The 50,695-nt window shown below is 44.6% G+C and carries 32 protein-coding genes and 2 pseudogenes; 18 read left to right on the top strand and 16 right to left on the bottom strand.

What is annotated here, in order from left to right; translation table 11 throughout:
- Positions 1-219: 219 nt before the first annotated feature.
- The 5 genes from BACFIN_RS13390 to BACFIN_RS13370 form a co-directional block, all read right to left on the bottom strand.
- A complete protein-coding gene (locus BACFIN_RS13390; RefSeq protein ID WP_007751158.1) occupies positions 220-3,627 on the bottom strand; it encodes an AAA domain-containing protein in 3,408 nt (1,135 codons plus the stop codon).
- On the bottom strand, positions 3,602-4,426 hold the full coding sequence (gene tatC / locus BACFIN_RS13385; protein WP_007751161.1) for a twin-arginine translocase subunit TatC: 825 nt from the start codon (positions 4,424-4,426) through the stop codon (positions 3,602-3,604). Before tatC ends, BACFIN_RS13390 begins: the two co-directional genes overlap by 26 nt.
- Before the next feature lie 11 nt (positions 4,427-4,437).
- Complete coding sequence (locus tag BACFIN_RS13380; protein ID WP_007751163.1) at positions 4,438-4,656, bottom strand: Sec-independent protein translocase subunit TatA/TatB; 219 nt, start codon at positions 4,654-4,656, stop codon at positions 4,438-4,440.
- 196 nt (positions 4,657-4,852) lie between these two features.
- Positions 4,853-7,411: a bifunctional UDP-N-acetylmuramoyl-tripeptide:D-alanyl-D-alanine ligase/alanine racemase gene (locus BACFIN_RS13375; RefSeq protein WP_007751166.1), complete on the bottom strand. Its 2,559-nt coding sequence runs from the start codon at positions 7,409-7,411 to the stop codon at positions 4,853-4,855.
- Positions 7,387-8,376, bottom strand: coding sequence for a GSCFA domain-containing protein (locus BACFIN_RS13370; RefSeq protein WP_032839441.1), 990 nt, complete (start codon positions 8,374-8,376; stop codon positions 7,387-7,389). Before BACFIN_RS13370 ends, BACFIN_RS13375 begins: the two co-directional genes overlap by 25 nt.
- 82 nt (positions 8,377-8,458) lie before the next feature.
- Between BACFIN_RS13370 and dxs the strand changes: the two genes are divergently transcribed.
- From dxs to BACFIN_RS13300, 14 genes are all read left to right on the top strand, one after another.
- Positions 8,459-10,363: a 1-deoxy-D-xylulose-5-phosphate synthase gene (gene dxs / locus BACFIN_RS13365; RefSeq protein ID WP_007751173.1), complete on the top strand. Its 1,905-nt coding sequence runs from the start codon at positions 8,459-8,461 to the stop codon at positions 10,361-10,363.
- A gap of 1 nt (position 10,364) precedes the next feature.
- Positions 10,365-11,705 (top strand): Trk system potassium transporter TrkA, encoded by a 1,341-nt coding sequence (gene trkA, locus BACFIN_RS13360; RefSeq protein WP_007751180.1) that lies wholly within the window; start codon positions 10,365-10,367, stop codon positions 11,703-11,705.
- 36 nt (positions 11,706-11,741) lie between these two features.
- Positions 11,742-13,193, top strand: coding sequence for a TrkH family potassium uptake protein (locus tag BACFIN_RS13355; protein WP_007751181.1), 1,452 nt, complete (start codon positions 11,742-11,744; stop codon positions 13,191-13,193).
- Between the two features lie 110 nt (positions 13,194-13,303).
- Positions 13,304-13,681, top strand: a complete 378-nt coding sequence (locus tag BACFIN_RS13350) for a hypothetical protein (protein ID WP_032839406.1) — start codon at positions 13,304-13,306, stop codon at positions 13,679-13,681.
- A 118-nt stretch (positions 13,682-13,799) separates the two neighbouring features.
- Positions 13,800-14,150 carry an NADH-quinone oxidoreductase subunit A gene (locus BACFIN_RS13345; RefSeq protein ID WP_007751185.1) on the top strand — a complete coding sequence of 117 codons (351 nt, stop codon included), beginning with the start codon at positions 13,800-13,802 and terminating at the stop codon, positions 14,148-14,150.
- On the top strand, positions 14,141-14,743 hold the full coding sequence (locus BACFIN_RS13340; protein WP_007751187.1) for an NADH-quinone oxidoreductase subunit B: 603 nt from the start codon (positions 14,141-14,143) through the stop codon (positions 14,741-14,743). Before BACFIN_RS13345 ends, BACFIN_RS13340 begins: the two co-directional genes overlap by 10 nt.
- A gap of 17 nt (positions 14,744-14,760) precedes the next feature.
- Entirely contained in the window at positions 14,761-16,353 is a 1,593-nt protein-coding gene (locus BACFIN_RS13335) for an NADH-quinone oxidoreductase subunit D (protein ID WP_007751188.1), read from the top strand.
- 25 nt (positions 16,354-16,378) lie between these two features.
- Positions 16,379-17,455, top strand: a complete 1,077-nt coding sequence (nuoH, locus tag BACFIN_RS13330; protein ID WP_007751189.1) for an NADH-quinone oxidoreductase subunit NuoH — start codon at positions 16,379-16,381, stop codon at positions 17,453-17,455.
- 7 nt (positions 17,456-17,462) lie between these two features.
- Positions 17,463-17,951 carry a 4Fe-4S binding protein gene (locus BACFIN_RS13325; protein WP_007751191.1) on the top strand — a complete coding sequence of 163 codons (489 nt, stop codon included), beginning with the start codon at positions 17,463-17,465 and terminating at the stop codon, positions 17,949-17,951.
- Positions 17,952-17,953: 2 nt separating this feature from the next.
- Positions 17,954-18,466 carry an NADH-quinone oxidoreductase subunit J family protein gene (locus BACFIN_RS13320; protein WP_007751193.1) on the top strand — a complete coding sequence of 171 codons (513 nt, stop codon included), beginning with the start codon at positions 17,954-17,956 and terminating at the stop codon, positions 18,464-18,466.
- A 30-nt stretch (positions 18,467-18,496) separates the two neighbouring features.
- On the top strand, positions 18,497-18,805 hold the full coding sequence (nuoK, locus tag BACFIN_RS13315) for an NADH-quinone oxidoreductase subunit NuoK (protein ID WP_007751196.1): 309 nt from the start codon (positions 18,497-18,499) through the stop codon (positions 18,803-18,805).
- A 39-nt stretch (positions 18,806-18,844) separates the two neighbouring features.
- Positions 18,845-20,734, top strand: a complete 1,890-nt coding sequence (gene nuoL / locus BACFIN_RS13310) for an NADH-quinone oxidoreductase subunit L (protein ID WP_007751198.1) — start codon at positions 18,845-18,847, stop codon at positions 20,732-20,734.
- A gap of 38 nt (positions 20,735-20,772) precedes the next feature.
- The gene (locus BACFIN_RS13305; RefSeq protein ID WP_007751199.1) at positions 20,773-22,257 is read left to right on the top strand and encodes a complex I subunit 4 family protein; all 1,485 of its coding nucleotides are present in this window, start codon (positions 20,773-20,775) and stop codon (positions 22,255-22,257) included.
- A 36-nt stretch (positions 22,258-22,293) separates the two neighbouring features.
- Positions 22,294-23,733, top strand: coding sequence for an NADH-quinone oxidoreductase subunit N (locus tag BACFIN_RS13300; protein ID WP_007751208.1), 1,440 nt, complete (start codon positions 22,294-22,296; stop codon positions 23,731-23,733).
- Positions 23,734-23,794: 61 nt separating this feature from the next.
- Here the strand turns inward: BACFIN_RS13300 and BACFIN_RS13295 are convergent, their stop codons facing one another.
- The 6 genes and pseudogenes from BACFIN_RS13295 to BACFIN_RS13275 form a co-directional block, all read right to left on the bottom strand.
- The gene (locus BACFIN_RS13295) at positions 23,795-26,599 is read right to left on the bottom strand and encodes a sensor histidine kinase (protein WP_007751209.1); all 2,805 of its coding nucleotides are present in this window, start codon (positions 26,597-26,599) and stop codon (positions 23,795-23,797) included.
- Positions 26,600-26,767: 168 nt separating this feature from the next.
- Complete coding sequence (locus BACFIN_RS13290; protein WP_007751211.1) at positions 26,768-28,021, bottom strand: hypothetical protein; 1,254 nt, start codon at positions 28,019-28,021, stop codon at positions 26,768-26,770.
- Positions 28,022-28,063: 42 nt separating this feature from the next.
- Positions 28,064-30,778 (bottom strand): annotated as a pseudogene (locus BACFIN_RS20660) (TonB-dependent receptor).
- Positions 30,779-30,904: 126 nt separating this feature from the next.
- Positions 30,905-32,245, bottom strand: coding sequence for a mechanosensitive ion channel family protein (locus tag BACFIN_RS13285; protein WP_007751214.1), 1,341 nt, complete (start codon positions 32,243-32,245; stop codon positions 30,905-30,907).
- A 33-nt stretch (positions 32,246-32,278) separates the two neighbouring features.
- The gene (locus BACFIN_RS13280) at positions 32,279-33,280 is read right to left on the bottom strand and encodes a DUF4435 domain-containing protein (RefSeq protein WP_007751215.1); all 1,002 of its coding nucleotides are present in this window, start codon (positions 33,278-33,280) and stop codon (positions 32,279-32,281) included.
- A complete protein-coding gene (locus BACFIN_RS13275; RefSeq protein WP_007751218.1) occupies positions 33,258-34,106 on the bottom strand; it encodes an AAA family ATPase in 849 nt (282 codons plus the stop codon). The genes BACFIN_RS13280 and BACFIN_RS13275 overlap by 23 nt, the downstream gene beginning before the upstream one ends.
- Positions 34,107-34,213: 107 nt before the next feature.
- Between BACFIN_RS13275 and BACFIN_RS13270 the strand changes: the two genes are divergently transcribed.
- Positions 34,214-35,131, top strand: a complete 918-nt coding sequence (locus BACFIN_RS13270) for a DMT family transporter (RefSeq protein WP_007751221.1) — start codon at positions 34,214-34,216, stop codon at positions 35,129-35,131.
- Between the two features lie 11 nt (positions 35,132-35,142).
- On the opposite strand, the gene meaB is transcribed toward BACFIN_RS13270, so the two are convergent.
- The 5 genes from meaB to BACFIN_RS13245 all read right to left on the bottom strand — a co-directional run bounded on the left by meaB (position 35,143) and on the right by BACFIN_RS13245 (position 46,351).
- Positions 35,143-36,237: a methylmalonyl Co-A mutase-associated GTPase MeaB gene (gene meaB, locus BACFIN_RS13265; protein ID WP_007751223.1), complete on the bottom strand. Its 1,095-nt coding sequence runs from the start codon at positions 36,235-36,237 to the stop codon at positions 35,143-35,145.
- 11 nt (positions 36,238-36,248) lie between these two features.
- Complete coding sequence (locus BACFIN_RS13260) at positions 36,249-37,316, bottom strand: DUF1573 domain-containing protein (protein WP_007751225.1); 1,068 nt, start codon at positions 37,314-37,316, stop codon at positions 36,249-36,251.
- A gap of 150 nt (positions 37,317-37,466) precedes the next feature.
- Positions 37,467-43,190 carry an alpha-2-macroglobulin family protein gene (locus BACFIN_RS13255; RefSeq protein ID WP_007751227.1) on the bottom strand — a complete coding sequence of 1,908 codons (5,724 nt, stop codon included), beginning with the start codon at positions 43,188-43,190 and terminating at the stop codon, positions 37,467-37,469.
- Positions 43,191-43,883: 693 nt separating this feature from the next.
- Positions 43,884-45,341, bottom strand: a complete 1,458-nt coding sequence (locus BACFIN_RS13250; protein ID WP_022275893.1) for an aminoacyl-histidine dipeptidase — start codon at positions 45,339-45,341, stop codon at positions 43,884-43,886.
- 23 nt (positions 45,342-45,364) lie between these two features.
- Entirely contained in the window at positions 45,365-46,351 is a 987-nt protein-coding gene (locus BACFIN_RS13245; protein ID WP_007751234.1) for a lysylphosphatidylglycerol synthase transmembrane domain-containing protein, read from the bottom strand.
- 112 nt (positions 46,352-46,463) lie between these two features.
- On the opposite strand from BACFIN_RS13245, the gene rsmA reads away from it, so the two are divergent.
- The 3 genes and pseudogenes from rsmA to BACFIN_RS13230 all read left to right on the top strand — a co-directional run bounded on the left by rsmA (position 46,464) and on the right by BACFIN_RS13230 (position 50,529).
- Positions 46,464-47,252: a 16S rRNA (adenine(1518)-N(6)/adenine(1519)-N(6))-dimethyltransferase RsmA gene (gene rsmA, locus BACFIN_RS13240; protein ID WP_007751236.1), complete on the top strand. Its 789-nt coding sequence runs from the start codon at positions 46,464-46,466 to the stop codon at positions 47,250-47,252.
- The gene (gene mgtE, locus BACFIN_RS13235) at positions 47,249-48,589 is read left to right on the top strand and encodes a magnesium transporter (protein ID WP_007751237.1); all 1,341 of its coding nucleotides are present in this window, start codon (positions 47,249-47,251) and stop codon (positions 48,587-48,589) included. Before rsmA ends, mgtE begins: the two co-directional genes overlap by 4 nt.
- A gap of 85 nt (positions 48,590-48,674) precedes the next feature.
- Positions 48,675-50,529 (top strand): annotated as a pseudogene (locus tag BACFIN_RS13230) (DUF349 domain-containing protein).
- The last annotated feature ends 166 nt before the right edge of the window (positions 50,530-50,695 follow it).

Here is a 50,695-nt window from a genome sequence, read left to right on the forward strand (position 1 = left end):
CAACACTTGAGATGAAGTGTCATTGCATTCTCATAATGAAGAATAGTAAACGTTAAGATGAAAAAAAGGGAAGTCTCACGACTTCCACAATTCTTCTAACCTTAAATCTAAATCTCTATGAAAAAAACGTGTTGCAAATATAGGCGTTTGTTCAACATAGAGGTGTTAATGAATCGCATAAAGAGAGAATAAAAACTAACATCTGCAAAAATTAGCAAATCACTCTTTATACTCCATTAAATTTAATAAACTTTCGTAGAGTGGATTGGACTTCAGATACTTAGGGACTCCTGTCACAAACATCTGTTTTCGCGCACGGGTAAGAGCTACATTCAGTTTACGATCAATCAGCGTACCGTCTTCTTCTGTTAAATTCGATACAAACTTTAATTGAAAATAACTGTTGATGCAACAGGAATAGATGATTACATCCCGTTCGCTCCCTTGAAAACGCTCGACAGTATCAACCATAATCCGATTCAGAGCCGGAATGCCCAATGCGGCTATTTCTTTTTTAATCAGTGCTATCTGACTTCTGTAAGGGGTAATGATTCCCAACGTACGCGCCTCATCGAAATCTATCCGGCAATCCTCATAGATACGGGCAACCAAATCCGCTACAATACGGGCTTCCGAATGGTTTATTTTCGTAGATGTTCCTGTCTTCTCCGGTATGGAAGGATAAAAAGCCAGACGACAAACAGTATCGGAGTCTTCCAGTTGGTGAGGCAAACCGACGGGAATCAGACGCCCTCCATAAAAAGCACGGTTGGCAAACAGAGCCACTTCGGGATGCATACGACCTTGACGGCAAAGCATATCGTAGGAAGGATGAGAGGTCAGGGGTGACTGACGAGCGGTGCAGTTGCGGTAGAGACGTTCGAACAGGGAATCTTTCAAGTTGGTCAGTCCGATAGACATCAAGGACTCCTCGTAGATAGCGGACTGTTCAGAACTTTGCAGCACAACGGCAGGAAGTTGCTTATGGTCGCCAATCAGGATAAATTTATCAATGGCATTCCCACCCTCTTCGCCACGTGCACAAAGAATGCCTAATAGCTGAGGTTCCAATATCTGTGTAGCTTCATCTATAATGGCAACATTAAAATGTTTCAGACGGAACAATTCCGGTTTGCCGGAAATGGCCGCTACGGTTCCTACAATGATGCGGCAACTCCGAATACGCTCGTAAACTTCCGAACGGCGGTTGCAGGAGGCTAATTCGTTTTCTATCAGATGAGTGCGGTAAGTCTCGTCGCACGACAATTCACTTCCCACACGGATAAAATCAACGGCAGGACGAATGGAAGCAAGCGATTTGCATATCTCGTCGACAGCCCGGTTTGTATACGAAAGCAGAAGGATTTGAACGCCTTTATCCGCATGGAATGTTTCAACCATCTTCTTTAAGGCACAAGAGGTCTTTCCGGTTCCCGGAGGACCGATAAGAAGAAAATAATCTTGTGCGGCTTGCGCTTTCAATGCGACACGGGTGAAGTCGTCTTTCGCCTGTGAAACAAGAGAATCCAATGATTCGTCGAACTTCGGCGGACGCTGGGCCAGCAATAAGTCGCGACGTTCCTGTGTTGCAGAGAGATAAGCGTACAATCCTTGATACATGGAGCGGAATGTCGTATCCATCGTGTCATGTTCTATCGCATAAAGGCTATCGGCAGGGAGCACCGAAGGATTCTGCTGTGTAGCCCGAAGGCGAATACTTATTTCATGATCGGTCAGATGTTCGATATTGCCCTTGAATACCATTTTATTGGTTACATTATCCGTCCCGCAGTTTCGTTCATAGAGGATAATGGCATCACCTTGACGGAAATTAGGAAGTACGTTTTGTATATCATTGTCCGCTACTGTCTCCGGCAGTTCCTTTTCTTCGAAATCGGAACGTACCAATAATAAATAAGCTTTATGCTCGTCGGCGGCATGATTTTCACGAATCCGCAAATTATAGATAATCTCACCGGCTTCGCATTTCTCGGCCAATGTGGAAAGCCACAAGGAAGCCGCACCCGTACGCCCTTCATAATCCACATCACCGGACTTAGAAGTATAAAGTTCTTTCGTCAGAAAATTATAGACCGCATAAAAATAGCTCTTTTCTATGGCGGAAAGCCTCTGCAACTTCTCCTGAAAGCGATCAATGGGCGGCCGCAAATAGGTTTCCCAGAAACGTCCTCGCAAGCCACGTTCATTCAATGTGGAAGCATTGATCTCCTCTAACTTCCGTGCAGTATATTCCGGATTGTTATGCAACTGGATACCATATTCATCGGCTACGATCCGGTTGCGCAAATCAATCACACGGCGCACCATTGCCCAAGAAGGCCGTGAAGGGTAAAGAAGCGGATAACGGGTATAAAGCAAATAGGCTTTTACTTTCCGGTGATCCATCCCCATAGAGTATTGCAATACTGCCTGATAAAGCAACATCTGCACCTTGTTGTTCTCTTTCGGTTCCACCTTACCACGGATAGCGTACTCGTCAGCTTTACCCGATTTCATTTCGATGAAGGAGGACATATCCCGTTGCATATAATCAAGGCGACCTTGCAGTCCGAGCGCTTCGCAGATATAAGAAGGTTCAAGCACCGCATCCGTCTTGTCCAATTCGTATCCGGCAGTATGAAAAGTATCATTCACCGTTTCGCGGATATGCTCGAAATGCAATTTGCAATCATCAAAGAATTGACGTTCCTTCTCTCTGTCCCGCAAATCGGGGCAAGCCGCCAATTCGATGGGATAGCGGCGGAAAGCCTTTTGCATACAAGTCCGATAATCAATATCCTCGTTCGGCGCATGAATCCATTCATCCAGAAAAAGATTGGCAATATTTCCCAGTAACAGGGGACGGGCATTCTCAATCGGTTGCATTCGGGAAAGGAAGTAGTTTCCCGGATGGTGTCCGTAATCGCGGAAACACTCTGCAAGCGAACTGATATCAATCAGATAATCCGGTTCGAGAACGATAAAAGAAGGGGTAAGGATTCCCGCCTCATCTATCGCAACGTCAAGCAGATTCATCTGGGCATGTTGCCAAAGCAGCTTACAGGTTTCTGCAAACTCTTCGTTTATTTGAGGTATATTATAGCGGACAAGATAGGGTCTCTCCGAGACTTCGTCCAAAGGAGTCACATACAGATATTGTTCGTCCGCATATTGAAAACAGACACGCATTCGCCGAACTCGTTCACAGGCAGGAGGGGCAACCAGATAGGTAGCGTCCGCACGGGGAAGCAAACGGTATAACTCATCCGGAATATTCTCTCCCGAAAGTTTGCGGACCAGAAAGGCCAGTGTTTTAACATCCCGCAAGAGTTTTTCCCTGTTCGGTTCGAGACAGCGGTTCAGGATTTGATTGGAAGTCAGGCGGAAAGTATGAAGCCGGTTCTGCTCTCCTACCGAAAGTCCGGTCTTGGCAGCAATAAAACTGATTCGCGCCGAGAGGTCGGTCATTTGCAAACTGCTGCTCTGCATTTGCGCCCGGCAAATACGTTCGAGCAAGTCGCGCATCTGCTTGTAACCAACGGTCAGTTCATCCTCTCCCGCCTTGCAGACTGCTAGAAGTAATTCATAAGATTCTATCGCTTCACTCTTCTGACAGGGCAATTTCATCTTCTATTTCCTCTTCGGTTTTCTTCTTATCCTTTATCATCAGGATACTCATTTCGTATAGCAGATAAAGCGGAATAGCGACAACACTCAATGTAAACGGATCGCCTGTCGGAGTAATAATGGCAGCAGCTATCACAATGATGACAATCGCATGGCGACGGTACTTCCGCAAGAAAGACTTATTGACTATTCCCAGCAGGGATAGCAGCCAGGTCACTAACGGCAATTCAAAAGCTAGCCCCATACAGAGTACCAACATCATAAAATTGTCGATATAGGAATTGAGCGACAGAATGTTCTCCACTTCCGCACTCAACTGATAGGTGGAAAGAAAACGGAGCGTCAACGGATAAACCATAAAGTAACCCAGCAAAACACCAACAAAGAACATCACCGTTCCAACTGTCAGAGCTTTACGCACTCCTTTCTTTTCATTGGGATAAAGGGCAGGACCGATAAAGCGCCATACTTCAAAGAAAAGATAAGGCATGGCAGTGACTACCGACATCCAAAAGGCTGTCGACATATGTATAAAGAAAGGAGCCGCCAAGTTGATATTGACCAGCTTCACTTGAAATTCTTGTGTGAAGAAATCATCGGTCAAATCAAGCGCCTGACCGATATGCCGTAATAAATCGTAGAATATGAAATCATTGTGGCAAGGCGCCAATATCACATGATCAAAAAGGTAAGGCATAGCAATAAAATAACCTATTGCCAATACAAACCAAACTCCGATCACCCGGAAAAGTACCTTGCGCAGTTCATCCAAATGATCCCAAAAGGTCATTTCTGCCATCCGTACTTGCTTTACTTACTTGAGTCCGCCGGTTTGTCCAGGTCTTCTTTTGCCTTATTTATTTCCTCTTTCGCATCATTCACTCCGTCTTTGAAGCTCTTCACTCCTTTTCCCAAGCCACGCATCAATTCAGGAATTTTCTTTCCGCCAAAAAGAAGAAGGATAACCAAAGCGATAATAATCCATTCGGACCCACTAGGCAAAAAGCCTAACAATAATAAGTTTGTCATAAGTTTATTTGATAAAGAGGTTTTTATTAGTCGGTACAAAGATAATTATTTTCATCACAGATCACACGGATTAACACAGATTTTTATTCACCACAGAGGACACAGAGGGCACAGAGTCCTTTTTTCATAATACGCTGTCAGTATCCTCAGTATCTGATTTGTATCTTTGAAAAAACTCCGTGTCCTCTGTGGTGAACTAATCCTGATAATATATCCGTTTCACCCGCGTCGATATGCTAGTCAGCACTTCGTACGGAATCGTATCCAGCTTGTCGGACAATACTGTGATCGGCAGGTCGTCACCGAAGATTATAGCTTGGTCACCTTCACGGCAGTCGATGTCCGTAACGTCTATCATACAGACATCCATGCAGATATTGCCCACATAAGGGGCTTTCTTGCCGTTCACCAGACAGTAAGCATTTCCACGCCCCAAGTGTCGGTTCAGGCCATCGGCATAACCGATAGGGATAGCGGCTATACGGGACGGACGTATCAAGTGTCCCATCCGGCTATATCCCACCGTATCTTCTTCGGGGACATCCCGAATCTGAAGTATGGTTGTCTTGAGCGTGCTGACATTATGTATAATCGAGTTGTCTATCGGACTCACTCCGTAAAGTCCGATACCTAGCCGTACCATGTCAAACTGTGCTCCGGGAAAACGCTCGATTCCTGCCGTATTGCAGATATGGCGTAAAATTTTATGCGAGAAAGCCGCCTGCAATTCTTGCGAGCCTTTTTCAAACAATTCGATTTGCTGCCGGGTGAAAGCGTCAAATTGAGGAGAATCACTGCCTACGAAATGAGAGAATACCGAACGGGGAATTACCGCATTCTGATTCTTCAAGCGACGGATAAGCAAGGGAATATCTTCCGCTTCAAAACCCAGCCGATGCATTCCCGTATCCAGTTTCACATGAATAGGGAAATTGGTGATCCCTTCCTTTTCTGCGGCTTTAATCAGCGCATCAAGCAAATGGAAATTATAAACTTCCGGCTCCAGTTTATAGTCAAACATCGTTTTGAACGCTGTAAGCTCCGGATCCATGATGATGATAGAGGACGTGATACCCGCTTTGCGCAGTTCGGAACCTTCATCGGCTACCGCCACAGCCAAGTAGTCAACATGATGTTCCTGCAAAGTCTTGGCTATCTCGTATGAACCGGCTCCGTATGCCGACGCCTTCACCATGCAGATCATTTTCGTCTCAGGATGGCGCAACATGGAGCGGTAATGATTCAAGTTCTCCACCATCGCGCCTAGATTTACTTCCAGTATCGTTTCATGCACTTTCAGTTCGAGCGCTTCGGACACCAGATCAAAGTTGAACACACGAGAACCCTTTATCAGAATCACTTCCGAATGAAGGGATTTGAGCAGTTCCGATTTAAGAAGCGCTTCGGTATTAGGGAAGAAATAACGTTCTATCCCGTCGTCAAAACGAGCGGCACACGAAGAGATTTCCGGCCCTACTCCTATCAATTTATCAATACCCCGACTCTGCACCAGTTGGGCTACACGCCGATAAAGCGTGGCAGTACTCTGTCCTGTTTCCAGAATATCCGACAGAATCAGCGTACGTTTCAGTCCTTTCTTTTCAGAACGGCGTACCAGGAAGTCAAGAGCTATATCCAGAGAGGCCAGATCCGAATTATAGCTATCATTAATCAATAGGCAGTTATTCTTTCCCTCTTTCACTTCAAGGCGCATGGCAATCGGTTCGAGGCGTGCCATGCGTTCCGTTATCTGATCGGCGGGAGTCATCAAGTAAAGGCAGGCAGCCAAGCAGTTTAGTACGTTTTCGATGGAGGCGTCGTCGATGAAAGGAATACAGAAAGTGTTATCCATATTCAGATAACGGTAAGCAATAACGGTATGGTCTTCTTTCTTTGTCACACAGCTGATGTACAAGGGACGTTCAATATCCGTACGACTCCAGGCAATCTCACGTGCAGTCAGCATTGATTTCGCCACACAATTGCTAATCAGCTCATTATCACCATCATAAATCACGACATCACAATCTTTGAAAAGGGTTAGCTTTTCCATGCACTTCTCCTGCAATGAAAAAAAGTTCTCTTGATGAGCACCACCGATATTCGTCAGAATACCGATAGAAGGCTTTATCATCCGTTTCAATGCCCCCATTTCCCCCATCTCAGAAATACCCGCCTCGAAAATTCCCAATTCTGCTTCTTCGGAAAGTTGCCACACAGACAATGGAACACCAATCTGCGAATTATAACTACGCGGAGAACGGACGATACAACGGTCCGGACTCAGCAATTGGTGCAACCACTCTTTCACAATGGTTTTTCCATTGCTTCCGGTGATACCGATTACAGGAATATTAAACCTCTCCCGATGTACCTCAGCCAGTTTCTGCAATGCTTTCAGAGGGTTGGGAACGATGAGGAAATTGAGAGTTGAGGGGAAATTGAGAGTTGAGAGTTGAGAATTGAGAATTGGCTGCGCATCATCATCCTGCATAGCACTCTCAATTCTCAACTCTCCATTCTCAACTTGTTTAAACTCTTCCTCGGAGATCACAAAGTTTCGGACACCCCGGTCGTACAGTTCGGGGATGTAGCGGACTCCACTATTGCGTTTGGTGGTTAATGCAAAGAAAAGGGTTTCTTCCGGAAAACTCAGGGAACGGCTATCTGTTAAGAGCCAATCGATAGTCACTTCATATTCACCCACACGGCGGGCGCCGATACTTTGGGCTATGGATTCAATCGCGTATGACATAGTTCTGTTTCTTTTTGAAAATCTAAGTACGGGTATTTTCTGATAAGTCGTTCTATTTTTAACACTATTTGTCCTAAAAAGCGTTGATACGCTTCGGACCCGGGATGAAAGGGCTTGTGCGCCAAGTCCCGGCGGATGTCTTCTACTTCGCGGATAACCTGCTTTGTTTCAGCGGAAAAGAAGGTTTCGGAAAAGCGTTCCCAAAGGTAATGGACTGCCAACGGAGACGGATGCAACATATCATCCGCATAGAAGCGATAATCGCGTAATTCATCCAATACGATTTCATAAGAGGGGAAGTAGAAAACTTGTTCCGGGAACGATTGCTGCAACCGGTCGACGGCCAGCAACAAAGTCGATTTACTCAATTGGTTGGCGTGCATTCCATCCCGGATATGACGGATGGGACTGACTGTAAACAAGAATTTCAAGGTTGCATTGCAAGCAGCCATATCGGTAATCAATGAAGTGTATTCATCTACTATTTCATCCACAGACAAAAGTCGGCGATTAAAATCATTCTCCGGTAATTTGTGACAATTGGAGGCTACCTTTCCTGTCTCTTTTGCTTCATAAACATAAGCCGTTCCGAAAGTCAACATCAGCCAATCAAGCTTCGGCACAGTCTGATGGGCTTGCAGCAAACGGGCATTGATATTCTGCAACGTAGCCTCTGGAGTAATAGCCGAAAAAGAGCCATGATGCATAGTACTATGCCACAGCCCTCTATAAGCAAACAAATCTTTCTCCGTATATTCTTTTTTTGTAATAATCTCTTTCAAAGCTGAGGATATGGACAAAGGATTATACAGAATTCCGAAAGGATTCAAATCCAGTTGAAACTTGGCCTCTGTCAAGAAAGTTCCCATATTCTCAGCAAAACAAGATCCCATCAAAAGAATAGGGGATATATGGCTGATAGGCGGTAGTCCGACCGGCAATCCCACAGATGTTTGAAAGTTCATCATGATTTTCCTACATTTTATTACGTTTCGTGGGCAAAAGTATACTTTCTTTTCGTATTTTTGCGCTAAATTTCCTCGAATCATGAAGAATGAACCGATATATAACTTGCTAAATGCTATTAATTACCCCGAAGACCTACGAAAACTAGACGTAGACCAACTGCCGGAAGTATGCGATGAACTAAGGCAAGACATTATTAAAGAGCTCTGCTGCAACCCGGGACATTTTGCTGCCAGTCTGGGGACGGTGGAATTGACTGTAGCCTTACACTATGTTTACAATACGCCATACGACCGTATTGTATGGGATGTGGGACATCAGGCGTACGGCCACAAAATTCTGACAGGGCGTCGCGAGGCTTTTTCCACGAACCGCAAATTTGGGGGAATCCGCCCTTTCCCGTCACCGGAAGAAAGTGAATATGATACTTTCACTTGCGGACATGCTTCCAATTCCATCTCTGCTGCTCTCGGCATGGCTGTAGCTGCTGCCCGGAAAGGAGAAATCCAACGTCATGTCGTAGCCATCATTGGCGATGGTTCGATGAGTGGCGGACTGGCTTTTGAAGGACTTAACAACGCATCCACTACGCCTAATAACCTGCTGATTATCCTGAATGACAACGATATGGCAATTGACCGTAGCGTGGGAGGAATGAAACAATATCTTTTCAATCTGACAACCTCCAACCGTTACAACCAATTGCGTTTCAAACTTTCACGGATGTTGTTCAAGCTCGGTATTCTGAATGAAGAACGCCGCAAAGCGCTGATACGTTTCGGCAATAGCTTGAAATCGATGGCTGCCCAACAACAGAATATTTTCGAAGGGATGAATATCCGTTACTTCGGTCCGATAGACGGGCACGACGTGAAGAACCTAGCCCGGGTGTTGCATGATATTAAAGATTTGCAAGGTCCCAAAATCCTTCATCTGCACACAATCAAAGGAAAAGGATTTGCACCGGCAGAAGAACACGCTACCGAATGGCATGCTCCGGGCAAGTTCGATCCTGTCACCGGCGAACGTTTCATAGCCAACACGGAGGGAATGCCTCCTCTCTTTCAGGAGGTATTCGGTCATACCCTAGTGGAGCTTGCAGAAGCTAATCCAAAGATTGTCGGTGTGACCCCCGCCATGCCCAGCGGTTGTTCGATGAATATTCTTATGGAGAAAATGCCCGAACGCGCGTTCGATGTCGGTATCGCTGAAGGACACGCCGTTACCTTCTCCGGAGGAATGGCTAAAGACGGGATGTTGCCATTCTGTAATATCTATTCCTCGTTTATGCAACGGGCGTATGATAATATGATCCACGATGTAGCCATACAAAATCTTTCCGTTATATTGTGTCTCGACCGTGCCGGACTTGTCGGCGAAGACGGTCCGACTCATCACGGAGCTTTCGATATGGCTTATTTGCGTCCGATACCCAACCTGACCATCTCCTCCCCAATGGATGAACATGAATTGCGCCGATTGATGTACACAGCACAACTGCCGGATAAAGGTCCGTTTGTGATCCGTTATCCGCGAGGACGCGGGGTAGTGGTTGACTGGAAATGTCCGTTGGAAGAAATCCCGGTAGGAAAAGGTAGGAAACTGAAAGATGGTGACAACCTTGCGGTTATAACAATCGGCCCGATAGGCAACACTGCCGCCCGTGCCATTTCCCGTGCTGAATCGGAACTGGGCAAGTCTATCGCTCATTACGACTTACGTTTCCTGAAGCCTTTGGATGAAAGGCTATTACATGAAATCGGACGGAAGCATCAACGTATCCTCACCATCGAGGACGGTATCATCAAAGGTGGTATGGGTAGTGCGATTCTTGAATTTATGGCCGACAATGAATATAAGCCGACCTTAAAACGTATCGGCATTCCTAATATATTTGTGGAACATGGTTCAGTTGCAGAGCTGTATCATTTATGCGGTATGGACGAAGAAGGTATTCTGACTAAAATAAAAGAATTTATCAACTGACATGAAGATCATTATTGCCGGTGCCGGAAACGTAGGCACCCATTTGGCCAAATTGTTATCGCGTGAAAAGCAAGATATTATCTTGATGGATGATGACGAAGAGAAGCTAAGCGCTCTCAGCTCTAACTTCGACTTGCTGACAGTTGCCGCCTCTCCTTCTTCCATTTCCGGACTAAAGGAGGTGGGTGTCAAAGAGGCCGATCTGTTTATCGCAGTCACTCCGGATGAGAGCCGCAATATGACTGCCTGTATGCTGGCTACCAACTTGGGAGCAAAGAAGACAGTAGCGCGTATCGACAACTACGAATATCTTCTGCCTAAAAACAAAGAGTTCTTCCAAAAACTGGGAGTAGATTCATTGATCTATCCGGAAATGTTGGCTGCTAAAGAGATTGTATCTTCCATGCGTATGAGCTGGGTACGTCAATGGTGGGAGTTTTGCGGAGGAGCACTCGTGCTGATCGGTACAAAGATGCGTAAGAAAGCGGAAATTCTAAATATTCCCCTACATCAGTTAGGCGGTCCCACCATTCCATATCACGTAGTAGCCATCAAACGTGGAACGGAAACCATTATCCCGCGCGGAGACGATGTAATCAAACTAAATGATATTGTTTACTTCACCACTACCCGCAAATATATTCCTTATATACGTAAGATAGCCGGGAAAGAGGATTATGCCGACGTGCGTAATGTAATGATTATGGGTGGAAGCCGCATCGCTGTCCGTACCGCCCAATATGTGCCGGACTATATGCAAGTGAAAATCGTCGATAATGATATCAATCGTTGCAACCGACTGACCGAATTATTGGATGACAAGACGATGATTATCAACGGGGACGGCCGTGACATGGATCTTCTTATTGAAGAAGGGCTGAAAAACACAGAAGCCTTCGTTGCCCTGACCGGGAATTCCGAAACCAACATCCTTGCCTGTCTCGCCGCCAAACGCATGGGAGTGGAAAAGACTGTTGCGGAGGTGGAGAATATCGACTATATCGGTATGGCGGAAAGTCTCGACATCGGCACGGTTATCAATAAAAAAATGATCGCCGCCAGCCACATCTACCAGATGATGCTGGATGCTGATGTGTCTAATGTAAAATGCCTGACATTCGCCAATGCGGATGTTGCAGAGTTTACCGTTCCCCCCGGAGCTAAGATAACCAAGCATTTGATCAAAGACTTAGGGCTTCCGAAAGGAACTACCATCGGAGGTATGATCCGTAATGGAGAGGGAATACTGGTAACCGGTGATACGTTGGTTCAACCGGGTGACCACGTAGTGGTGTTCTGCCTGAGTATGATGATTAAGAAAATTGAGAAGTTCTTTAATTAAATTCTTTAATTAGATAGTAAGTATCAGGTAATTGTTATGATTAACTCGAAGATGATATTCCGGATTCTAGGCTTTCTGCTTCTGATAGAAACAGCCATGTTACTATGCTGCGGAGGTGTCTCGCTCTTCTATGAAGAAGGGGATTTAAAAAGTTTCCTAATCTCATCAGCTCTTTCTGCCGGTATAGGCGTTGTATTGCTCGCCATCGGCAAAGGGGCGGAAAAATCACTCAACCGACGTGACGGATATGTCATTGTCAGTGTGGCGTGGGTTACATTTTCCCTTTTCGGGATGTTACCTTATTATATAGGAGGATATATTCCCAATGTCGCCGACGCATTCTTCGAGACAATGTCCGGATTCAGCAGTACCGGTGCCACTATCTTGAACAATATCGAATCAATGCCTCACGGAATCCTATTCTGGCGTGCAATGACGCAATGGATAGGTGGTTTGGGAATTGTATTCTTCACCATTGCCGTTCTACCGATTTTCGGTGTGGGAGGTATCCAGGTATTTGCAGCGGAAGCCAGCGGACCAACGCATGACAAAGTGCATCCCCGTATTGGTGTCACCGCCAAATGGATATGGGGAATCTATGCCGGAATGACGGGAACTCTGATTATATTACTGACAGTGGGAGGCATGAGCATATTTGACAGTGTATGTCATGCTTTCACAACAACCAGTACAGGTGGCTTTTCCACCAAACAGGCCAGTATCGAGTATTACCATTCGCCTTATATAGATTATGTAATCTCTATTTTCATGTTCCTTTCAGGTATCAACTTTACGTTGCTACTGCTCATGTTCAATGGTAAAATAAAGAAGTTCATCCATGATGCGGAACTGAAATTCTATTTCCTATGCGTATCTTTCTTCACCATATTCATTGCAGTCTGGCTCTATCAGACTTCTCCGATGAGCGTGGAAGAAGCATTCCGCAAATCCCTCTTCCAAGTTATTTCACTACAGACTTCGACAGGATTCGCCACAGCCGACTATATGCTCTGGCCTTCTATTCTTTGGGGGTGTCTCCTTATCGTAATGATCATCGGAGCCTGCGCAGGCAGTACAACCGGAGGTATCAAATGTATCCGCATGGTGATCCTCTTCAAGGTAGTAAAAAATGAATTCAAACATATCCTGCATCCCAATGCCGTACTTCCGGTACGGGTGAACAAACAGGTTATCTCCCCTTCCATCCAATCTACAGTATTGGCTTTCACCTTTTTGTACGCGGTAATTTCTATCATCAGCATACTTATCATGATGGGGCTGGGAGTCGGTTTTCTGGAATCAATCGGAACGGTTATCTCAAGTATGGGTAATATGGGACCGGGACTCGGTACATGCGGCCCGGCCTTCTCATGGAGTGAATTGCCTGATGCCGCCAAATGGCTGCTTTCTTTTTTAATGCTGTTGGGGCGTCTGGAATTATTTACGGTATTATTGCTTTTCACTTCCGACTTTTGGAAGAAGAACTAAACAAAGATTGATATAAATCAACCGGAGTGCTAAAAAAACCTTTTTTGCCACCCCGACTTTGCAAAAAGTATAAATATTAGTTCTATATTTGCAGCCATTAAAAGAGAAAGATGAAACAAAGCTTAAAATTCGGACTACTTTTGGTACTGGCTTTGCTCATTCATTGCGCTACAGACGGGGCAATGGAAAACAATAGCAAAGCTTCCTCCCCGACTTATCGGCAGGAGAAGTGCTATGTGTCTCAGGACCGTCCGGTACATAATGCTTTGGAACGCCTTTACCATCTTTATTCCACCCAATCCTGCGATATGAATCATACGGACGTCGCACATGTTCCGGCAGATAAAAGTATACTGTTACTGATCACTTACTTTTGCGAACATTATAAATTCCAAAGTCCGCCTCCCTCATCTTCGCTTCACTCTTCCGAATATTTCTACGATCCTATCTCCTATTATATATATGGGTTAAGAAAGATTGTGGTTTAGCCGACGGTACAGTCGACACTTTCATTCGTCATCTCTTACAGTTGGTTTTATCCCCCAGAGGGTGGACAAACTAATTGTTTATTTCTATATAATATTCAATCTAAACAGCTATTGAATTATGAATTTTACATTTTTAGTTGTTGTTTTACTGACAGCGCTTGCTTTTGTCGGTGTGGTGATAGCTCTTTCACGCGCTATCTCTCCCCGTTCGTACAACGCACAAAAATTCGAGGCTTACGAATGTGGTATCCCGACACGTGGTAAATCATGGATGCAGTTCCGTGTGGGCTATTACCTGTTTGCCATCCTGTTCCTGATGTTCGACGTTGAAACAGCTTTTCTGTTTCCATGGGCAGTGGTCATGCAAGATTTAGGCCCGCAGGGACTTGTTAGTATTCTCTTCTTCTTTATTATCTTAGTTCTGGGCCTTGCGTATGCCTGGAGGAAAGGAGCTTTGGAATGGAAATAACCAAAAAGCCCAAAATAAAATCAATTCCTTATGAGGAGTTCATTGACAATGAATCATTGGAAAAGTTGGTCAAAGAGCTCAATGCCGGAGGGGCAAACATCGCTCTCGGAGTTCTTGACGACTTCATCAACTGGGGACGCAGCAATTCACTGTGGCCGCTTACTTTTGCAACCAGTTGTTGCGGTATCGAATTTATGGCACTTGGTGCCGCCCGTTATGATATGGCCCGCTTCGGGTTTGAAGTAGCCCGTGCCAGTCCGCGTCAGGCTGATATGATTATGGTATGTGGAACAATCACTAATAAGATGGCTCCGGTATTGAAACGACTGTACGATCAAATGCCCGATCCGAAGTATGTAATTGCTGTAGGCGGATGTGCTGTTAGCGGAGGTCCTTTCAAGAAATCCTATCATGTGGTGAATGGAGTAGACAAGATTCTCCCGGTCGATGTATACATTCCCGGATGCCCGCCACGTCCCGAAGCTTTCTATTATGGCATGATGCAATTGCAACGCAAAGTGAAAATAGAACGATTCTTTGGTGGAGTGAACAGAAAAGAGAAGAAGCCGGACTATTTAAATAATGAAGAATAAGGTATTAAAAAGGATTTATGCAAGAAATACAATTTATAGCCCCTGCAGCATTACACGACGAGATGTTGCGCTTGCGAAATGAGAAGCAGATGGACTTTCTCGAAAGCCTTACCGGTATGGACTGGGGAGTGGCAGATGAGAAAGACGCTCCGGAGAAGCTCCGTGGATTAGGCGTAGTCTATCATTTGGAATCTACCATTACGGGCGAACGGATAGCACTGAAAACTGCGACAACAAACCGCGAACAACCGGAAATCCCGTCTGTCAGCGATATATGGAAAATAGCCGACTTCTATGAACGGGAAGTTTTCGATTACTATGGTATCACCTTTATAGGTCATCCCGATATGCGCCGTCTTTACCTGCGCAATGACTGGGTAGGTCATCCGATGCGCAAAGACAATGATCCAGAAAAAGACAACCCGCTCTGCATGACCAATGAGGAGACGTTCGATACAACTCAAGAAATCGAGCTGAACCCTGACGGAACAATTAAAAACAAAGAAACCAGACTTTTCGGGGAAGAAGAATATGTGGTCAACATCGGTCCGCAGCACCCTGCTACACATGGTGTTATGCGTTTCCGTGTTTCACTAGAAGGTGAGATCATCCGTAAGATTGACGCCAACTGCGGTTATATCCATCGGGGTATCGAAAAGATGAATGAAAGCCTCACTTATCCGCAAACATTGGCCTTGACAGACCGTCTTGACTATCTGGGTGCGCATCAGAATCGTCACGCATTATGTATGTGTATTGAGAAAGCGATGGGGATCGAAGTAAGTGAACGTGTGCAATATATCCGCACGATCATGGACGAAATGCAACGTATTGATTCTCACTTGTTATTCTACTCCTGTCTGGCTATGGACTTAGGAGCCTTGACAGCTTTTTTCTATGGATTCCGCGACCGCGAAAAGATCCTTGATATCTTTGAAGAGACTTGTGGCGGACGTTTGATTATGAACTATAATACGATTGGCGGTGTACAGGCTGACCTTCATCCTAACTTCGTCAAACGAGTAAAAGAGTTCATTCCTTATTTAAGAGGAGTTATCCACGAATACCACGATATATTTACAGGCAATATCATTGCACAAAGCCGTATGAAAGGTGTCGGTATATTGAGTCGTGAAGATGCGATTTCTTTTGGTTGTACGGGAGGTACGGGCCGCGCTTCAGGATGGGCCTGCGATGTACGCAAACGAATGCCATACGGTGTATATGACAAAGTGGATTTCAAGGAAATCATTTATACGGAAGGCGACTGTTTTGCCCGTTATCTGGTACGTATGGACGAAATCATGGAAAGCCTGAATATCATCGAGCAATTGATAGACAATATTCCCGAAGGACCCTATCAGGAAAAGATGAAACCCATCATCCGCGTTCCCGAAGGAAGTTATTATGCCGCCGTGGAAGGAAGTCGCGGTGAGTTCGGTGTATTCCTCGAAAGCCAGGGTGACAAAACCCCTTATCGTCTCCACTACCGTTCTACCGGTTTGCCGCTTGTTGCAGCGATAGACACGATTTGTCGGGGAGCCAAGATAGCCGATTTGATCGCTATTGGCGGAACAATAGACTACGTAGTTCCGGATATAGACCGGTAATCACTAACCACTAAAACACTAAAAAATGTTCGACTTTAGTATAGTTACAAACTGGATACATGAGCTACTCCTCTCCGTCATGCCGGAAGGATTGGCCATCTTTATAGAATGTGTGGCTGTCGGTGTGTGCCTTGTTGCATTGTACGCCATCCTCGCCATCATCCTAATCTACATGGAACGTAAGGTTTGCGGTTTCTTCCAATGCCGTCTCGGTCCGAACCGTGTCGGTAAATGGGGTTCTATCCAAGTGGTATGCGACGTGCTGAAAATGCTGACAAAGGAAATCTTCATGCCGAAAGGCGCCGATCATTTCCTCTACAACCTTGCTCCATTTATGGTAATTATCGCTTCATTCCTCACTTTCGCCTGCATTCCTTTCAACAAGGGAGCGGCAATTCTGAATTTCAATGTAGGTGTATTCTTTCTACTGGCTGCTTCCAGTATCGGTGTGGTCGGTATTTTGCTCGCCGGATGGGGTAGTAACAATAAGTTCTCTCTGATTGGCGCCATGCGAAGCGGAGCGCAAATTATCAGTTATGAACTTTCCGTCGGCATGAGTATCATGACGATGGTAGTACTGATGGGAACCATGCAATTCTCTGAGATTGTGGAAGGACAAGCCAACGGATGGTTTATCTTCAAAGGACATATTCCTGCCGTGATTGCCTTTATCATCTACCTGATTGCCGGAAACGCTGAATGTAACCGTGGTCCGTTCGACCTTCCCGAAGCGGAAAGTGAGCTGACAGCCGGATACCACACCGAATATTCCGGTATGGGTTTCGGTTTCTTCTACTTGGCGGAATACCTGAATCTGTTTATCGTAGCCAGCGTTGCCGCCACTATCTTTTTAGGAGGATGGATGCCGTTGCACATTGTCGGGCTGGATGGATTCAATGCCGTGATGGATTACATTCCCGGTTTCATCTGGTTCTTCGGTAAGGCATTCTTTGTAGTATTCCTGCTGATGTGGATCAAATGGACTTTCCCACGTTTGCGTATCGACCAGATTCTGAATCTGGAATGGAAATATCTGGTTCCTATCTCTATGGTAAACCTATTATTAATGGCATGTTGCGTAGCCTTCGGCCTCCACTTTTGATTAGATTATGGAATATAAAGATAAAAAATATACGTATTTAGGTGGTCTGGTGCATGGCATCAGTACACTGGCAACGGGTATGAAAACCAGTATCAAGGTGTACTTCCGCAAGAAAGTGACCGAGCAATATCCCGAGAACCGTAAGGAACTGAAAATGTTTGACCGGTTTCGCGGAACACTGAACATGCCCCACAATGAAAATAATGAACATCGCTGCGTAGCTTGTGGATTGTGCCAGATGGCTTGTCCGAATGACACTATCAAAGTGACCGGTGAAACAATCGAAACGGAAGACGGCAAAAAGAAGAAAATTCTGGCAAAATACGAATATGACTTAGGATCTTGCATCTTCTGCCAACTTTGTGTGAATGCGTGTCCGCATGACGCCATCACATTCGACCAGAACTTCGAACACGCAGTATTCGACCGGACGAAGCTCGTCTTGCAACTGAACCGTCCCGGCAGTAAAGTAATAGAAAAGAAAAAAGAAGTATAGATATGGGATCAACACTTGAAACAGTAGTATTCTACTTTTTGGCAGCATTTATTATTGCTATGTCCATCATGACGGTGACTACCCAACGCATTGTCCGCTCGGCTACTTACCTGCTCTTCGTGCTTTTCGGCACAGCGGGTATCTACTTCTTGCTGGGCTACACCTTTCTGGGCTCTGTCCAGATTATGGTTTACGCCGGTGGTATCGTTGTGCTTTATGTATTCTCCATCCTGCTGACCAGTGGAGAAGGTGACCGTGCCGAAAGGCTGAAACGAAGCAGGTTTCTGGCAGGACTCTTTACAATGATTGCCGGTCTGGCGATAATCCTGTTTATCACGCTGAAGCATAACTTCATGCAGACAGCCAATCTTGCCCCGCAGGAGATAAACATCCATACGATCGGACACGCTTTGTTGAGTAGCGACAAGTACGGTTATGTACTGCCTTTCGAAGCAGTCAGTATCTTATTGCTGGCCTGTATCATCGGTGGAATCATGATCGCCCGCAAACGTTAATCATTAATCACTAAAAAACGAATCACTGATATGATACACATGGAATATTATCTGGTGGTCTCTACCATCATGATGTTTGCAGGAATCTATGGATTCTTTACCCGCCGCAATACGCTGGCTATCCTGATTTCCGTAGAGTTGATGCTAAACGCTACAGATATCAACTTTGCCGTGTTCAACCGTTTTATCTTTCCGGGAGGAATGGAGGGCTATTTCTTTGCATTGTTTTCCATCGCCATCTCGGCTGCGGAAACCGCAATAGCCATCGCGATTATGATTAACATTTACCGTAACCTCCGAAGCATCCAGGTACGCAATCTGGACGACTTGAAATGGTAAGTATAAGTAATAATAACTCAAGTAATTAAAATAAACTGTATGGAACTAACAATTCTAATACTCCTTCTTCCTTTTTTCTCCTTTCTCCTATTGGGAATCGGGGGAAAATGGATGTCACACCGGACGGCAGGTGCCATCGGTACGTTGGTACTGGGAGCGGTAGCAGTACTGTCTTACGTGACTGCTTTCCAATATTTCTCAGCCCCGCGACTGGAAGACGGAACATTTGCCACATTGATACCTTATAATTTTACGTGGCTACCTTTTACAGAGACGTTACATTTCGATTTGGGCATTCTGCTCGATCCTATATCCGTAATGATGCTGATTGTCATCTCTACCGTGTCGCTAATGGTACACATCTATTCCTTCGGTTACATGAAAGGCGAGATCGGTTTTCAACGTTATTACGCTTTCCTTTCCCTGTTCACCATGTCAATGCTGGGATTGGTAGTAGCTACAAACATTTTCCAGATGTATCTTTTCTGGGAGTTAGTGGGCGTAAGCTCTTATCTATTAATCGGATTCTACTATACAAAACCTGCTGCAATCTCCGCCTCCAAAAAAGCGTTTATTGTCACTCGTTTTGCAGACCTGGGCTTCCTCATCGGTATCTTGATTTACGGATATTACGGAGGAACGTTCGGTTTTACTCCGGATACGGTATCGCTGGTTAGCGGCGGAGCGGCTATGCTTCCATTAGCTCTCGGATTAATGTTCGTAGGTGGTGCCGGAAAGAGTGCGATGTTCCCGCTACATATCTGGTTGCCGGATGCAATGGAAGGTCCTACTCCTGTCAGCGCCTTGATTCATGCGGCTACGATGGTAGTTGCCGGAGTCTATCTGGTGGCACGTATGTTTCCGCTCTTCATCGAATATGCTCCGAATACGTTGCATATGGTTGCCTGGGTAGGTGCAATCACTGCCTTTTATGCAGCAAGTGTAGCCTGTGTACAATCGGATATCAAACGTGTACTCGCATTCTCTACTATCTCGCAGATTGGTTTTATGATGGTGGCTTTAGGGGTTTGTACATCAATGAATCCTCATGAAGGCGGTTTGGGATACATGGCATCCATGTTCCACCTTTTCACGCACGCCATGTTCAAGGCGCTGCTCTTTCTCGGTGCCGGTAGCATTATCCATGCGGTACACTCTAATGAGATGTCGGCTATGGGCGGATTACGCAAATATATGCCGATTACCCATTGGACATTCCTGATTGCTTGTCTCGCCATTGCGGGTATCCCCCCATTCTCGGGTTTCTTCTCGAAAGATGAGATTCTGGCAGCTTGCTTCCAATACAGCTCTGTAATGGGTTGGGTGATGACGGTAATCGCCGCTATGACCGCTTTCTATATGTTCCGCCTTTACTACGGTATCTTCTGGGGAAAAGAGAACAAAGAACTTCATGCGCATCACACTCCCCATGAAAGTCCGTTGGCTATGACTTTCCCATTGATGTTTCTGGCGGCAGTGACTTGTGGAGCCGGATTTATTCCTTTCGGACACTTTATCAGTTCCAACGGTGAATCCTACTCCATTCATCTTGACCCGTCAGTGGCTATCACAAGTGTTGTTATCGCGATTATTTCCATTGCCATCGCGACCTGGATGTATAAGAACGCCAAACAGCCTGTCGCCGATTCGCTGGCTCAACAGTTCAAGGGATTGCATAAGGCTGCCTATCACCGTTTCTATATTGACGAGATATACCAGTTCATTACGCATAAGATTATTTTCCGTTGCATCTCTACTCCTATCGCATGGTGGGACCGTCATGTCGTAGACGGATTCTTCGACTTCCTGGCATGGGCGACAAATGCGACAAGCGATGAGATTCGCGGTCTACAGAGCGGTCAGGTACAACAATATGCGTATGTGTTCCTTTGCGGTGCACTGGCACTTATTCTTCTGCTGGTTCTCTAAACAAGTAATAGTAAATCTTTAAACAGTAAATCATAAAGATGAATTTCTTATCAATATTCGTACTTATCCCCCTCCTGATGTTGGCCGGACTTTGGGCGGCACGAGGAATTAAAGCTATCCGGGGGGTTATGGTTACGGGCGCATCAGCGCTTCTGATAGCCTCTGTCGTACTTACATTCATGTATTTGGGAGAGCGTAGCGCCGGAAACACGGCGGAAATGCTTTTCCGTGCAGACACACTATGGTACGCACCGCTTCATATCTCCTACTCGGTAGGCGTAGACGGCATCTCGGTAGCTATGCTGTTACTGTCCGCCATTATCGTATTTACCGGCACATTCGCTTCCTGGCGTTTGCAACCGTTGACCAAAGAATATTTCCTTTGGTTCACGCTGTTGGCGATGGGAGTGTTCGGATTCTTTATATCCGTAGACCTGTTCACCATGTTTATGTTCTACGAAATAGCCTTGATACCTATGTATCTGCTGATTGGCGTATGGGGTTCGGGACGTAAGGAATATGCAGCGATGAAGCTGACACTTATGCTGATGGGTGGTTCCGCTTTCCTACTGATCGGTATTCTCGGAATCTATTTCGGTGCAGGAGCCACTACCATGAACCTTCTTGAAATCGCACAGTTGCACAACATACCTTTTGCACAACAATGTATCTGGTTCCCGCTGACATTTCTCGGTTTCGGTGTGCTAGGCGCTCTTTTCCCCTTCCATACATGGAGTCCCGACGGTCATGCCTCCGCTCCGACAGCAGTTTCCATGCTTCATGCCGGAGTGCTGATGAAATTAGGAGGTTATGGTTGTTTCCGTATCGCCATGTATCTAATGCCGGAAGCCGCTAACGAACTTTCCTGGATATTCCTGATACTGACCGGTATCTCTGTCGTTTACGGAGCTTTCTCCGCTTGTGTACAGACTGATTTGAAATATATCAACGCATACTCTTCCGTATCCCATTGCGGATTAGTTCTTTTCGCAATCCTCATGCTGAACCAGACAGCAGCCACAGGCGCTATCCTCCAAATGTTGTCGCACGGACTGATGACAGCATTGTTCTTTGCGCTTATCGGTATGATTTACGGACGTACCCACACCCGTGACGTACGCGAGCTTGCCGGTTTGATGAAGATCATGCCTTTCCTGAGTGTATGTTATGTCATTGCCGGCCTTGCCAATCTCGGTCTGCCGGGATTGAGCGGTTTTATTGCCGAGATGACCATCTTTGTTGGATCTTTCCAAGACAATGATGTATTCCACCGCACACTGACCATTATAGCCTGCTCCTCCATCGTGATTACAGCAGTCTATATCTTGCGTCTGGTAGGTAAGATTCTGTACGGGACCTGTACCAACAAGCATCACCTCGAACTGACCGATGCAACTTGGGACGAGCGTGTAGCCGTTATCTGCCTCATCGTTTGTGTAGCCGGACTGGGTATGGCTCCTTTCTGGGTAAGCCACATGATTGGTGAAAGTGTATTGCCCGTTGTCTCACAACTGATACCCTAGCTCTTTAATTTTTAATCTCTAATTTAATTGATAAAGATGGATTATTCACAATTTCTACATATGCGAGAAGAGCTGTCGCTCGTAGTAGTTCTGTTGCTACTGTTTCTAGCCGACCTCTTCATGAGCCCGGATGCGCACAAGAACGATGGAAAGGCACGACTGAATACAATGTTTCCCGTCATTCTGATGGCTATCCATACGGCTATCAACCTGATACCGGGTACCACTGCCGACATTTTCGGCGGTATGTACCACTATGTGCCCATGCATACAGTCATTAAGTCAATCCTGAACGTAGGTACATTAATCGTCTTTCTGATGGCGCACGAATGGATGAAGCGTGAAGACACTTCATTCAAGCAAGGAGAGTTCTATGTACTCACTCTCTCTACTCTGTTCGGTATGTATCTCATGATTTCCGCCGGACACTTCCTGATGTTCTTCATCGGACTGGAGACTGCTTCCGTTCCGATGGCAGCTTTGATTGCCTTCGATAAATACCGTCACAACTCCGCTGAAGCAGGAGCCAAGTATATTCTTACCGCACTCTTCTCCAGCGCATTGTTGCTGTTCGGTTTGTCTATGATTTACGGTTCTGCCGGAACCTTGTATTTCGATGACCTTCCCGCCCATATTGACGGAAACCCGTTACAGATTATGGCATTTGTATTCTTCTTTACGGGTATGGCATTCAAGTTATCGCTCGTTCCGTTCCATCTTTGGACGGCAGACGTTTACGAAGGAGCCCCGAGTACGGTCACCGCTTACTTGAGTGTTGTATCCAAAGGATCGGCGGCATTTGTATTGCTGACTATCCTCATCAAGGTATTTGCTCCTATGATAAACGATTGGCAGGAAGTGCTCTATTGGGTAACGATAGCTTCCATCACCATCGCGAATATATTCGCTATCCGCCAACAGAACCTGAAACGTCTGATGGCATTCTCCAGTATCTCGCAGGCAGGATATATCATGCTTGGTGTAATCGGTGGCACGGCACAGGGAATGACAGCCCTAGTATATTATGTACTTGTGTATGCAGCTGCCAATCTCGGTGTATTTGCCGTAATCACTATTGTGGCATTGCGCAGCCAGAAGTTCACCCTCGAAGATTATGCCGGACTTTATAAAACGAATCCGAAGATCGCCCTCCTGATGACCCTTTCTTTGTTCTCATTAGCAGGCATTCCTCCATTTGCCGGATTCTTCTCCAAGTTTTTTATCTTCATGGCGGCCTTCGATGCAGGTTTCCATTTGTTGGTGTTTATAGCATTGGTCAATACAGTAATTTCACTGTATTACTACCTGCTGATCGTGAAAGCGATGTATATCACCCCGTCCGAAAACCCGATTCCGACTTTCCGCAGTGACCGATGCACAAAGTGGGGACTGGCACTCTGTACGTTGGGCATCATCGGACTAGGTATCGCAAGCGTTGTATACCAGTCTATCGACAAACTGGCATTTGGAATCTAAACAAAAAAGACGTATGTCACTTTAAAGTGGCATACGCTTTTTTGTTTAGATTTGTAGTTTTTCACTGAAGACTTTCTTCCGTCATGACCACTCCAGGAATCGTAAACCAGAAACGCGATCCCTTACCTTTTTCGGAATCAACGCCAATATGTCCACCTAATTGTTCCACAATACTTTGGCAAATAGAAAGTCCTAATCCCGTGCCATGCACAAAAGAATCAAGCTTTACAAAACGCTCAAAGATGTGCGGTAATTGTTTCTTCTCTATTCCTATCCCCGTGTCCTGAACATAGAATTCCAATCCTTCATCTTTCAGCACATATCCCACACGGATATTGCCCTCTGAAGTAAACTTAATCGCATTGTTCACAAAATTGGATATCACCTGATATATACGGTTACGGTCACTAGTAATATGGCAAATAGAAAAATTTGGTTCGAATACTAACTTTACATTCTCTTTCGTTTTCATCTGCATAGAACGGACCAGATCTTCACACAGCAGATTCACATCCACATCTCCATGCGAAAATTCAAATGTCCCTGCCTCAATTTTGGAAAGGTCGAGAATATCTGATATTAACTGTAACAGCAAATCATTATTTTCCCGCACGATCTTCATATACTCTCTCCGTTCTTCTATATCCGCAGTTTCCACCAATAAATCGGAAAAGCCTACGATAGCATTCAGAGGCGTACGGATTTCATGGCTCATATTGGCAAGGAAAGCACTTTTCAAACGATCCATCATCTCCGCCTTATCACGTGCATGAATCAGTTCAGCCTCCGTCTCTTTCAGTTTCGTTATATCATAATTGATACCAATGATTTCGATTTCACCCTCTTCCGGTTTATATTGGGTTACCATCACATTCGTATTTACCCAGTTCCACTCATTTTCCGTTCCGGGACGAAGAATACGCATTTCCCCTTGAAAATGTTTTCTTTTCCCGACTTTGACTTCTTTATAGAAATCAAGCAGACCTTTGCGGTCTTCCGGATGCATTTTACGATAGACTCCTACTACATCACTTAATGCAATGTCTTCCTCTTCCCCCATATTTTTATACCATTGCTTGATGGCATATCCCTTCCGATTCAGAAGATTTAATTTCGCATAACCAACTTTTGCAAAATCGGATATCATCAAAAAGAAATTTTCAAAATCACGAATACGGTTCATTGCATCAATACGTTCCGTATTATCAATACTAATCAGAATATACCCGATAAACTCTCCCTCTCTATCGTACAGTTTAGTTACTTTCGAATACAGTTCTATAACATTAGAACGCATGGTACGATAATATCCTTTAATCTGGTCGAAAGAATAATTAAGTCGGAAATCCACTAAATCCTCATTTCGTACACGATCACGAATCGTTTGCGGCACGTTCGGATTTTCAAAGAAGTTAATACCTATTACATCCTCTTTATTGGCAATTCCGAATATTTCCAAATTCTTATTGTTCAGATCAAGCAGATATCCATCCTTATCATAGATCTCTACTCCTGCCGGAATATTAGCAAATATATTTTTAAAAAGTTTCTCACTACGGTCCAATGCACGATTAGCCTCTACAGCCTCAGTTGAGTCCGTAAACAATCCTACCACCTCATCTTTCTCCGGTGAATACACAATCCAGTGAGTGTACAATCCCGTTTGAGGAAAATACTCATCCTTTTCTTTATAAGACTTACCATCAAGCACTTCAAGGATAAAATCCATTTTCTCTGAATGATCGGAAAACAAATCCGAAGCCAACACACCTACATATTGTTCCAAAGGTTTGCCAAAGAAATGGGCACTGATCTGGTTAGCGTCCGTTATCCGATAATCATAAGGCTTGTTGTTCTCGTCACGAAGAACAGACATACGTATATACCCCATTGGCATAAAATGGAAAAGATTACGTAAGAAAGACTGTTCATAAGTTACTTTATCTTTTGCTATGCGTAGTTCAATACAAATGCTTATAATATTTCCCAACGAAGAGAACCATTGAAAATCCTCATTACTCCAGTTACGATAACTATCTATCAATTCAATACCCATTCCTCCCCATACATGATCCCCAGCCATCAAAGGCGTTACCATGAATGAATAGACTCCCCGTTCAGCAAATTCTCGTCGCATTTCCGATACTTCTTCCGGTAGTTGTTTCAACGAATTCAAAACGATAGCTTTGCCAGACAAAATCTGCTGATTCCACCATTCCGACCGATCGACCGGTATGTCTTGCCAACATTGTTTTTCTGTCGACATCCCTTCGGAAACGACCTCATACGTGCAACTGCGATAAGTGTGTTCTTTATTGTACTCGAAAATATAGACACGTCCTTTTCCATTATAAAGATTCAGTATATCCTTTAAAATCTCTGTTACACATTCTTCAACTCTTTCATCCCGAAGAAAACGATATAAAGACTGCGAAATGTAGTTCTGACGGAGAAGCAAGTCATTCACACGTTTCAGAGCTTTCTTCTGTTCTATTTGTTCAGGAGCCTCCACGCGTTGAATCACTCCAAAAGATTTGTCTCCCCCATTAGTCCCCGTTCCTTTCTCACGGGAAGCCAAACGGGTATGCAACCAGACTTCGCCATATTTCGAATAGATGGGAAAGGTCTGTTCGTAAAAATCCTTATGGATAGAACTATTTGCCCGGAACTCATGTGCAATCTGACAACGATAATCTTCACGCACCAAGTTCAGAAAATCAGAAAATGAGATAGTATCTCCATCCAAATCCAAAAGATCACAAAGAAAGTCGGAACAAAGATAATATCCTCCCGTCAAATCCGCTTCCCACCATCCGACTTGAGCCAAAGAAGCCATTTTGCGATACCGCTCGTAATCTGTATGCATAATATTGATTTTTAAAGACACAAATATAAGAAAAATACATTACAAACAGCTATTTACAACTCAAAATTCAAGGCTGTATAAACAAAATCGTTGACAAACAGAACAATAAATGCGTACGTCGGTATCGACGCACGCATCAAACAATTGAAAAACCTCTTTAATCTTTTATTAATTCAAAGTCGGAAAAGAATAGTTTGTCCAAGCAAAAACGGAAGTGTTTGCACCGGCATTAGAGGCCGATGGATTAGTCAGTGTGATAGTTCCCTGCCCAACGACATTCTTATCGGGATTTGTTTTATCAACATAATCCACCACTTTTTCGTTTGTATATGAGAAAGAAGAAGTCGTAATATTGATAGTCACGGTGCCTCCCCCTTTTGAGTCGGTAGCGTCAACCAGGTCTTTCGCTTTCAGTGCATCAGCCGAAGTAGAAGCTACCAATGTATTCTTGATAGTAGCAGTCGCGCCACGACGTACCTTGATTACATCGTCCATTGCATTCTTCTGTCCGGTAGTCGTATTTCCATCTACCGTGTTATTGATAATCGTCATTCCGTCTATGATAAAATCAGACTGTCCCACATGGTCTACTCCGTTTCCATCCAGATTACCATCAGCCTCAACTCCACGCGGATCTTCTTCCGTGCTGGTATACCCGTCTTCCCAGATACCATAACAATTACTCAATGTGCCCTTATATCCTTGAGTGAAATCGAACATATCATCATCCGGATTGACAGCCAGCAGATTAGTCACATTTACTGTTCCACCGAAGAATTCGATAGCGTCATCGGCACTTTCCAACACATAAACGTTTTGGATTTTCGTCCCGTTACCCACACCATTCAAAGTCAGCCCGTTGTGCTCAATATCAGCCGTATTACGTGCACCGGCATAGAGGATATTCACATAAGTCAGCGCACCGGAATTGTCGGCTCTGTCACTACCACCGTATTTGTAAGCATTGTTAATCTCCGCATTGGCTGTATTAGTACCCTCTGCTCCCGCACCGGAAATAGGAGCTTTACCATTAAGGATAATTCCTCCCCAGTCACCGGCTTTCTTTGTCGCTTCTCCAGAAGTAAATGTGACAGGTTGTGAAGACGTACCGTTAGCATAAAGTTTTCCACCCTGTGCTACAAGAATATAGCTACTGAAACCTTTAGTCGCTTTAATCGTTGTTCCGGCAGGAATAGTCAGTTCGCCTCCATTTTCGATAATCACCGTTCCACCCAGAATGTATTCCCCTTCTTCCAACGTTTGTTTACCGGTCAGGTTTCCCATCAATGTTTTACCGTCGGCAGCTAGAATAGAAGCCCCGTCGGAAGTATCATTCCCGTCATCATCACTACCACAAGAAGTTAAAGTCAAAGTTGTTGTGATAGCAGCCATTGCCATCATACTTAAGAATAATCTTTTCATCTTTTTAGCGTTTAATTGATAATATTTCTGTTTATATAGGGCTTAGAATGTACACGACACTCCCAAGCTCACGTTAATTCCTTTTTTATAGTCGCCCAATATCACTTTCTGACCGCTACCGTTCGCCTTACGGCTCAGTTGATAGGAGGGATTAAGCAAGTTGCGTGCTTTAAGAGTAAGGGCAATATGTTTACCTAACTTCGCTTGCGATACGAAGTCGAGCGTAGCCACTCCCTCTTCCATCACATCCTGAAACCCTTGTGTACCGATAGTGTACACTTTTTCTCCCACATATCCGAGGACCAATGTATTGGTAAATGAATATCCGGCTGAAACATAGGTGTGTGACAGATCGAAGTTGGCAATCCAAGGAGCCGCCCCTTCCAGTTGCGAGCCATCCGTATCGGTAGCGGCAATATCGGGGTCGTTCACTTTGGCATTCGTGTAGATATACGATCCGTTCAATCCTGCCGTCAGGCGGTTCATACCGTTGTTGGCTGTCGGGCGTGAGAATATTTTTTTGCGTATCTCCAGTTCAATCCCCGTCACAGTAGCCTGGTCGGCTACGTTTTCGTATGAAAGGAAACCTCCGGCACTTGGCGTTTCGATACGCGAAATAGGATTCTTTATCATTTTGTAGAAAGCAGTAACAGAGATCAATTCGGTTGATGTAGGGTTGAAATCCCATTTCAAGTCTATGTTGTAATTGTCCGACGGTTTCAGATTTGCGTTACCCTGACTCTTAAAGTTGACACCCACATAGCGGTAAGGTGAGATTTCCTTCGACTGAGGCAAAGTATATGTCTTGCTCAATCCAAGCCGCAAGGCGTTCTTATCATTCAGCCTATACCTCATGTTCAAACTCGGAAGGAAGTAGTTTTTCCGGATATTGTTCTTGCCTTTGGAGTTTCCTTTATCCACATTGTAGTCTACGGTCATATCCACATTATCATACTTCAAACCGAGATTGATCACCCAATGCCGGGTGAACTGATAGACCGCTTCCGCATACACCGAATGTATGTTCTTCTTCACCGTATATTTATCCACCGCATTGTCCAGCGTGAAACGGTCGTTGAAATGAGCCGCAGAATAAAAGTCATCCAATGAAATATCGTCCACCGAAGTAAATGAAGGACCATTCAAGGTAATCATATTGTATTCCGTCTGTTTGAAATCATCGTTAATGATACGTCCGGTGTATCCGAACCGAAGTCTGGAGATTTCTTCCCAATCGTCTTTCAAGCGATAAACCACTCCGGCACGAAGATTCAGATCATTCTCCGTCAGAGAAGAAAAAGTACGGAACTGTGTATTACCTCCTACCAATCCGTATCCGGTTTCATTCCGGGTTATCTGGTTGATACGGCGATCCGGCTCATATCCGCGCACCATATTATAAGAGGCTCCTGCGTTAACGCTCAGCCGGTCTGTCAATCCCCAGTTCGTCATGATCTGGTTGACTAATAACAGATTGTCGTTCACCTGCTGACGATGGGTCATTCCCAGATTACCGTAATCATCACTGAAAGTAGCGTCTTTCCCTTCGTAGTTTCCCACCGACTGTACATTGCTATGTACCATCATGAAGTTGTAAGACAAATGATGACGATTGTGCATATCATAATCTACATTAGCCAATGCCAACTGACTGATATTCGTTGTTGACTTATGTCCGTTCAGATCTTTGTATATAGTACCGCCCGTATTTGTATTACGTATGATTTCATCCGTATATCGATAATCAACGGAATGTCCCACAGTGGCAAAGAACGAAAGAGCATCCCGTTGCCGACCTACATAAAACTTCTTTCCGCCTGCGATATTATAACTGCGGTCCATCTGGAAGTTTTGCGCCGACGGGGCGAGTTTGTTCTTAAAGCCCCACACATCCGTGCCCGGTTCCATCCGATTGGCAAATCCCAGCAGATTCACTCCATCCGGTTGGAAGAAATCAGAGGAAAGGGTCTGTGTATTCACACCGGCCGATACACTGGCGCTAATGTAACCGTCACCTACCAGTTCTTTGGACGAGATATCAATATTTGCGCCCCCTACATCGCCTCCGTTCCCGGCAGTAAATGCTTTGTTGACTCCTACGGACTGTATAAGGTCGGTTCCGAAAAAATCAAGAGAGATATTCTTGTATTCCGGGTCTTCCTACGGCACAGGGAAACCATTGAACGTAGTAGTATTATAGCGGTCACCCAATCCACGTACGAATACGTTCTTCACACCGTCCTGCTTGGAAATTCCGGTGACTTTCGTCACAGCTCCTTCCGCATCCGAAACTCCTTTGCGTGAAAGTTCCTTCACACTGACTGACTGCACGGCAATGACCGCCTTTTGCTGTTCCAGCAAAGCCATATTCTCATTTTCCCGGTTCTTTTTCGCCACAACAACCACATCCGACAGTTCTTGCGCATCCGTCTCCATCTCCAGATTCAGAATGACCAGATTCCCATTCTCTACGCGGACCTTCCGACGTACTTCAGTCTTATATCCTACGTATTTGATTTCGATATCATACATACCCTCCAACACTCCCACACCGTTTAGCTCAAAATTACCGTTCATATCGGTAACCGCTCCGGCCTGGGTTCCAAGCAAGCGTATCGTCGCACCTATCAAAGGCTCTTTGGATAACTTGTCCTTTACAGCTCCTTTAATCTTGATATTGGCAGCCAATGCAGGAAGTACACACAGCAGACAAAAGAAGGCCACCACTGAAAATCGGATAAGAAATAGCTTTTTCATCTACCTTTACTCTACGTTTTTGATTACGTCGGCAAAGGTAGATGGGCTGTATTACAAGATTGAGACAAAGAAAATACAATCAATTGAAAGAGTCATTGCAATGTTATTACACTGCAATATCCTCTATCAGTTTTCTATCTTTACTCCTATCCGGCGCAAGTCCGCTCCCGACGGATTTTGGAAGACACGCAAGTCGAATTCCGGAATAATGGCAAGCACATGATCGAAAACATCCGCCTGTATGCCTTCATACGGAATCCAGTCCTTAGAAGCGGAAAAGAAATAAAGTTCCATCGGAATACCTGTTTCGGTAGGTTGAAGCTGGCGTACCATGCACGTCAAGTCTTGATTGACGGTAGGCAGGCTCTTCAGATAATTCGTAAGATAGGCACGAAAGACGCCCAAGTTAGTCTGGCGACGCCCGTTCACCAATACGGAGTTGTCAATATGATGCTCTTTGTTATACTCCTTCACGACCTTCTCCGTTGCCTCCACATACTCCTTCAACAATTGGATTTTACGATACTTCGCCAACATCTCCGGTGTACAGAAACGAACGCTGGTCATGTCGATATTAATGGAACGCTTCACACGCCGTCCACCGGATTCCCGCATCCCCTGCCAGTTTTGGAAAGAATCACTGACCAGCAGATAAGGCGGTATCGTCGTAATCGTATTATCCCAGTTACGCACTTTTACCGTATTCAAAGTCACTTCTATCACAGTTCCGTCGGCGCCATATTTCGGCATAGCAATCCAGTCGCCTACTTTCAGCATATTATTGGCAGAAAGCTGAATACCAGAAACAAAACCCATAATACTATCCTTGAACACCAACATCAGGATAGCGGCCGAAGCTCCCAATCCGGTAAGCAACACCATCGGACTCTGCTTAATCAGAATACTTACGATAATAATGGCCCCGACAAAGAAAAGAACGACTTGAGCAGTCTGCAACAACCCCTTCAGAGGCTTGTCCTTATATTGCTCCTTTTCACTGTAAACATGATATACCGCCGACAGAAAGACACTGATGAAACGGAGGAAAACCGCCAAGATATAAATAAGGCAAAGCCGTCGCAGGAAATCGAGCAAGTTGGAGTCGGCATGTTCCGGAAAAGCGATGGGAATAGCAAGGTAAATCAATATCGGAGCTACCATCCGGCTGACGTGAACCATCACCTTATGGTCGAACACTATGTCGTCCCAAGTAGCTTTGGTCTGTTTCACCAATTTCGCTACCGTACGCAAAATGATCTTACGGCAAATCAGATTAGCTAATAAGGCCACACCAATAATCAGCAACAAAATGACAAAGTTGTCCACCTTATCCGCCAAAGCCTCATCCATTCCTGCCGAAAGCAATGCATGGTTCACTTCCTGAATCACTACATCAGTCACCTCCTGCGTTCCGCCATTGGCCAACTCAACTGTCACGGTATCAACTATTTCTTTTACTTCTTTCATGAGTAATCTTCTCTCTATTCTTCTTTCTTGTTCTTATTTCCCTCGTTCCAAGTATTCACGAATATCCTGTCGCAGCCAGTCGTAGTGGAAAAGCCGCTTATAGGCTACATTCTTCTTCAACATGATTTCCACATTTACCTGACTGTTCTGATAACAAGTCAATTCGTTCTTAAATTGTTCATTATGTTCGGCAAGTCGCTTGATTTCCTGTTCCCGTTCCCGGCGCAATACCGTACAAACCGGAATCAGAAGTTTCATCACCACATTATCCATCACGTGGTGTCCCTGCATATACAGATAGGTATTTTCCGGAAATAGCCCCAACTCTCTCAGATCTGTTCCTAAGGCATTTACTTGATTCATGCTGCGGGAAAAACGTTTCTTCAGTTCCGACAATTTCTGATTTACCCGTTGCTGCAATGATTCAAGACTCTTTTCCGGGTGTCTGAGATTTATCTCACGCAGAGAAGTATAGGCATGAAAATCATACATCGGAAAGGTGTAAGTATCCCGTTGGCGATAGAACCACACGTTCCATAAGAAAAGCGGATATACGATTTCAGAGTATCTTTTCAGGTAAGCATTGAAGTCCATCACAAAACGGTCGTTCAACGTAGCCTGCACACATACCTCATGAAGGCTTTCGGCAAAGCAATGATAGTTTTCAATGGCGTATGTATAGGTCTGGAAGATATATTTGTTGCGGTTGATTTTACGGGAAGTATTGGTTGCGCCCTGCAACAGGAAATCATAATCGCTGTCCACACAGGCAATCAGGCTTCTTCCCAGTTCCGCGGTATTCAACGTATTCATCAAGACCATCTTCTTCCCTTTAGCCAATGAAGTAGTAGAAGGAAGCATTACCTGGAAATAGTGTTCGTCATCTTCAAATTCTTCGAGCAACGTACGCCAGAAAGCAATGTCATCATAGCTTTCCACATAAGCTATGATACGCCGACGGGCCTTCTTTGAATAAAGCTTATGAGCGGCATTGAAATAAGAAGATGTCAGATTATCTCGTAGTGAAGTTGCCATTATTATATAATGTTGAAATATCACTTACTTCCGTCACTGCATCCAGCCAGCCCTCCATAATGACGGCCGGCGAATGGGTAGTCAGGATGATCTGTACATTCGGATTCAACTCACGTATCATGGCAATCAACTTCTGTTGCCATTCAATGTGGAGAGAGGCTTCCGGCTCATCCATAAACAGTACGCAATGGCTGTTGTCCTGCACAAGCACGGTCAACAGAATGACTAGCATTTGCTTCTCACCGGAAGAAAGTTTGTAAGGAAACAACAGTTCTCCATCCTGATAGAAAGCAATATCATTCCGTTTACGGTCTATTTTCTTGCGTGTATAACTGAACAGTTCGTCAATCATATCTTGAAAACGACGCTTGGCTATGGACAAAGTAGCTGCTTTGACCCGTACTTTCTCGTCATTATCGGAGAGCATTTCAATCATCTTGTTACCTATATTGACCTGATAATCAAGATAGCGGCGTTGCAACAGATAAAGCTGCCAATCCAATTCGGACTTCACGTTCTTATCGGCCATGCGAGCAGTAAAGTCACCCATAATCAGAGGACGGTCGTAACTCCGGATCACATCGTATGGGATATAGGTCGCCTGAGGATTGTCGAAGAAAAGACGAACACCGTTCTTCTCGTCACTTTTCATTTCACCGGAGAGTTCTTCAAGATATCCTACCGAACGGTTCAAGATGGTAGTTTTTCCTACTCCGTTAATACCGGAAAGGATATTCACATCGGGACGCAAATCCCATCCTATATTAAAACGCTCCCAGAGTCCATGAATTTCGATACGACGGATATAGTTGGCCTGTTGTTCCATAATATTCAATTTTATTCAAGGCAAATATAAACAAATCATACGACAAATTAGCTACCTTTGCAGCAGTTTTCAATAAAGGTAACAATTAAAAAGGCGTATACACACTTATGAAGAATAACAAGAATCTGCAAGGTCATCTGTTTGCACTTACGGCAAACGTCATGTGGGGGCTGATGTCTCCTATCGGTAAATCAGCGCTTCAGGAATTCTCCGCAATATCCGTCACCACTTTTCGGATGGTGGGAGCGGCGGCGGCTTTTTGGATACTTTCCATTTTCTGCAAACAGGAACACGTGAATCATCAGGATATGCTGAAGATATTCTTCGCTTCACTATTTGCTTTGGTGTTCAATCAGGGAGTATTCATTTTCGGCCTTTCAATGACTTCACCCATCGACGCTTCCATCGTAACCACTACTTTACCGATTGTCACTATGATCGTAGCGGCTATTTATCTGAAAGAACCGATTACCAATAAAAAGGTACTGGGTATTTTCGTCGGCGCTATGGGAGCGCTTATCCTCATTATGAGCAGCCAAGCGGGAAACAACGGAAACGGAAGCTTAATCGGCGACCTGCTTTGTTTGGTGGCACAGATCAGTTTCTCCATCTACTTAACCGTATTCAAGGGATTATCCCAGCAATATTCGGCAGTCACTATCAATAAGTGGATGTTCGTTTACGCTTCGATGTGTTACATACCGTTCTCTTATCACGACATTTCCATCATTCAATGGGGGGCAGTCTCCACAATCGCCATCATAGAGGTTCTTTACGTAGTATTGGGAGGCAGTTTCCTTGCCTATCTCTGCATCATGACCGCACAGAAACTACTCCGTCCCACCGTTGTCAGTATGTATAACTATATGCAGCCGATTGTAGCTACAATCGCTGCCATCATCATGGGGATAGGAAGCTTCGGCTGGCAGAAAGGACTGGCTATCGCACTCGTGTTCTTGGGAGTATATATCGTGACACAGAGCAAATCAAGAGCCGACTTCGAAAAGATAGGAAAAGAACTGTAATCTGTGGTGAACTACATCTTTAAGTCCTCAAAATAAGTGTCCAGCAAACTTTTGGCGGCTATGAATGAAGTAAGATTACCACTTAATACTTGTTGTTCCTTCTTTTGAAGCATGGCTTCAATCTTCGGATTATGGTAGAAACTGTCGCGAAGCTGTTCATTGATACTTTCATACATCCAGTATTTGCTCTGCTCGTTACGGCGATATTCAAAATAGCCATTTTCTTTTACAAAGCAAATGTACTCATAAACCATATCCCATACTTCCTTAACGCCTATATTGTAAAAACCGGAATAAGTCAGAACCTTTGGTGTCCATCCGGATTCGGGCGCAGGAAACAGATGCAGCGCATTACGGAACTGAGTGGCAGCCAGCTTGGCACGTTCCAGATTATCTCCGTCGGCTTTATTAATCACAATGCCGTCCGCCATCTCCATAATGCCACGCTTGATACCTTGCAATTCATCTCCTGTTCCCGCCAACTGAATCAACAGGAAGAAATCGACCATCGAATGGACAGCCGTCTCGCTCTGTCCCACTCCCACGGTCTCCACAAAGATTTTATCAAATCCGGCCGCCTCGCAAAGAATAATCGTTTCACGCGTCTTACGTGCCACTCCTCCCAATGAACCGGCCGACGGGCTGGGACGGATAAATGATTTAGGATGTACGGAAAGCTGTTCCATACGGGTTTTATCTCCCAAAATGCTTCCTTTGCTACGCTCACTACTCGGGTCAATTGCCAGCACGGCCAACTTACCGCCTTTTTCGAGCACGTGCAGGCCGAAGACATCAATCGAAGTACTCTTTCCTGCACCGGGAACACCGCTGATACCTACCCGGATCGAATTGCCGGAATAGGGAAGACACTTCTCTATCACCTCTTGGGCAACGGACTGATGTTCGGGTTTCACACTTTCAACTAACGTCACAGCCTGACTTAGTATAGTAACATCACCTTTTGTAATGCCGTCCACAAACTCAGCCACCGAGAGCTGGCGTTTCTTAGGCTTCCGTTTCAGATAAGGGTTCACCGACGAGGGCTGTTCAATGCCTTTATTGACAACAAGCCCCTTATATTCTTCACTATTCTCAGGATGTTCCATAGCGATAGGATTTAACGTTTGATATTGATTTCAACTTTCGGGCGCAACGGGTCATTTGTTATCATCAAGATACGCAAGTGGTGTTTCTTATTACCCACATCACGCTTACGAATAGTCACTTTCAACTTCGTCATTCCATCCGGAGGAAGTACCGTTTTTTTCAAACTGACTCCGACCGATGAGTTGAATACCTGCAACTTACTAATTACCAATGGAGTTTTTCCGGCATTAGCGATCAGGATATCATGACTGGCTTTCTTCTTCTTTATCAACGGCACGCTAAGATCGATGTCCGTTTCCGAGATTCGTATAGCAGGCGCATTCAAAGAATCATTCGCTGTCATACGCGAGAAGTCGGGAAGAAGAATAGCCGAAACCGGTATTTCATTATCTTCGCTCACCTTATCACCGGAAAAACGGGAAAGGTAAACGGATGTCTGCGTCAATCCGTAGTCTTTCAACTGGTTGGCATCCAACGTCAGTTTCACAGTGCCTTTTTTACCTTTCAGCAGAACCTTAGGCTCCGCTTCCATTTTAAGGTAAGGAGGCAGATGCATCAACACCGGTTCGTACGGACGGTCGGATAGGTTCGCAATGCTAAAAGTCATCGTGGGCTTCTGACCATGATACACATCGGGGAAGGCAAATTCGTCACGATCGATACGGATATTGCCTATTGCATAAGGATGAGTCTTGGTATAGTCTTTTATCTCTTGCACCACTTCACCGATAAATTTCAGATAAATCAGGCTGGGCGTGGCATTGCTGTATATTCCTACTGTTTTTTCAAAGTGTCCCAAAGCTTTGGCGTCAAAGGAGGCTTTGACAATTCCTTTTCCTCCGGGAACAATCGGTTCTTTGGTCCAGTCGGCTACGGAACAGGCGCAAGAGGTAGTGACATTGGTAAGCACCAATGGCTGGTTACCGGTATTGGTAATTGTATATTCCACCGTCACCGGGCGTTTCCATTCTATTTGTCCGAAATTATGTGTCTCTTTATTGGAAGAGATGCGAGGTTGGGCAACGGCCGCCAAAGCGACAGTGAGTAGAGAAAATATAAATAGCAAACTACGTTTCATGCGATACTTTTTTATTTTGGTGCACAAATGTAGGACTTTTAGATGAGTTTCTCACCACAGATTACACAGATTAACACAGATTGGGAAAAGACTTTACATGCAGACGAGGCCTGTCATGCCTTGTCTGCAAACTAAAATCTTCGCTTTTGGTTATTCAATAATAATTGTCATTGATGCGGAATGTGAAACGTATTCGGGAGCGTATGCACACTGAATAGTGACTAGTCCTGTTTCGTAAGTTCCTTCACGGCTCACACGGTAGCCGTATTCCAGTACGTAGACGCCTTTACCCAAATGGTCGAAGAAGAAGTTGGTAGAGGCGTCTTTAATGTCTACATAATAGCCGAATCCATTGTTCCAGCGATAACCGGAAATACTGCCGACAGGCTCGAAGCAGGCGCCACGCTGGTCTTTCAACTGCACAAAGTCCATCGTACGGTCTACACTAATGGTCAGACGGGAAACAACTTTATCACCTACTGTGAGAACGGTCTTTGAAGTAATAGGCTGCAATTGTGCAACGTTGTTCTCTATGCGTTCTACGTACAGTTGCTTCTCTACATTCAATGCACCACCCTGTTGTTTCACATCACTGATAGGAGAATCGTATTCAGCGTAAACAGCTCCCCAAGCGATACCCGGATTCCTTTTTTCCACTTCAATCTTACGGGCGTCTACCACATTTTTCTGTGTGAACGAACGTTTGATATAACCCAATCCCGGAACGGTTGTCTTACTCGGAGATACCGTTTCCAGTACCTCGTTGGCAATCACAATACGTACGTCCCCTTGATTATCGAGCAAATTGGCGCCTTTCATCAACAGGGCATACACAGCATCCGCCGTAGCTACCGGAGAACTCCACTGCTGCGTCTGTTTTTGCTTTAACAGCCAGAGTTTCATTTCTTCGATTGTTTCCCGGTTTCCGTTTCCGCCAATCAGTTCCAATGCTTCCATCACATCTACATGGGCTTGCAACTTCATACCTCCCCAAGCATACGGATTCTCGTTGAAGGCAAAGAACATTCCTTGCTCATCCGTTTTCGTCAGATGTTCCTTCAAGGAAGCGACAAACTCTTGGGCTTCTTTCTTACGCCCGGCTTTATCAAGTACAATGGCTGCAATCGCTTTCGTTTCCATCGAAGAAGAGGTAAGCAACTCTCCCACTTTAGACAGATAATAAGCATAAGCAATCTTACTTGCCGCAGGAACCTGTTCACCGGAAATCGCGACAATATACAGATATTGCAGAATACCGCTTGAAACTCCTGTCTGTTTCACTCCCTTTTTCTGCGCTTTCAGTATATTCTTGTATTCTTCTAAAGCCGACTGATGAAGATAAGTTAATGCCTTAGCCTGCAAGTCAAGGGCGGTTCCACTCAATGGCGCACCTGTCAGTAGCGCAAGGCGGGCATTCAGTTCGGCAATATAAGCCGTTACATAACGACTGCCGTTCATTCCCTTAAACCATGACCAAGCACCGTCGGAATTCTGCAATTCCTGCAATCTGGTCAAAGCCGCAATGTTATTGCTGCGGATATTATTCAGGTCGAACAGCGTAGCGATACGTTCTTTCTGCTGTTCTTCCGTCTTGGCTTCGAGTACCCACGGCGATTCGGACAACAGAATGTTCTTCACTTCCTGGTTCTTTTGCAAATCACTCAAGAAGGTTTCTTTCGTACCGCCTTGAAGTTTCCAACTATCGAAAACTGCCTTAATGCGCGGCTGGCTGTCCATAATGTAAGAAGCCAATGTATTTGCATAATAGGCTGTAGCCCACGAAATAGCATTATTATTCACTGGGAGGCTTAGCGAAGGCAGTGCCTGAATGGCATACCAAGCCGGATTTCCCGTAAACTCAATAGTCAGTTTGCGGTCGGTCGCCGTTTTACTATGCTGATTGAACAAGCTGTCGAGTGAGAATGTACGGGTTTCTTCTCCACGTACAGGCATCGGAAGCGTCTCTACCAAATGTTCCTTATTGCTCAGCACCGGAAGAAGTTGTTGCTCACCGTCACTGAACGTACCGCTATCGGCTATCATCCGACAACCCAGTATCTCGTATTTATCATTCACGGTAAATCTGAAATTCACTCCGATTGTCTTTCCGGCAGCTACCGAGAATTTCTGTTTCTGCGTGCTGACAACTTTTTCCGTCATCGGATCGAAAAGAATCATACTGACTGTACCTGCCTGCGGCTTGCCTGTCATATTGGAAATAGAAGCGGCAATAGACGTCTTGTCGCCTACACGGACGAAGCGAGGGAGATTAGGAGTCAACATAAATTCCTTGCTCGTGGTAGCTTCACCATCCAACGTTCCCGTCAGCATTCCTTTGGTATGGGAATATCCACGAAAGTTCCAACGTGTCAGACTTTCGGGCATAGTGAAAGAGAAGGATATTTCTCCCTGTTCATTCGTACGAAGCTGCGGATAGAAGAAAGCTGTTTCGGCAAGGTTCGTACGCAAGTCGGCGGGCGCATCAGGAAGGGTTTCTTCTTCAAATTCCGCATCAGTAGCCTCAGAGACTAAGGCAGGCACATATTTCACTTCCACCACATTGCTCCGACTTGCAACACTGCCCGTCATTGCTGCTTTCTTCTGCACTCCCCCCCCTCTAATCATCACTCCATCGGCCAATATTTCGGATTCAAAGAACACATTTCCGATCCTTGACGGCATTACGAAATAGTCATACGCCAGCACCGGCACTTTCAGCGTCTTATTGTTCCACCAGTAATTGAATGAGTTGTTTCCCAAATAGCCATTCATCCAACGGAAATTAGGAAGTATCCGATTATAGTAAAGCCGGAAATCCTGTCGGCGATTCCAAATTTTATCTAATGACGCATCATACATCGTAGCCAGCATTTCCGCATCAGCGGCCTGCCCCTGCGGTGTCTTAATCGTCAATTTCCACTCTTCTTTCTGTCCGGGACGCAATTTGTCACGGAACACCTCCCACTTCATCGTCAACGTCTTATCCGCCAAGCGTTTCTCTACGGAGACCTGTTCCTGATAAAGCTGCCCGTCTCTTACCATACAGAAGTTCACAAAAATACCGTCTCCATAGCTCTCCAGATACGGATAGGTAAAACGCACAATCGTATCGGACAAGTTCAACGCCTTACTTTCCAGTTGTTTATCACCACAGAAGACGTTCATCATCACATAAGTGTCCTTTTCTGAAGTACCGAAACAGAATACTGCCGGGCGGGTTGCATCAAACTCCGTATTTTCCGCATAAAACCAAGTAGGTGATTTCACCGGCGGACGCTTGTCGCCGATAGAGAATAGGATCGTCTGAGCCTCCGTCTCCACTTCTTTTCCCTGACTGTCTTTCGCTACCGCTTTCAACATATAAGTTCCCGATGGAAGATTCTTCCAGTCAAGCGTCATTTCCTTATTAGAAGTAAATGTTCCTGTTGCAACGGGATTCTCACTTGCCTTCTTAAAGCCGGTTTCTTTCAGGCTACTCTCTTTCACGTTTGTCTCTTCGAGGGGATACAGATAGTAATTGCCATTCACCTCCACAGGCTGTTCGTTCAGGTTCTGAGCTTTAAACACAATATCAAACGGCCGGTCTTTGCATGTCTTCTTGTCCAACTCCATCTGTAGAACCAACGAACGGTTACCCGCCGGAATCACATCTGTAGAAGATTGCGTTTCACCTGCCACATTGGTAACAGTAGCTTCGATGGAATAACGGTAATATACTCTATCATTATTCTTATACTCGTCACTTTCCTCCAGACGGACGGGTATCGTAAATTCTCCATTCTCATTGGCAGTCACCTCTCCGGAAGCAATCTGCACAGCCCCCGAAATTCTCCAGAGGTTATATGCAGAACGTTTTACCGTATATTTCACCGGAAGATCCTGAAGCGACACACCGCTATAAGATTGAATCTTACCTTTCACCTGCACTTCATCTCCAAGCTTGTAGCTTTCCGTCTGCTTTTCAAAAGTTATATCAAATGTCGGACGTTTATAATCTTCTACACGAACAGTCGTTCCACCCTCTCCCGCCGTTAAAGAAAAGACTCCGTTCAGACAAGCGGAAGGCAAAGCAAAATCAGTCGCAAACGAACCGAATTCATTGGTACGTACAGATTTCCGTCCCACTTCCTGATAGTTCGCATCGTACAAAGTCACTGTATAGGCTTTGTTCGGAATCACATCAGCTGTGTCCGATTTCTGGGCAAATGCAATACCTTTCACATACACAGTCTGTCCCGGACGATACAGAGAACGGTCGGTCAACAACGTCATTTCCTCAACAGCTTTATCTTTATTGCCATAGTATCCATAACTTCCGCCATAAATTCCTTGTTTCGGCATAGCCGTATCCGTGCCTTTCGAGGCTTTCAGATACCGATACTTGGTATTCCTGAGGAATACCACTTTCCCCTCTTTATCGGTCGTAAACTCTTGCAACACTTTCTCGTCACTACTGTATAGTGTAACTTTCGCATTGGGAATGGGATGTCCGGTCTGTCCGTCCAGAGTCACCACCTCGTATTGGTTTTCGGGCAGACGGCAAGTCAATACTTTAAAACGCGTCACGTTAAACTTGCTTTCGCTATCCCTCTTGGCACGAATATCCGGAATAATACGCATCACGTAAGTTCCCAAATCCGGAGCTTTGAATGTAAATACAGTATCCTTTGCCCGATAATCTTTCGGACGAAGAACGGAATAATGTTGTTCTTTAACCAGTTTCTTCGCCTGATACAGCCGCACAGTAAAGCCATCCAGATTTTTATGTCCCACATTCAACTTGATTTCTTCATTCGGAAAGGCCTGGCTCACTGCACTGACATTCAAGAAAGGCGCTAAAATCTCTTCACGGAGATTCTTCAGCGCATTTATCCTGCGATAACCCGGATAAAGACGGATCGCCTCATCACAAAGTTGCAAAGCATTGACTTGCTGCATCTTCTCAACAGCATAGCGGACTTGTGCCAAATAGACTTCCGCACATATCGGCTCTGATTTGAACTGCCTTTTAAGCTCGTCCAAAGCGGCATTATATGTGTCTGCCGTCCATTCGCCCAATCCTTTTTTTAGTTGGACAGGCTGCAATTTGTTATCATTGCCACGTTTCCATTCCAGATATTGAAGCATGGTCAATACATACCCCTCTTTAAGCCCGGCCGTCTCATAAGCGTCAGTCATACGCTCATATATATTGGAAATATCCTGTTTCACAGGAGAAGCTGTGATACCATTGAAACTGCCGCGTTCGAGTCTTTCAATCTGATTCAGAGCCCTAATGGCACGGGAAGCCAGCAGATGGTACATATCGTGATGATAATATTCGCTGGTTTCGCCCAGCTCCACAAAAGGAATGTAATTGAGTGAAGAAGTCTTGAGCAATAAGAGAGAATCCGCCAAAGCTTCCTTTACATTAGTCCGCACTTTCTCTACAAACATATTCGCCGTCCATTCGCGTATATCTGCGGACGGAGTCTCACCTACAATCTCGGTTCTTTGCCGGAGTTGCCACTGGTTGTCGGCGGCATAATTGGCATAGAATTCCGCTATCAAAGAGTGTAATATGGCGCGATCCATCGGCTGTTCTGTCTGCTTCGCCCATTGCTCCAAGTCTCTTAAACCGACATAAAAGCTATCCGGTGTCAATATATCCTGAGTTTTCATCCGCCACATATATGCTTTCAGCATTTGTGCGGAATTCCTTTCTTTCTCTCCTTTCTGATAAATTTCATCAGTCAGTTTTATCACTGTCTTAGGCAAGCTCTTTTTCTCCGCCTGCTTCACTTCTTTCCATAATTTGTCGAAAGTCTGTGCTTGCATTGCCGGAATCACTCCCAGTCCAAGCAGCACCATCATACAAATCTGCCTTACTTTCATAATCTCTCCAGTTTAAGTTTGATAGATATCTTTGCTTAAACAACAAAGTAAAGAAATAAAGTTTAAAGATTTGTACTTTTTAGCTTAAATTTTGCTTTCATCCTTACTGTAATTCAAAGATATACAGAACGGATAACCGACCTTACAGAATATAAACAAAGTGGGGATATCGTTTTCAATAACGTATCCCCACTCTAAACTTAGTTAATGTACTCGTTCTCATTTCTCAATTCTATACCCCCATGACAGCATTTCGTTACGACCTACTTCACTGAGGATTTTTCTTACTAAAGAACTCATTTTCTTTGCCATAATCTTAAATCTTTTAAATTACTAATTCCTGAAAACTAAAACTTACTTGTTAGGGGTTGCATTAATTGTCGAATATCCCCAAACATGTACATCGGCTTCACCGATCTTTCTAAACAATCTTTTTAACCTTTTCATTTTGTTATCCTCCTAATTACATGTTTTACAACACAAAAATACGGCCTTTGTTTATACGTTGTACCCCCAAAAGAGATAAATTTATGTTTTATAGCATATTTCTTGACTTGCGTCAATTAATTTATTTGTTATAAAAAGCAATTGTAACAGAGTGGCAGTTAATAAGACAAAAAGGCACAGATGACATTTCATCCGTGCCTTTTGCTAAATTATATCTACCTATATATAATAGGTATAGGTACGCTCTTATTTAATCGGAGTCTGCTCTAAGGTAGCCACCAGAAAGTCATAGAACTTCTGCACAGTGGGAATCAGCGCTCTTTCATCCGGTGAATGCGGTGAACGCAAGGTCGGGCCGAAAGAAATCATATCCAATCCTGGAATAATAGCACCGATAATGCCACATTCCAAACCTGCATGGATTACTTTCACTGCCGGTTCTACTCCAAACTGCTGCTTATAGGACGCTTTCATCGCTTTCAGAATCGGAGAATCGACATTCGGCTGCCAACCGGAGTAACCGCCTGTCATCTCCACCTTCATCCCTGCCATAGAGAAACAAGATTCGAGACTGGTAGTCAGATATTCCTTCATGCTGTCGCTTGAACTGCGAGCCAAAATCTTAATAGCCGCTTTGCCTTCGCCAATCGTTATTATGGCAAGATTGGAGGATGTCTCTACCGTGTCCGGAACAGTAGGAATCATACGTGTCACCCCATTCTGACAAGCAAAAATCGCATCAATCAGGTTGTCCTGAATCTCTTCCGGAACTTCACCAGCCGGAAGTTCCACACGTTCCGCCGTGAAACTGATCGGAGTCTCGATAGCCGAATATTCTTCATTGAACAGGTCTTCGCAATATTTCACCAAGCCCAACAGCTCTTTTTCATTTTCGGCAGGAATTGTAATTACCGCATGCGCTTCACGCGGGATAGCATTACGCATATTACCGCCTTCCCAACTTGCCAAGCGAGCTTCATAGTTGGCAACGGCTTCACGAATAAAACGAACCAGTAATTTATTCGCATTGGCACGTCCTTCATTGATTTCCAGTCCCGAATGTCCGCCGCGCAATCCTTTCAATGTTACTTTCACTGCAATATCTCCTTCTTCCGGAGCCACCTCTTTATATTCCAGAGTAGCAGTGACATCCATACCTCCGGCACAACCGATATACAATTCACCTTCATCTTCCGAATCCAGATTCAACAGGATTTCCCCATTCACCGTACCCGGTTTCAGACCGAACGCACCATACATCCCGGTCTCTTCATCCTTAGTGATCAGAGCTTCCAAAGGACCGTGTTTCAAATCTTTTGCTTCCAGCACGGCCATGATAGCAGCTACCCCCAGTCCGTTGTCCGCACCCAAAGTTGTACCTTTCGCTTTTACCCAGTCACCGTCTATATAAGTTTCAATCGGATCTTTTTCAAAATCGTGTACAGTATCGTTGTTCTTCTGGGGAACCATATCCATGTGCGCCTGAAGAATCACGCCTTTGCGATTTTCCATACCCGGAGTTGCCGACTTACGTATAATCACGTTGCCTGCTTCGTCTACAAAAGATTCCAGTCCTAAGCCTTTTCCAAAGTTAATCAGAAATTCAGTCACTTTTTCCATATGCCCTGACGGACGGGGAATCTGAGTCAACGAATAAAAATGCTTCCATACGTTTTGTGGAGCTAAAGAAAGAATAGTACTCATAACAAATCTATTTTATTAAGTGATTACTTTCGCTGTCTGTTGGTGAACGGCAATGCCGCCAAACCATATATGCCCAACAAAACTACTAAAAAGGTTTGAATACCGTGCACAATCAAGGCAAATATTCCGGCATTTGTCACATTTACTCCATAAAGCATCATCATAGAAATAACGGCAAAGTGCCATGGACCCGCTCCGTTGGGGGTGGGCACAATCACTGCGAATGTGCCGCCAACAAACATGACCAAAGCCGCCATCATGCCTAAATGCGCAGTGAAAGCAAAGCAATAGAACGTGAAGTAAAAGTGGAAAAAGTAACAAGCCCAAATAGCTAATGTATAAAATATAAATAAAGGAATATTGCGCACTCCACGCAAGGACATAATTCCCTCCCAGATGTTCAAGACAAAACCTTTTACCCGTTCATAAAAGAATAATGTCTTTCGTAAACAATAAAGTAACATCGCCACTCCGATGAAACAGAACAAGACAATATAAAACCATACGGACGTCAACAGATGCATCATGGAAGGTATCTTCGTTCCGGTCTGTTGAAGAAAAGTGACAAATATCGGCATTTGCAGCAAGACGGTAATTCCTGTTATCAGGAGAATGGTCAACGTATCGACCAACCGTTCCGTCACGACTGTTCCCAATGATTTGGCAAACGACACATCATCGTATTTTGCCAATATTCCGCAACGGCTCACTTCTCCGATACGGGGAACGACCAGACTGGCAGCATAAGAAACAAAAATGGCGTTCACACAATCTCTTCTTTTAGGAAACGCATCCAAAGGCTCCAACGTCTGCCGCCACCGCCAGCCACGAAACACTTGCGCAAATATTCCGAACAACAGCGAGAAAAGCATCCACCACCAATTTGTACCATGCTTCAACACATCGCCCGCCTCTGCAAAATCAAAGTCGCGATACACCCAGAATAAAATAAAGCCGCCCAAAACAATCGGTAATATCAGTTTCAGCGTCTTTTTTAACAGTTTCTTCATCCTTAATTCTTCATTAGCTGCACTGGCATATCATTTATTTTTAATTAGTGGCACGTTCTTCATTTAAAAGAATTACCTTTGTCGACTGCAAAAGTAATTATTTAGTTGGTAAATGAAATTAGTAAAGCCTAAAAAGTTTCTCGGACAGCACTTTCTGAAAGATTTGAAAGTAGCTCAGGATATTGCCGATACGGTCGACACCTTTCCCGAACTGCCCATTTTAGAGGTAGGACCGGGTATGGGCGTACTGACTCAATTTCTGGTGAAGAAAGACCGGCTGGTAAAAGTCGTAGAAGTTGACTATGAATCGGTTGCTTATCTCCGCGAAGCCTATCCGTCACTGGAAGACCATATTATTGAAGACGATTTCCTGAAGATGAATCTTCACCGGTTGTTTGATGGGAAACCTTTCGTTCTGACCGGTAATTACCCGTATAATATCTCCAGCCAAATCTTTTTCAAGATGTTGGATAATAAGGATATCATTCCTTGTTGCACAGGTATGATCCAGAAAGAGGTTGCCGAACGTATTGCCGCCGGACCGGGAAGCAAAACATACGGTATTCTCAGCGTATTGATTCAAGCGTGGTACAAGGTGGAATATCTGTTTACTGTCAGCGAACACGTATTCAACCCGCCTCCCAAAGTCAAAAGTGCCGTTATCCGTATGACGCGCAACGAAGTCCAAGAGCTGGGATGCGACGAGAAGTTATTCAAGCAGGTGGTGAAAACCACCTTCAACCAACGGCGCAAGACTTTGCGCAATTCCATCAAACCGATCTTAGGCAAAGATTGTCCGTTGACAGAGGACTCATTATTCAATAAACGTCCGGAACAACTATCGGTAGAAGAATTTATCGACTTGACCAATAAAGTGGAAGAAGCACTGAAACAACAATGAACGAGGAATACATTGACACCGTAAAACACCTTATAGAGCAGAAAGACGCTGATAAGGTAAAAGAACTCCTCATCGACCTTCATCCGGCCGACATCGCTGAGTTATGCAATGACTTGAATGCGGAAGGAGCCAGATTCATTTATCGCTTGCTCGATAACGAAACGGCCGCCGACGTGCTGGTCGAAATGGACGAGGATGCACGTAAAGAGCTTCTCGAAATGCTTCCTTCGGAGACTATCGCCAAACGCTTTGTCGACTATATGGATACGGATGACGCCGTAGACCTGATGCGTGAACTTGACGAGGACAAGCAGGAAGAAGTTCTTTCGCATATCGAAGACATCGAACAGGCAGGAGATATTGTCGACTTGTTGAAATACGACGAAAATACCGCCGGCGGTTTGATGGGTACGGAAATGGTACTTGTCAACGAGAACTGGAGTATGCCCGAGTGTCTGAAAGAGATGCGACAACAAGCGGAGGAGCTGGATGAGATCTATTATGTATATGTCATCGACGACGACGAACGTTTGCGTGGTATCTTCCCACTCAAGAAAATGATTACTTCTCCATCCGTGTCCAAAGTAAAGCATGTGATGCAGAAAGATCCGATTTCCGTGCACGTAGACACTCCTATCGACGAAGTGGTACAAGCGATTGAGAAGTATGACTTGGTGGCTATTCCCGTTATCGACAGCATCGGGCGGCTCGTAGGACAAATCACTGTCGACGACGTCATGGATGAGGTTCGTGAACAGTCGGAACGTGATTACCAATTGGCTTCCGGTCTTTCGCAAGACGTAGAAACCGACGACAACGTACTCAAGCAGACTACTGCCCGTCTCCCCTGGTTATTGATCGGTATGCTCGGTGGTATCGGAAACTCCATGATTCTGGGTAACTTCGATTCAACCTTTGCCGCCCATCCTGAAATGGCACTCTATATCCCGCTTATCGGTGGTACAGGTGGAAATGTCGGAACACAATCTTCGGCTATCATCGTGCAAGGGCTGGCAAACAGCTCGCTGGATGCTAAAAACACATTCAAGCAAGTGACCAAAGAAGCGGTAGTGGCGTTAATCAATGCTACAATCATCTCTTTATTGGTATATACATATAATTTCATCCGCTTCGGCGCAACGGCTACGGTTACGTATTCCGTATCCATCAGTCTGTTTGCCGTAGTGATGTTCGCTTCTATTTTTGGAACACTCGTGCCAATGACGCTCGAAAAGCTAAAAATAGATCCCGCCATTGCAACGGGTCCCTTTATTGCCATCACAAATGACATTATCGGCATGATGTTGTACATGGGAATTACGGTTTTATTATCATAAAAACAGGCTAAACAAAAAAAAATAAGCAAAATAGTATGAAGTAATCGTTTTATTTCATTAATTTGTGACCCAAAACTAATATACAATGATGGACGCTCATGACACTAATCAACCCTTGAACCAAGGGGAATTAGAAGAAGAAAAAAAAACAAGTCGAGGTTTCTGAAGCTATAACAGAGACTCCAACTGAAGAAGTTACTGCCGAAGTTCAAACTGAAGCAGCTCCTAAACCTGCTACAAAGGAAGATGTATTAAACCTATTAAAGGAGCTTGCACAGAATGCAGAAAATGCAAACAAGCAGGATATCGATAATCTGAAACAATCATTCTACAAGTTACATAACGTCGAACTGGAAGCTGCTAAAAAGGAGTTCACAGATAACGGTGGAGCCATTGAGGATTTTGTTCCGCAAGAAGACCCGGAAGAAGAAGAATTCAAACGTCTGATGGGAGTTATCAAAGAAAAGCGAAGCAAAATGGCTGCCGAGTTAGAACGACAAAAAGAAGAAAACCTACAAGTCAAACTTTCCATCATCGAAGAACTGAAGGAATTAGTAGAATCCGGAGATGACGCCAATAAATCTTACACCGAATTCAAAAAGCTGCAACAGCAGTGGAATGAGACAAAGCTGGTTCCGCAAGGCAAAGTAAATGAACTGTGGAAGAATTATCAATTATATGTAGAGAAATTCTACGACTTATTGAAGCTGAACAACGAATTCCGCGAATATGACTTCAAGAAGAACTTGGAAATCAAGACTCACCTTTGCGAAGCTGCCGAAAAGTTGGCTGACGAAGAAGATGTTGTTTCCGCTTTCCACCAACTCCAAAAATTGCATCAGGAATTCCGTGATACGGGTCCGGTAGCCAAAGAGTTGCGTGATGAAATATGGAACCGCTTCAAGGCGGCTTCTACCGCTGTCAACCGTCGCCATCAGCAACATTTTGAAGCACTGAAGGAAACAGAACAGCACAATCTAGACCAAAAAACCGTTATCTGCGAAATCGTAGAAGCGATAGAATATAATGAACTGAAAACATTCTCTGCTTGGGAAAACAAGACTCAGGAAGTAATTGCATTGCAAAACAAATGGAAAACAATCGGTTTTGCACCTCAAAAGATGAATGTGAAGATATTCGAACGTTTCCGTCATGCGTGTGATGACTTCTTCAAGAAAAAAGGAGAATTCTTCAAGAGCTTGAAAGAAGGAATGAACGAAAATCTGGAAAAGAAAAAAGCACTGTGTGAGAAAGCGGAAGCCTTGAAAGACAGCACTGACTGGAAAGCTACTGCCGACGCTCTCACCAAACTTCAAAAAGAGTGGAAAACTATCGGGCCGGTAGCCAAGAAACATTCGGATGCAGTATGGAAACGTTTCATTTCCGCTTGCGACTATTTCTTCGACCAGAAAAACAAAGCTACTTCTTCACAACGTTCTGTGGAAGTAGAGAACATGGAGAAAAAGAAAGCATTGATCGAAAAGCTGTCCGCCATCGAAGAAAACATGGATATGGAAGAAGCCAGTACACTTGTTCGGGAGTTAATGAAAGAATGGAACTCTATCGGTCATGTGCCATTCAAAGAGAAAGATAAACTTTACAAGCAATACCACAGCTTGATTGACCAATTGTTTGATCGTTTCAACATCAACACTTCCAATAAGAAGCTAAGTAATTTCCGTTCTAACATCAGCAATATTCAAGGAAGTGGCCCGCAATCTTTATACAGAGAACGAGAAAAGCTGGTACGTGCTTATGAGAATATGAAGAACGAACTACAGACATATGAGAACAATCTGGGCTTCTTGACTTCCACTTCAAAGAAAGGTAGTAGCCTGTTAACTGAATTGAATCGCAAGGTAGACAAATTAAAAGCAGATCTGGACTTGGTTTTACAGAAAATCAAGGTAATTGACGAATCAATAAAAACTGAAGAATGATCCGCTCACTGATTTGAGAAGATACAGGAAAGTAGTGTATCAGAATGCAGATTAACGGTAAATTATCGCAAAAGAATTCTATAAAATATTAGGGATATTCCTGAAATAGGAAAATTTAAGGCAACTACTTCATTGCGAATTAGTTGCCTTTTTTGTATCTTTAAGC

The sequence above is a fragment of the Bacteroides finegoldii DSM 17565 genome, from assembly GCF_000156195.1.
GTDB classification, from domain to species: Bacteria; Bacteroidota; Bacteroidia; order Bacteroidales; family Bacteroidaceae; genus Bacteroides; species Bacteroides finegoldii.

Excerpts from the sequence above, each read along its gene's own strand:
- BACFIN_RS13390 (WP_007751158.1), bottom strand. The coding sequence starts at position 3,627 with ATGAAATTGCCCTGTCAGAAGAGTGAAGCGATAGAATCTTATGAATTA.
- tatC (WP_007751161.1), bottom strand. The coding sequence starts at position 4,426 with ATGGCAGAAATGACCTTTTGGGATCATTTGGATGAACTGCGCAAGGTA.
- BACFIN_RS13380 (WP_007751163.1), bottom strand. The coding sequence starts at position 4,656 with ATGACAAACTTATTATTGTTAGGCTTTTTGCCTAGTGGGTCCGAATGG.
- BACFIN_RS13375 (WP_007751166.1), bottom strand. The coding sequence starts at position 7,411 with ATGTCATACGCGATTGAATCCATAGCCCAAAGTATCGGCGCCCGCCGT.
- BACFIN_RS13370 (WP_032839441.1), bottom strand. The coding sequence starts at position 8,376 with ATGAACTTTCAAACATCTGTGGGATTGCCGGTCGGACTACCGCCTATC.
- dxs (WP_007751173.1), top strand. The coding sequence starts at position 8,459 with ATGAAGAATGAACCGATATATAACTTGCTAAATGCTATTAATTACCCC.
- trkA (WP_007751180.1), top strand. The coding sequence starts at position 10,365 with ATGAAGATCATTATTGCCGGTGCCGGAAACGTAGGCACCCATTTGGCC.
- BACFIN_RS13355 (WP_007751181.1), top strand. The coding sequence starts at position 11,742 with ATGATTAACTCGAAGATGATATTCCGGATTCTAGGCTTTCTGCTTCTG.
- BACFIN_RS13350 (WP_032839406.1), top strand. The coding sequence starts at position 13,304 with ATGAAACAAAGCTTAAAATTCGGACTACTTTTGGTACTGGCTTTGCTC.
- BACFIN_RS13345 (WP_007751185.1), top strand. The coding sequence starts at position 13,800 with ATGAATTTTACATTTTTAGTTGTTGTTTTACTGACAGCGCTTGCTTTT.
- BACFIN_RS13340 (WP_007751187.1), top strand. The coding sequence starts at position 14,141 with ATGGAAATAACCAAAAAGCCCAAAATAAAATCAATTCCTTATGAGGAG.
- BACFIN_RS13335 (WP_007751188.1), top strand. The coding sequence starts at position 14,761 with ATGCAAGAAATACAATTTATAGCCCCTGCAGCATTACACGACGAGATG.
- nuoH (WP_007751189.1), top strand. The coding sequence starts at position 16,379 with ATGTTCGACTTTAGTATAGTTACAAACTGGATACATGAGCTACTCCTC.
- BACFIN_RS13325 (WP_007751191.1), top strand. The coding sequence starts at position 17,463 with ATGGAATATAAAGATAAAAAATATACGTATTTAGGTGGTCTGGTGCAT.
- BACFIN_RS13320 (WP_007751193.1), top strand. The coding sequence starts at position 17,954 with ATGGGATCAACACTTGAAACAGTAGTATTCTACTTTTTGGCAGCATTT.
- nuoK (WP_007751196.1), top strand. The coding sequence starts at position 18,497 with ATGATACACATGGAATATTATCTGGTGGTCTCTACCATCATGATGTTT.
- nuoL (WP_007751198.1), top strand. The coding sequence starts at position 18,845 with ATGGAACTAACAATTCTAATACTCCTTCTTCCTTTTTTCTCCTTTCTC.
- BACFIN_RS13305 (WP_007751199.1), top strand. The coding sequence starts at position 20,773 with ATGAATTTCTTATCAATATTCGTACTTATCCCCCTCCTGATGTTGGCC.
- BACFIN_RS13300 (WP_007751208.1), top strand. The coding sequence starts at position 22,294 with ATGGATTATTCACAATTTCTACATATGCGAGAAGAGCTGTCGCTCGTA.
- BACFIN_RS13295 (WP_007751209.1), bottom strand. The coding sequence starts at position 26,599 with ATGCATACAGATTACGAGCGGTATCGCAAAATGGCTTCTTTGGCTCAA.
- BACFIN_RS13290 (WP_007751211.1), bottom strand. The coding sequence starts at position 28,021 with ATGAAAAGATTATTCTTAAGTATGATGGCAATGGCTGCTATCACAACA.
- BACFIN_RS13285 (WP_007751214.1), bottom strand. The coding sequence starts at position 32,245 with ATGAAAGAAGTAAAAGAAATAGTTGATACCGTGACAGTTGAGTTGGCC.
- BACFIN_RS13280 (WP_007751215.1), bottom strand. The coding sequence starts at position 33,280 with ATGGCAACTTCACTACGAGATAATCTGACATCTTCTTATTTCAATGCC.
- BACFIN_RS13275 (WP_007751218.1), bottom strand. The coding sequence starts at position 34,106 with ATGGAACAACAGGCCAACTATATCCGTCGTATCGAAATTCATGGACTC.
- BACFIN_RS13270 (WP_007751221.1), top strand. The coding sequence starts at position 34,214 with ATGAAGAATAACAAGAATCTGCAAGGTCATCTGTTTGCACTTACGGCA.
- meaB (WP_007751223.1), bottom strand. The coding sequence starts at position 36,237 with ATGGAACATCCTGAGAATAGTGAAGAATATAAGGGGCTTGTTGTCAAT.
- BACFIN_RS13260 (WP_007751225.1), bottom strand. The coding sequence starts at position 37,316 with ATGAAACGTAGTTTGCTATTTATATTTTCTCTACTCACTGTCGCTTTG.
- BACFIN_RS13255 (WP_007751227.1), bottom strand. The coding sequence starts at position 43,190 with ATGAAAGTAAGGCAGATTTGTATGATGGTGCTGCTTGGACTGGGAGTG.
- BACFIN_RS13250 (WP_022275893.1), bottom strand. The coding sequence starts at position 45,341 with ATGAGTACTATTCTTTCTTTAGCTCCACAAAACGTATGGAAGCATTTT.
- BACFIN_RS13245 (WP_007751234.1), bottom strand. The coding sequence starts at position 46,351 with ATGAAGAAACTGTTAAAAAAGACGCTGAAACTGATATTACCGATTGTT.
- rsmA (WP_007751236.1), top strand. The coding sequence starts at position 46,464 with ATGAAATTAGTAAAGCCTAAAAAGTTTCTCGGACAGCACTTTCTGAAA.
- mgtE (WP_007751237.1), top strand. The coding sequence starts at position 47,249 with ATGAACGAGGAATACATTGACACCGTAAAACACCTTATAGAGCAGAAA.